General features: G+C 67.1%; 41 protein-coding genes (2 of these 41 cut by a window edge). 26 read left to right on the forward strand and 15 right to left on the reverse strand.

Annotated features, from left to right (window positions below):
* The 3 genes in view from FG94_RS04270 to moaA are tightly spaced (at most 1 nt apart) and all read right to left on the reverse strand, a layout consistent with a single transcriptional unit that may run on beyond the window.
* Window positions 1-493 carry the 5' end (the start) of a type IV pili methyl-accepting chemotaxis transducer N-terminal domain-containing protein gene (locus FG94_RS04270; protein ID WP_229445850.1) on the reverse strand. It extends 1,487 nt beyond the left edge of the window, so 493 of the gene's 1,980 nt are visible here — the first part of the coding sequence; the start codon lies at window positions 491-493; the stop codon falls past the left edge of the window.
* Window positions 490-1,137, reverse strand: a complete 648-nt coding sequence (locus FG94_RS04275; protein ID WP_036207490.1) for a carbonic anhydrase — start codon at window positions 1,135-1,137, stop codon at window positions 490-492. The genes FG94_RS04270 and FG94_RS04275 overlap by 4 nt, the downstream gene beginning before the upstream one ends.
* A gap of 1 nt (window position 1,138) precedes the next feature.
* Entirely contained in the window at window positions 1,139-2,113 is a 975-nt protein-coding gene (gene moaA / locus FG94_RS04280) for a GTP 3',8-cyclase MoaA (protein WP_036207493.1), read from the reverse strand.
* A gap of 188 nt (window positions 2,114-2,301) precedes the next feature.
* Between moaA and FG94_RS04285 the strand changes: the two genes are divergently transcribed.
* The 3 genes from FG94_RS04285 to FG94_RS04295 are packed head-to-tail and all read left to right on the forward strand — an operon-like array spanning window position 2,302 to window position 7,016.
* Complete coding sequence (locus tag FG94_RS04285) at window positions 2,302-4,002, forward strand: methyl-accepting chemotaxis protein (RefSeq protein WP_081925780.1); 1,701 nt, start codon at window positions 2,302-2,304, stop codon at window positions 4,000-4,002.
* Entirely contained in the window at window positions 3,987-4,832 is an 846-nt protein-coding gene (locus FG94_RS04290) for an alpha/beta fold hydrolase (protein ID WP_051996140.1), read from the forward strand. Before FG94_RS04285 ends, FG94_RS04290 begins: the two co-directional genes overlap by 16 nt.
* A 12-nt stretch (window positions 4,833-4,844) precedes the next feature.
* Complete coding sequence (locus FG94_RS04295; protein WP_081925781.1) at window positions 4,845-7,016, forward strand: EAL domain-containing protein; 2,172 nt, start codon at window positions 4,845-4,847, stop codon at window positions 7,014-7,016.
* Between the two features lie 15 nt (window positions 7,017-7,031).
* On the opposite strand, the gene glp is transcribed toward FG94_RS04295, so the two are convergent.
* Window positions 7,032-8,240, reverse strand: coding sequence for a gephyrin-like molybdotransferase Glp (gene glp, locus FG94_RS04300; RefSeq protein WP_036207496.1), 1,209 nt, complete (start codon window positions 8,238-8,240; stop codon window positions 7,032-7,034).
* Window positions 8,241-8,507: 267 nt separating this feature from the next.
* Between glp and FG94_RS04305 the strand changes: the two genes are divergently transcribed.
* From FG94_RS04305 to FG94_RS04345, 9 genes are all read left to right on the forward strand, one after another.
* Entirely contained in the window at window positions 8,508-9,188 is a 681-nt protein-coding gene (locus FG94_RS04305; RefSeq protein WP_027863672.1) for a Crp/Fnr family transcriptional regulator, read from the forward strand.
* 35 nt (window positions 9,189-9,223) lie between these two features.
* On the forward strand, window positions 9,224-10,420 hold the full coding sequence (locus FG94_RS04310; protein WP_036207498.1) for an NnrS family protein: 1,197 nt from the start codon (window positions 9,224-9,226) through the stop codon (window positions 10,418-10,420).
* A gap of 57 nt (window positions 10,421-10,477) precedes the next feature.
* On the forward strand, window positions 10,478-11,899 hold the full coding sequence (hemN, locus tag FG94_RS04315) for an oxygen-independent coproporphyrinogen III oxidase (protein WP_036207501.1): 1,422 nt from the start codon (window positions 10,478-10,480) through the stop codon (window positions 11,897-11,899).
* Window positions 11,900-12,048: 149 nt separating this feature from the next.
* Window positions 12,049-14,322, forward strand: a complete 2,274-nt coding sequence (locus FG94_RS04320; protein WP_027863669.1) for a nitric-oxide reductase large subunit — start codon at window positions 12,049-12,051, stop codon at window positions 14,320-14,322.
* A gap of 65 nt (window positions 14,323-14,387) precedes the next feature.
* Entirely contained in the window at window positions 14,388-14,651 is a 264-nt protein-coding gene (locus FG94_RS04325; protein ID WP_027863668.1) for a DUF2249 domain-containing protein, read from the forward strand.
* Window positions 14,652-14,660: 9 nt separating this feature from the next.
* A complete protein-coding gene (locus FG94_RS04330) occupies window positions 14,661-15,128 on the forward strand; it encodes an Rrf2 family transcriptional regulator (RefSeq protein ID WP_036207504.1) in 468 nt (155 codons plus the stop codon).
* Window positions 15,125-15,373 (forward strand): DUF2249 domain-containing protein, encoded by a 249-nt coding sequence (locus FG94_RS04335; protein WP_027863666.1) that lies wholly within the window; start codon window positions 15,125-15,127, stop codon window positions 15,371-15,373. Before FG94_RS04330 ends, FG94_RS04335 begins: the two co-directional genes overlap by 4 nt.
* Window positions 15,358-16,623, forward strand: a complete 1,266-nt coding sequence (locus FG94_RS04340) for a hypothetical protein (RefSeq protein ID WP_036207507.1) — start codon at window positions 15,358-15,360, stop codon at window positions 16,621-16,623. The genes FG94_RS04335 and FG94_RS04340 overlap by 16 nt, the downstream gene beginning before the upstream one ends.
* 73 nt (window positions 16,624-16,696) lie before the next feature.
* Window positions 16,697-17,152: a chemotaxis protein CheW gene (locus FG94_RS04345; protein ID WP_161783934.1), complete on the forward strand. Its 456-nt coding sequence runs from the start codon at window positions 16,697-16,699 to the stop codon at window positions 17,150-17,152.
* Window positions 17,153-17,202: 50 nt separating this feature from the next.
* Here FG94_RS04345 and FG94_RS04350 read toward each other — a convergent pair whose 3' ends face one another.
* A complete protein-coding gene (locus FG94_RS04350) occupies window positions 17,203-18,063 on the reverse strand; it encodes an alpha/beta fold hydrolase (RefSeq protein ID WP_036207513.1) in 861 nt (286 codons plus the stop codon).
* Between the two features lie 118 nt (window positions 18,064-18,181).
* Between FG94_RS04350 and FG94_RS04355 the strand changes: the two genes are divergently transcribed.
* Window positions 18,182-19,003: a LysR substrate-binding domain-containing protein gene (locus FG94_RS04355; RefSeq protein WP_200879944.1), complete on the forward strand. Its 822-nt coding sequence runs from the start codon at window positions 18,182-18,184 to the stop codon at window positions 19,001-19,003.
* 13 nt (window positions 19,004-19,016) lie between these two features.
* On the opposite strand, the gene FG94_RS04360 is transcribed toward FG94_RS04355, so the two are convergent.
* Complete coding sequence (locus tag FG94_RS04360) at window positions 19,017-20,189, reverse strand: hypothetical protein (protein ID WP_036207517.1); 1,173 nt, start codon at window positions 20,187-20,189, stop codon at window positions 19,017-19,019.
* 372 nt (window positions 20,190-20,561) lie between these two features.
* On the opposite strand from FG94_RS04360, the gene FG94_RS04365 reads away from it, so the two are divergent.
* The 6 genes from FG94_RS04365 to FG94_RS04390 all read left to right on the forward strand — a co-directional run bounded on the left by FG94_RS04365 (window position 20,562) and on the right by FG94_RS04390 (window position 26,137).
* Window positions 20,562-22,643, forward strand: a complete 2,082-nt coding sequence (locus FG94_RS04365; protein WP_036207521.1) for a bifunctional diguanylate cyclase/phosphodiesterase — start codon at window positions 20,562-20,564, stop codon at window positions 22,641-22,643.
* 231 nt (window positions 22,644-22,874) lie between these two features.
* Window positions 22,875-23,201, forward strand: a complete 327-nt coding sequence (locus tag FG94_RS04370; protein WP_036207524.1) for a hypothetical protein — start codon at window positions 22,875-22,877, stop codon at window positions 23,199-23,201.
* Between the two features lie 8 nt (window positions 23,202-23,209).
* Window positions 23,210-23,827: a hemolysin III family protein gene (locus FG94_RS04375; protein WP_036207527.1), complete on the forward strand. Its 618-nt coding sequence runs from the start codon at window positions 23,210-23,212 to the stop codon at window positions 23,825-23,827.
* Window positions 23,828-24,061: 234 nt separating this feature from the next.
* Window positions 24,062-24,688 carry a phasin family protein gene (locus FG94_RS04380; protein ID WP_051306115.1) on the forward strand — a complete coding sequence of 209 codons (627 nt, stop codon included), beginning with the start codon at window positions 24,062-24,064 and terminating at the stop codon, window positions 24,686-24,688.
* Window positions 24,689-24,804: 116 nt separating this feature from the next.
* Window positions 24,805-25,755: a PHB depolymerase family esterase gene (locus FG94_RS04385; RefSeq protein WP_036207532.1), complete on the forward strand. Its 951-nt coding sequence runs from the start codon at window positions 24,805-24,807 to the stop codon at window positions 25,753-25,755.
* A gap of 106 nt (window positions 25,756-25,861) precedes the next feature.
* The gene (locus FG94_RS04390; protein ID WP_036207535.1) at window positions 25,862-26,137 is read left to right on the forward strand and encodes a hypothetical protein; all 276 of its coding nucleotides are present in this window, start codon (window positions 25,862-25,864) and stop codon (window positions 26,135-26,137) included.
* Between the two features lie 49 nt (window positions 26,138-26,186).
* Here FG94_RS04390 and FG94_RS04395 read toward each other — a convergent pair whose 3' ends face one another.
* From FG94_RS04395 to FG94_RS04415, 5 genes are all read right to left on the reverse strand, one after another.
* Window positions 26,187-30,752 carry an AAA domain-containing protein gene (locus FG94_RS04395; protein WP_036207537.1) on the reverse strand — a complete coding sequence of 1,522 codons (4,566 nt, stop codon included), beginning with the start codon at window positions 30,750-30,752 and terminating at the stop codon, window positions 26,187-26,189.
* Window positions 30,753-30,883: 131 nt separating this feature from the next.
* Window positions 30,884-35,929, reverse strand: coding sequence for a diguanylate cyclase (locus FG94_RS04400; protein ID WP_036207541.1), 5,046 nt, complete (start codon window positions 35,927-35,929; stop codon window positions 30,884-30,886).
* A gap of 104 nt (window positions 35,930-36,033) precedes the next feature.
* Window positions 36,034-37,602 (reverse strand): murein L,D-transpeptidase, encoded by a 1,569-nt coding sequence (locus tag FG94_RS04405; protein WP_051996148.1) that lies wholly within the window; start codon window positions 37,600-37,602, stop codon window positions 36,034-36,036.
* Window positions 37,603-37,681: 79 nt separating this feature from the next.
* Window positions 37,682-39,229 (reverse strand): diguanylate cyclase, encoded by a 1,548-nt coding sequence (locus FG94_RS04410; RefSeq protein ID WP_051996150.1) that lies wholly within the window; start codon window positions 39,227-39,229, stop codon window positions 37,682-37,684.
* Window positions 39,226-41,700, reverse strand: coding sequence for a bifunctional diguanylate cyclase/phosphodiesterase (locus FG94_RS04415; RefSeq protein WP_051996152.1), 2,475 nt, complete (start codon window positions 41,698-41,700; stop codon window positions 39,226-39,228). Before FG94_RS04415 ends, FG94_RS04410 begins: the two co-directional genes overlap by 4 nt.
* Window positions 41,701-41,986: 286 nt before the next feature.
* On the opposite strand from FG94_RS04415, the gene FG94_RS04420 reads away from it, so the two are divergent.
* Window positions 41,987-43,222: a hypothetical protein gene (locus FG94_RS04420; protein WP_161783935.1), complete on the forward strand. Its 1,236-nt coding sequence runs from the start codon at window positions 41,987-41,989 to the stop codon at window positions 43,220-43,222.
* Window positions 43,223-43,237: 15 nt separating this feature from the next.
* Window positions 43,238-44,149 carry a LysR family transcriptional regulator gene (locus FG94_RS04425; RefSeq protein WP_036207547.1) on the forward strand — a complete coding sequence of 304 codons (912 nt, stop codon included), beginning with the start codon at window positions 43,238-43,240 and terminating at the stop codon, window positions 44,147-44,149.
* Here the strand turns inward: FG94_RS04425 and FG94_RS04430 are convergent.
* Window positions 44,146-45,375, reverse strand: coding sequence for an MFS transporter (locus FG94_RS04430; RefSeq protein ID WP_051996155.1), 1,230 nt, complete (start codon window positions 45,373-45,375; stop codon window positions 44,146-44,148). The genes FG94_RS04425 and FG94_RS04430 overlap by 4 nt on opposite strands.
* Before the next feature lie 87 nt (window positions 45,376-45,462).
* Window positions 45,463-46,521: an AI-2E family transporter gene (locus FG94_RS04435; RefSeq protein ID WP_036207550.1), complete on the reverse strand. Its 1,059-nt coding sequence runs from the start codon at window positions 46,519-46,521 to the stop codon at window positions 45,463-45,465.
* Between the two features lie 125 nt (window positions 46,522-46,646).
* Between FG94_RS04435 and FG94_RS04440 the strand changes: the two genes are divergently transcribed.
* Complete coding sequence (locus tag FG94_RS04440) at window positions 46,647-48,626, forward strand: TonB-dependent receptor (RefSeq protein WP_051996157.1); 1,980 nt, start codon at window positions 46,647-46,649, stop codon at window positions 48,624-48,626.
* A gap of 50 nt (window positions 48,627-48,676) precedes the next feature.
* Here FG94_RS04440 and FG94_RS04445 read toward each other — a convergent pair whose 3' ends face one another.
* Window positions 48,677-50,128, reverse strand: coding sequence for a Gfo/Idh/MocA family protein (locus FG94_RS04445; RefSeq protein WP_051996159.1), 1,452 nt, complete (start codon window positions 50,126-50,128; stop codon window positions 48,677-48,679).
* A 412-nt stretch (window positions 50,129-50,540) separates the two neighbouring features.
* On the opposite strand from FG94_RS04445, the gene FG94_RS04450 reads away from it, so the two are divergent.
* The 3 genes from FG94_RS04450 to FG94_RS04460 all read left to right on the forward strand — a co-directional run bounded on the left by FG94_RS04450 (window position 50,541) and on the right by FG94_RS04460 (window position 56,149).
* Complete coding sequence (locus tag FG94_RS04450) at window positions 50,541-53,459, forward strand: TonB-dependent receptor domain-containing protein (RefSeq protein ID WP_036207553.1); 2,919 nt, start codon at window positions 50,541-50,543, stop codon at window positions 53,457-53,459.
* A gap of 105 nt (window positions 53,460-53,564) precedes the next feature.
* Entirely contained in the window at window positions 53,565-54,842 is a 1,278-nt protein-coding gene (gene pelA, locus FG94_RS04455) for a pectate lyase (protein ID WP_036207556.1), read from the forward strand.
* On the forward strand, window positions 54,839-56,149 hold the full coding sequence (locus FG94_RS04460) for a DUF1593 domain-containing protein (protein ID WP_081925787.1): 1,311 nt from the start codon (window positions 54,839-54,841) through the stop codon (window positions 56,147-56,149). The genes pelA and FG94_RS04460 overlap by 4 nt, the downstream gene beginning before the upstream one ends.
* Window positions 56,150-56,158: 9 nt before the next feature.
* Here FG94_RS04460 and FG94_RS04465 read toward each other — a convergent pair whose 3' ends face one another.
* On the reverse strand, window positions 56,159-56,626 hold the full coding sequence (locus FG94_RS04465; protein WP_036207559.1) for an Lrp/AsnC family transcriptional regulator: 468 nt from the start codon (window positions 56,624-56,626) through the stop codon (window positions 56,159-56,161).
* A gap of 134 nt (window positions 56,627-56,760) precedes the next feature.
* Here FG94_RS04465 and FG94_RS04470 point away from each other — a divergent pair, with 134 nt between their 5' ends.
* Window positions 56,761-57,671, forward strand: partial view of an indolepyruvate ferredoxin oxidoreductase family protein gene (locus FG94_RS04470; protein ID WP_081925788.1) — the 5' end (the start) only. Its footprint extends 2,635 nt past the window's final position; the window shows 911 of its 3,546 coding nt (coding positions 1-911); the start codon lies at window positions 56,761-56,763; its stop codon lies beyond the right edge, outside the window.

The raw sequence follows: 57,671 nt of genomic DNA on the forward strand, positions 1-57,671 counted from the left end.
CGTAGGCATCGGTCCCGGCCAGGAAACGGCGCAGCACCGTGAGCCGGTCGGCGCCCTGCGCGGCAAGCACCTGCTGCGCCAGCGGGCGCATGTCGCGGTGCCAGCGCTGCGCCAGCAGGTCGAAACTGGTGCGCACGGCCGTCGTCGGGGGCAGCCCGAGCGGGCGCTGCGGGTCGCCGCGCGCGATCAGTACCAGGGTGGAATCGATCAATGCGATCTGGCGGCGTGCGGCCTGGTCGAAGCCGGCACCCGGGGTATGGACCTCGCGCCCGAGCAACATCGCCAGGCGGTATTCGTGCCTGCGCAGGCTACCGGTCTCGTTGATCGCCGCACCGGCGCCTTCCAGTTGCCAGGACAGCCACAGGGTTGCGCCGATCGCCGCCAGGGCCAGCAGCAGGAAGCCCACCAGCGCGCCGGCGATGCGGGTCGACAGGCGCAGCCGGACAGGAATCGGCGGATAGTCGCGCATGCCGGAGCTCGTCGGTGCGCTCATGCCGCGGCGGCGAGCGGCTCGACCAGATTCAGGAACTCTTGCTTGCGCGGGGAATAGGCCTGCAGAGAACCGGTCGCGATGTCGAAATACCAGCCGTGCAGGGCGAGCTTGCCGGCTTCCACGCGGCGCTTGATCCAGGGATAGGTCATGAGGTTATCCAGCGAGTGCAGGATGCTGGCCAGTTCGGCCGCGCGGCAGCGGCTGTCCTCGTGTTTGTGCGACAGTTCACGCAGGACTTCCTGGCGTACCGGTTCGGCGATGCGCATCCAGCGCGCCACGAAATCGGTCTCCTCGGTGACCCTGGCCTGCGACATCAGGGCGCGGATGCCGCCGCAGCGGGCATGGCCGAGCACGATGATGCGCGAGACCTCGAGGCCGCAAACGGCGAACTCGATGGCGGAACTGACGCCGGGCGGCGCGTCGCGCGTGCAGGGCGGCACCAGGTTGGCGATATTGCGCACAACAAACATGTCGCCCGGATCGCTGCCGGTCAACAGCGCCGGGTCGACCCGCGAGTCGCAGCAGCCGATCACCAGCGTGCCCGGATGCTGCCCGCTGCGCAGGCTGTCCAGGGCAGTCGGCTCGCTCAGGTACTGTTGCTGGAAGCGGCCGAAGCCGCGGATGAATTTCTCGATGTCCTGCATGTCAGCCTCCGGTCTGGGCCATGAAGCGGATGATCTTCTCGGGCCGCTCGGTGAATTCGTGTTTCTGGGGCTTGAGTTCGATGGCCGTGCGGATCGCCGCCTCGAGTTCGGCGTCACTGGCGCCGCCGCGCAGCAGCGGGCGGAACTCGAACTTCTGTTCCTGGCCCAGGCACAGGTACAGTGTGCCGTCCACGGCCAGCCTGACCCGGTTGCAGGTCGCGCAGAAGTGCTGCGACATCGGCGTGATGAACCCGATGCTGGTACGGCCATCGCGGGTGGCGAGGTAGCGCGCCGGCCCGCCGCCCAGTTCGACGGCTTGGGGCACCAGATCGTAGCGCTCCTGCAGGCGGGCGCGGATCGGCTGCAGGTCGAGATAGGACGTGTTGCGGCCGGTAGCGCCCATCGGCATCACCTCGATCAGGCGCAGCACGAAGCCGTGTTCGATGCAGAATTCCGCCATGCGATCGATTTCGCCTTCGTTCACGCCACGCATGGCCACCATGTTGATCTTGATCGGCTCGAACCCCGCTTCCTTGCCGGCCATGATGCCGTCCATGATCTGGGCATGGCTGTCGCGTCCGGTGATCGCCCGCATGCAGGCGCGGTCGAGCGTATCGAGGCTGACGTTAATGCGGGTGACGCCGGCCGCGCGCAAGTCGCCTGCATGGCGTCGCAACTGGGTGGCGTTGGTCGACATCGACAGGTCGTCGATGCCGTCGATGGCGGAGATGCGCGCGGCCAGCGCGCTGACGTGACGGCGCAGCAAGGGTTCGCCGCCGGTGAGACGCACGCGCCGCGTGCCGAGGCGGGCAAACGCGCCCAGCAGGCGCTCGATCTCGTCGAAGCCGAGCCAGTCGGCGGGTTCTTCGAAGCCCTTGAATCCGGTCGGGATGCAATAGGTGCAACGCAGGTCGCAGCGATCCGTCACCGACAGGCGCAGGTACTCGATCGTCCGACCAAATCGGTCTTGCAACATGCAATGCTCCAGTCATCATGAATGTCCTCATTGTATGGGGCTCGGGCGGGCGCGACAGTCGGCATGACGGAGGAAGGGAAGTAGTCACTTTGGCCTATTCGCAGACCAGGATGGGGCCGATACACTGCTGATGTTACGCATGGGCAATATATCTTGCCTGGTCCCGGCGCCCCTCCTGAGGCGCCCCAATGACAGAACACTTCATTATCGTGAAATTCTCCAACCTGAAAATCGCCACCCGCCTTGGCGCTGGCTTCGGCCTGGTCCTGCTGCTGCTCGTGCTGGTGCTGGCGACCGGCATGCAAGGCTTCCGTGCGATCGGCCATTCCACCGCCACCCTCATCGACCAGGACCTGGTGAAGGCCGATGCCGCCACGACGATCGATACCATGACCCGCGCCAATGCGCGCCGTACGCTCGAACTGTTCCTGGTGCCGGGCGCGAACGAGCGCGCCCAAATCCGCGACCGGATCGCCGCCAACAAGGACGACATCACGCAGGCCCTCCAGACCCTGGAGCGCCTGATCACGAGCGAATCCGGCAAGACGCTGCTGGCCAGCGTGGTCGAGCGGCGGGTCGCCTACGTTGCATCGTTTTCCTCGGTGAGCGCGCTGATCGAATCCGGCCAGCGCGAGCAGGCCCAGCAACTGGTCATGCGCGAGACCATGCCGAGGCTGGACGCGCTGCAGGAAAGCGTCCAGGCGCTGACCGCCCACCAGAAGCGCCGCGCCGGGGACAGTGGCAAGGCCGTGGCCGCCATGATTTCCTCCAGCGCCACCCAGATGCTGGTGCTGGGACTGCTGGCGCTCGGCGCCGGCGCCGCGTTCGCGATCTGGCTGGCACGCTCCATCGTGCGGCCGCTGCGCAGGGCGGTGCAGGTAGCGCAGGCAGTGGCCGGCGGCGACCTGAGCAGCCGGATCGAGATCACCTCCTGCGACGAGCTGGGCGAACTGCTGCAGGCGCTCGAGATCATGAATGACAATCTCGGCCACATGGTGAACGAAGTGCGTCAGGGCACGGACACGATCGCCACTGCCTCGAGCCAGATCGCCAGCGGGAACCTTGACCTTGCCGCGCGGACCGAAATGCAGGCCAGTGCGCTGCAACAGACCGCCTCGTCGATGGAAGAACTGACCGGGACCGTGCAGCAGAACGCCTCGAATGCCCGCCAGGCCAGCGCGCTGGCGAATTCGACCTCGCTGATCACGGCCGAGGGCAGCGAGGCGGTGGCGTCTGTCGGCGCGACCATGTCGTCGATCAGCGAGAGCGCGCGGCGCATCGAAGACATCACGGGGATCATCGACGCGATCGCGTTCCAGACCAATATCCTGGCTCTGAATGCGGCAGTCGAGGCGGCGCGGGCCGGCGAGCAGGGCAGGGGCTTTGCGGTAGTGGCCTCCGAGGTGCGCAATCTGGCGCATCGCTCCGCAGCCGCAGCGAAAGAGATCAAGGTACTGATCGGCGATTCCGTCGACAAGATTTCGGACGGAACGCGCCTGGCCAGCGAGGCGGCCGATACCATGCGCCAGGTCCTGGGCAGTGTCCAGCGCGTGACCGACCTGATGGCGGACATCAGCGCCGCCAGCGACGAACAGCGCAGCGGCATCGAACAGGTCAACCAGGCCGTGACTCAGATGGACGCGGTGACGCAACAGAATGCCGCGCTGGTCGAGCAGGCCGCCGCAGCCGCACAGTCGATGCAGGACCAGGCCGGCGCCCTGACCCGCACGGTCCACATGTTCAGGCTTGCCGAGCCCGCGGCGGACGGCCAGCCGGCCGCCGCTGCGCGCAGGCCGGCCGGCGTGCGCGAGCGGCTTGCTGCCGGCGGTTCCCGGCTCCTCCAGCTGGGCAACAGCAAGGACGAGGAGCTGGCATGGACGCGCTCCTGAACCCGGCCGGCGTGGCAAGCGCACAGCCCGACGCGGGCGCCCAGTCGGCCCTGTGGCGCAACAACGTACGCTTCGCGGGCGCGGGCGACAGGACCATCGTCTTCGCCCACGGCTTCGGCTGCGACCAGGCGGTCTGGCGCTGGGTCGCGCCCGCCTTCGAGTCGGATCACCTGACGGTGTGCTTCGATCACGTCGGCGCGGGCGGATCCGATCCGGCTTCCTACTGCCCCGAGAAATATGCCTCGCTGGACGGCTACGTCCAGGACCTGATCGAGATCTGCGAGGAGGCGCAACTGCGCGACATCGTCTACGTGGGCCACTCGGTCAGCGCAATGATCGGGATCCTGGCGGCGATCCGCGCGCCGGCGATGTTCGACCGGCTGGTGCTGATCGGGCCGTCGCCGCGCTACCTCAACGACGCAGGCTATGTGGGCGGCTTCGAGCGCAGCGACATGGACGAGCTGCTCGGCGCCCTCGAGGACAACTTCGTCACCTGGTCGGCCAGCATGGCACCGGTGATCATGAACAACCCCGCCCGCCCCGAATTGGGACGGGCGCTGGCCAATACTTTCTGCCGCCTGCATCCCACGGTGGCGAAGCAGTTCGCGCGCGTGACTTTCCTGAGCGATTGCCGCGATGCCTTGCCGCTCGTGCGCACGCCATCTCTGATCCTGCAATGCAGCAACGACGCCATCGCACCGCTCGAGGTGGGGCGCTACCTGCACCAGAGAATCAGCGGCAGCGCGCTCAGGATCATGGCCGCGACCGGACATTGCCCGCACATGAGCGCACCCGAGGAAACCATTGCGGCCATCCGCGCCTTTCTATGACCGGGGCGGCCGATGCGTGACGAGATGACGGTATCCGGCGGCGGCGACCAAGGGACGCCGGCGGACGGTTTCGCCCTGAATTCCTTGTGCGGCATGGTGGCCGTGGGCCTGGACGGGAACATCAGCCATAGCAATGAGGTGTTCCTGGCATGGACGGGATATGACCGCGACGACGTGATCGGCAAGCGCGGCTTGGAGGATTTCCTGTCGCCCGGCGAGCGGGTGTTTTTCCAGGGCCAATGCCAGCCCATGCTGCAGCTCGGCGGCGCCGTCTGTGAACTAGCGTTGCGCTTGGTGGCGCGCGATGGCACGCGCTTCCCGGTGCTGGTCAACGCTGCCCAGCGCAGGAATGCGCAAGGCAAGGTGGTGGGCGCCGATTTCACCGTGTTCAATGCGAGCGAACGCCGGCGCTACGAGGACGAACTGCGCATGGCGCGCCAGCGCGCCGAGGAATCCGATGCGCGCCAGCGCGAGCTGAACCAGCGCCTGATGCAGAGCCATGCCGCCCTGCACGCGCAGACCGAACGCCTGCGGCTGATTCTTGGCGCGATCGGCGACGGCGTCGTCGCGGTCGACGGCGCGGGAACGGTGAGCTACATGAATCCGGCCGCTGCTGCGCTGTGCGCCTGCGACCGCGATGCCGCGCTCGGCATGCCGCTCAGCCGGGTATTCTCGCCGGTAGAGGAACAGGACGGCCAGCCGTTCCACTTGCATGCGCTGTCTCCCGACGCGACACCGGCCGAACCGGCGCGCAGATGGGTGCTGTGCAAGGACAGGGACCGGATTCCGGTCACGCTCTCGGTCGCGCCAATGCGCGACGAGGCCGGCGGGATGCTCGGCCACCTGATCGTGTTCCGCGATGTCTCCGCCAGCCAGGAGTTCGAGTCGCGCCTGCATTACCTGGCGACCCACGACGCATTGACCCAACTCATCAACAGGCACGAATTCGAACGGCGTTTGAGCGCCATCCTGCAGTCGGATTCCCCTGCCGGCCACACGCTCATGTACCTGGACCTCGACCAGTTCAAGATCGTCAACGATACTTGCGGTCACGCTGCGGGCGACGAACTGATGCGCCAGCTTGCGCACGTCATGCGCAGGACGCTGCGCAAGGAAGACACCCTGGCCAGGCTCGGCGGCGACGAGTTCGGGGTGCTCCTGCACCGCAGCGAAGCACACGAGGCCCTCGCCGTTGCCGAGCGCCTGCGCCAGGCGCTCAGGGCCTTCGACTTCGTCTGGGGCGGCAAGGTGTTCCCGATCGGCGTCAGCATTGGACTGCTTGCCTTGCTGCCCGGCGAGATGCTGTTGTGCGATGCCATGCGGATTGCCGATTCGGCCTGTTACGTCGCCAAGGAGAAAGGCCGCAACCGCGTGCACGTCTCGACCCGCGACGACCTCGAGGTCGAGCGCCACAAGGGCGAGGTCGGCTGGATCAGCCGCCTGCATGCGGCATTGAAGGACGAACGCTTCGTCCTGTTCGGGCAGCAGATCCGCGCGCTGCAGGCCGAATCCGGCGCGGCCGGGCACGTCGAGGTCTTGATCCGGATGACGGAGGCCGACGGAACGCTGGTATCGCCAATGGCCTTCATTCCGTCCGCGGAGCGCTACGGCATCATGCCGCAGATCGATCGCTGGGTCATCGGCAGCCTGTTGCGGCGCTTTCATGAACTACACCCGGACTGCGCCGGCGCCCCAGTGTATGCGGTCAACTTGTCGGGCACCACGCTGTGCGACGAGGGCTTCCTGCCGTTCGTGAGGGAGGAGCTGGCGCGCTGGCGGGTCGATCCGGCGCGGATCTGCTTCGAGGTCACCGAAACGGCGGCCATCGCCAACCTGAAGCAGGCAACCCATCTCATTACCGAACTCAAAGCCCTGGGCTGCCGCTTTTCGCTGGACGATTTCGGCAGCGGCATGTCCTCGTTCGGCTACCTCAAACATTTGGCGGTCGACTTCATCAAGATCGACGGCCGCTTCGTCAAGGACCTGCTTGCCGACCGCGTGAACTACACGATGGTGGAGGCGATCCACCGGGTCGGCCACGTCATGGGGCTGCGCACCATCGCCGAATTCGTCGAGAACGCCCAGGTGCTCGAGGCGCTGCGCGGTATCGGTGTCGATTTCGCCCAGGGCTACGAGGTGCACAGGCCGGCGCCCCTGTTTTCCGATCGCGCCGGCGCCGGGTAGCAGCGCGGGCAGGGCTCAGCCGAGCAGTTCGGCGAAGGGCAGGTAGGCAAGCGTGTCGCCGGGTGCGATGCGCTGGCCGGGCGGGCACAGGGCCAGTCCGCTGCCCTGGACCGCAGAGCGCATGAGCGCCGATCCCTGACCGCCGGACAGCACGAGATTGCCGGCCTGGCTGACCCGCACCCGCAGGAATTCGAGCCGCTCGTCGGGACGCTCGACGCTGAACTCGGCCCGCATCGACAGCGGCTGGGGCAGCACGGCGCGCATTCCCTGGAGACGCAGCAGGAAAGGGCGGACGAACAGCAGGAAGCTGACGAAGCAGGCCACCGGATTGCCCGGCAGGCCGATGAAGTGGGTGGCGCCGCCGGGCCGGCGCAGCGTGCCGAAGGCGAGCGGCTTGCCCGGCTTCATGGCGATCTTCCACAGGTCGAGGCTGCCTTCGGCGGCGACCGCCGGCTTCACGTGATCGGCATCGCCTACCGAGGCCCCGCCGCAGCTCAGCACCAGGTCATGGCCGGCGGCCGCATCGCGCAGCACGCTACGGGTGGCATCGAGACGGTCGGGCACGATGCCGAAGTCGTCGATTTCGCAACCGAGTGCGCACAGCATCGATCCGAGGGCGTAGCGGTTGGCGTTGTAGATCTGGCCGGGTCCCAGCGCTGCGCCGGGCATCACCAGTTCGTCGCCGGTGAACAGCATGGCCACGCGCAGCCGGCGTGTCACCGGGAGACAGGCCAGCCCGTTCGATGCCGCGTAGGCCAGTTCGGGCGCGCGCAGGCGGGTGCCGGCCTCCAGCAGCGGGGTGCCGGCGCGGATGTCCTCGCCGATCCGGCGGATGTGCTCGCCGGGCACGGGCTGCCGCTCGATGACGACGCTGCGGCCGTCTTCGGCGCCGCGGCAGTATTCCTGCATGACGACGGCGTCGGCGCCGGCGGGAATGCCGGCGCCGGTGAAGATGCGGGCCGCGCTGCCGGGAGCCAGCGGCGCGGGGGCGTGTCCGGCCGCGATGCGCTGGCTGACCGGCAACACGGCGCCGGCGCCGCATTCGGCGCTGCGTACGGCATAACCGTCCATGGCGGCGTTGTCGGCGCGCGGGACGTCGATGCCGGCATATTGTGTCGCCGCCAGCACGCGGCCGGCCGCGGCCAGGGTGCCGATGGACTCGGTGTCGGTGACCGGATGGGCCCGGGCCAGGAGGAGGTCGAGTGCTTCCTGCACGCTCAGCATATGGGTACTCGTATGACGGTTGATCGAGAAACGCGCGTCGCCATCCCGCTGGGAAGGCCCCTGTATTGTCGGGCGGAAAGGGTGGGCCGGCAATACGCCGGAATGACGATGGCCGCCACGCCGGCTGCTCCAGCGCATGGGTCTGTCGGTACGACGGACTAGCTGCCGTACGCACAAAGAACTACAGCCTTTGCGCGGGCAGAAGTCTATGATCTGAACCGTTCTTATCGAGACATCACGACACGTCCAGCCAGGCCGCCAACCACCATGCCACCACGACATCGCATCGAACCGCGCCAGTTCCTGAAACGCCTGCCCCTGTTTGCCGACCTGTCGGCCGAGCAGCTGGACGCCGTCGCTGCGGCCACCAGCGAGGTACACGCCGCGCGCGGCCACGTCATCTTCAAGCGCGGCGATCCGTGCAACGGTTTTCACACGATCATCTATGGCAACGTCAAGCTGTGCTTCCTGTCGTCCCAGGGGGACGAGAAGGTGGTCGAACTGCTTGGCCCCAACCAGAGCTTCGGCGAGGCGCTGATGTTCATGGATCGCCCCTACATCGTCCAGGCGGAAGCCTTGGCCGACTGCATGCTGCTGCACGTGCGCAAGCAGGCGATCTACGAAGAGATCGAGCGCAACCCGGCTTTTTCACGGCGCATGCTGTCGGGCATGAGCCGCCGCCTGCACGGGCTGATCTCGGATGTCGAATCCTATTCCCTGCGTTCGGGCAGCCAGCGCGTGGTCGGCTATCTGCTCAAGGACGACCCGGTGCCGGGGCAGGAAGTCACTTTTTTGGTAAGCAAGAAGATGATCGCTTCGCGCCTGAACCTCTCGCCCGAGTATTTCTCGCGCGTGCTGCACGACATGGCCGACCACGGCATGCTCGCCATCGACGGGCGCAGCATCACGATCCTCGACACCGAGCGGCTGCGCGCCTACGAAGGCTGAGCGGCCCGGCATCCATCCAACACGGGAGCAACACCATGACATTGCTGCGTATCGAAGACCCGGCCGGCGCCCGCGCGAGCGGTCCCTTGCAGGATCACCCCTTCCTGGCCCTGGGCTTCCGTCCGTTCTACCTGCTGGGAGCCGCCTTCGCTGGCGTCGCCGTTCCCGCCTGGACCGCCGCGTCCCTGGGCTGGATCGCCTCTTCGCGCCTGAATCTCCTGTGGCACATGCATGAAATGCTGTTCGGCTTCGTGATTGCAATCGTGGTCGGCTTCCTGTACACGGCGGGCCGCAACTGGACCGGACTGTGGACGCCGCGCGGCAGGCATCTCGGCGCCCTGGTCGCCCTGTGGGTGGCCGGCCGCGCCGGCATGCTGGCGCTGCCCCCGGCGCTGGCGGCGGCGGTCGACCTGGCTTTCCTGCCGCTGGCAACGATTCCCCTGTACCGGGTGATCCGGCGCGCCGGCAATACGCGCAACCTGGTCATGGTGGTCCTGCTGGCAGTGCTGGCCCTGGCCAATGCCGCCTTCCATGCCAGTGCACTGGGCTTGCTGGCCTTGTCGCCGCTGCAGCCGCTGTATGCGGCCATCGTTGCCATCATCGTGATCGAATCGGTGCTGGGCGGACGGGTGATTCCGAACTTCACTGCCAATGCCGTGCGCGGCGTGCGCACCACCAGCGATCCCCGCCTGGAGAAGGCCAGCCTGGCCCTGACCGCGGCGACCGGCCTGGCCTGGGCCGTGCTGCCGCTGTCGCTGCCGCTCGGCGTGCTGGCGCTGGCGACGGCGCTGGTGCAGGCGGTGCGGATGGCCGGCTGGAAGCCCCTGTGCACGCTGCGCAATCCGCTGCTGTGGATCCTGCATCTGTCGTATGCATGGATTCCGGCCGGCTTCGCGGTGCTCGCGCTGGCCTGCTTCGGCATGGCGCCGCACAGTGCCGCCGTGCATCTGCTGGCGGTGGGGGCGATGGGCGGCCTGATCATCGGCATGATCACCCGCACCACGCTCGGCCATACCGGGCGCATGCTCAAGGCGGGGAGGGCGGAGACCGCAATGTACCTGCTGCTGCAGGCCGGCGTGCTGGCGCGCCTGGCGGCGGCCCTCGGCGGCGGCGGCGTGCGCGAATGGGGCCTGGTGCTGGCCGCGGCGTGCTGGAGCCTGGCGTTTGCCCTGTTCTGCGCCGTCTATGGGCCTTACCTTGCGCGGCCGCGCATCGACGGGCGCGAGGGCTGAGCGCCCTGCGTGTACGCACTGCCGCGCGCTGCGCGGCCTATCACCTTTTCTTGTCTCATGAATTCACATTCCCACACCCTGCCGCCTACCGTCCTGAACGCCGACCTGGTGGCACGCATGAGCCGCCAGGGGCCGCGCTACACATCCTACCCGACCGCCGACCGTTTCGTTCCGGATTTCGGCAGCCAGGGCTACCAGGCCGCTGTCGAGCGGCGCCGCGCCGCGCCCGCCCGGCCTGCACTGTCCCTGTATGTCCACATTCCGTTCTGCCGCTCGCTGTGCTATTACTGCGCCTGCAACAAGATCATCACGAATGACCGCGACAAGGCCGCCGAATACCTCGCTTACCTGATGCGCGAGATCGACATGCAGGCCGCCCTGTATGGCGGCATGAACCGGGTCGAGCAGCTGCATTTCGGCGGCGGCACCCCTACCTACCTGAGCGGCGCGCAGATGGACACCCTGACGCGCCACCTGCGCGAGCGTTTCGACTTCGCTCCCGACGGCGAGGGTGAGTACGGGATCGAAATCGATCCGCGCACGGTCGATGCGGCCCGCATCGCCGAACTTCGCACCCAGGGCTTCAACCGTATCAGCCTCGGCGTGCAGGACTTCGATCCGGACGTGCAGCGGGCGGTCAACCGCATCCAGCCGGAGGCGCTGACGCTCGACGCCATCGCGGCGGCGCGCGCCCACGGATTCCGCTCGGTCAGCATCGACCTGATCTACGGCCTGCCGAAGCAGAGCGTGGGCTCGATGCAGCGCACGCTGGACAAGGTGGTGGCCGCCTCGCCCGACCGCATTTCGGTCTATAACTATGCGCACATGCCTGACCTGTTCAAGTCGCAGCGCCTGATCCGCGAGGAAGACATGCCCTCGGCCCAGACCAGGCTCGACCTGCTCGGCCTGTGCATCGGCCACCTCACGATGCATGGCTACGTGTACATCGGCATGGACCATTTCGCCAAACCGGACGATGAACTAGCGCTGGCCCAGCGGGCCGGCAAGCTGCACCGCAACTTCCAGGGCTACTCGACGCATGCCGAGGCCGACATGCTGTCCTGCGGCGTCTCGGCGATCAGCGCGGTCGCCAATGTCTACAGCCAGAACGAGAAGTCTCTGGGCAGGTACTACGCGGCGCTCGATCGCGGCGAGCTGCCGGTGGCGCGCGGCATCGAACTGCGTCCCGACGACCTGGTGCGGCGCGACCTGATCCAGCGCCTGATGTGCGACTTCGATCTCGACATCCATGCGCTGGAAGACCGCCATGGAATTCTTTTCGACGTCTATTTCGCGCGCGAGCAGACCCAGATCGAGACGCTCGAGAAGGATGGACTGGTGACCCGCGCCCCGGGGCGCCTGCAGGTGACCGACGAGGGACGCTTTCTAATCCGGAATGTCTGCATGGTCTTCGACCGCTACCTCGGCACCGGCAGCGCGCAGCCCCTCCAGCGCATGCCCTATTCGCGCACGATCTGACATCGGCAATCCCGCCTGCAGGCGATGGCGGGGTTTTCTTGATCTGGACTATCCAAAAGATGTAAATAGTTTGCATCATTTGATGCCGAGACCTACGATGCCGGACAGAACAACGCAACAGTGTTCTGTTCACTCTCACAAGGACAATCATGCAAGCCACAAAAAAACTCTGGACATGGCTGGCCGTCATCTGTGTGATCTCGTTTTCCGTACTCGGCTGGGTCGGCAGGGAGATCTACCTGGAGGCGCCGCCGATACCGCTCACCGTGACCGATGCGAAAGGCCAGGTGCTGTACCAAGGACCGCAGATCCAGCACGGCCAGCAGGCCTGGCTGGCCGCCGGCGGGCAACAACTGGGCAGCGTCTGGGGCCACGGCAGCTACCTGGCCCCGGACTGGTCGGCCGACTGGCTGCACCGCGAGGCGCTGGCGCTGCAGGACCTGCTGGCGCTGCGCGACTTCGGGCGTGCCTACGGCGATCTCGACGCTGGCCGGAGGGGTCAGGTCGATGCCGGGGTCCGCGAGGAGCTGCGCCGGAATACCTATGATGCACACACCGGCGTGCTGGCGCTGTCCGACCTGCGCGCACAAGCCGTGCGGCAGGTGGCGCGCCATTATGCCGGCCTGTTCGGCAGCGACAGCCGTTTCGACGCACTGCGCGAGCAATATGCGATGAAGACCGGCTCGCTTCCCGTCGAAGCCGACCGTGCCGCGCTGACCGGCTTCTTCTTCTGGTCGTCCTGGGCGGCCGCGACCGACCGCCCGGGCCAGCCAGGCCTGAGCTATACCAGCAACTGGCCGCACGAGCCGCTGGTCGGCAATACGCCGACCGCCGGCGCCGGTATCTGGTCGATCGCCAGCGTGATCCTGATGATCGCTGCGATTGCCGGGATGGTGTTCGTCCACGGCAGGCACAAGGACGAGGACGATCCGGCGGCACCGGAGAGCGACCCGCTGGCGAAGCTAGGCATCACGCCCTCGATGCGCGCCACCCGCAAGTATTTCTTCGTGGTAGTCGGGCTGATCCTGGCGCAGGTCGGCATGGGCGTCATCACCGCACACTATGCGGTCGAGGGCACCAGCTTCTTCGGCCTGCCGATCGGCGACATCCTGCCGTTCACCGTCAGCCGCACCATCCACACCCAGTTCGCCGTGCTGTGGATCGCTACCGCATGGCTGGCGACCGGCCTGTACATCGCGCCGGCCATTTCCGGACACGAGCCGAAGCACCAGAAACTGGGCGTCAACCTGCTGTTCTATGCGCTGCTGTTCATCGTGGTCGGCTCGACGGTCACCGGCTGGCTCGGCACCCTGCGCGCCGCCGGCACCGACTTCTCGTTCTGGATCGGCAACCAGGGCCTGGAATTCACCAGCATGGGCCGGGTATGGCAGGTGCTGCTGTTCATCGGCCTGCTGTTCTGGGCCTTCCTGCTCGGCCGCGGACTGTGGCCGGCGCTGCGCAAGCCATCCGAAAGCCGCGGCCTGGTCGCCATGGTGTTCCTGGCGGCGCTGTGCATCGGCGGTTTCTACGCCACCTCGCTGACCTGGGGCCGCAGCACGCATTATTCGATGGTCGAATACTGGCGCTGGTGGCTGGTCCACCTGTGGGTCGAAGGCTTCTTCGAAGTGTTCGCGACGGCCGTGATTGCGCTGCTGTTCACCCGCCTGGGCCTGATCCGCGCCGCTTCCGCCAACAGCGCGATCGTGCTCGAGACCATCGTGTTCCTGTTCGGCGGCATCCTCGGCACGCTGCACCACCTGTACTTCACCGGTACCCCGACCTCGGTGATCGCGCTCGGTTCGATGTTCTCGGCGCTCGAAGTGGTGCCGCTGTCGCTGATCGGGATCGAGGCGTATCGCAACTACCAGCGCACCCGGGCGGCGCCGTGGGTACGCAACTACAAGTGGGCGATCCTGTGCTTCATCGCGGTCGGCTTCTGGAACACCGTCGGCGCCGGCCTGCTGGGCTTCTCGATCAACACCCCGATCGCACTGTATTACATGCAGGGCCTGAACATGACCGCAGCGCATGGTCACGCCGCGCTGTTCGGCGTCTACGGCATGCTCGGCATCGGCCTGATGCTGTTCTGCCTGCGCGGACTGAGCGCAGGCATCGGCTGGTCCGATTCGCTGCTGCGGCCGACCTTCTGGCTGCTCAACATCGGCCTGGCGATGATGGTCTTCATGTCGCTGGTCCCGGCCGGCATCTACCAGGCGCATGCCAGCATCACCAAGGGCATGTGGTACGCCCGTTCGGCCGAGGTCGTTCATTCGGCCTTCATGGAGAACATGGTGTGGCTGCGGGTGCCGGGCGACATCGTGTTCGCCGTCGGGATCCTGTTCCTCAGCCTGTTCGCCCTGCGCCTGATGCGCGGCAGGCGTGAGCCGCAGGCCGGCGCCGGCACCGTCGCGGCGCGCGCCTGAAGCAGCGAATCCGCCCGCTCCGGCGGCCGCTCGCATCTACAACAGATTCACGAAAGGAGTAGCACATGCCACACGATTGTTCCGCCCCCATGAGCCCGGGCCGCACCTATGTGTTCGATGCCAGGGGCGTCGACCGCCGCTTTCGTCATGCCGCCATCTTCGGCGCCTTGCATACGCTGTTGCCAGGCGAATCGATGAGGTTCTGCAACGATCACGATCCGATTCCGCTGCTGAACGAAATCGACGACGTCTTCGGCGAACGGGTCAACGTCGTCTACCATCGGCGCAGCGTCGGCGACGTCGTCATCGATTTCAGATTGCGCTCCTGAGGAGACGCCATGCGGCTGACCGAGTTTACCGACCACGCCTTGCGCCTCCTGATGTACCTGGGCAGCTGCCACGGCCGCATGGCAACCATCGACGAGGTCGCCCTCGAGTACGGCATCTCGCGCAACCATCTTGCCAAGGTCGTCAACGAACTGGCGACCGACGGCGTGATCGTGGCGGTCCGCGGGCGCTGCGGCGGCATCCGGCTCGACCGCGATCCGCGTGAGCTTCGCATGGGCGACATCGTGCGCCGCACAGAACCGAATTTTCACATGGCGCAGTGCTTCGGCGGCGACGCTGGCGCGTGCCCGTTCGGCGCCGCCTGCCGCCTGCGCCAATCGCTGGCCAGGGCGACCGAGGCTTACCTTGCCGAGCTGAACCGGCTCAGCCTCGCCGACCTGCTGGCCACGGCAGGCGCGGCCGAGCCGATCACCGCGCTTGCCGTTTCCCCCTTCGAATCAAAGGAGTTTCTCTCATGAGCGCAGCGACTGCCGCCGCGGCTTTTCTCGATGTGTCCGGCCTGCTTCCACCCGAGCCGATGGAACGGATTCTGGAAGCGCTGGCGACGCTGCCGCCTGACATGGCCCTGCAGGTCCTGATCGACCGCGAACCTTTTCCCTTGTACCGGGTGCTCGAGCGCCATGCTTATCGCCACCGGCTGACCCCGCGCGACGACGGCAGGTTCGACCTGGCCATCCAGAAAAGATCATGCAACGAACACTGAGCTATGGCGCGATGCCGCCAATCTGGGTGCCCTTGCCCTTCCTGCTCACCGCTCCCTGCTTTGTATTCGCCGCAGCGCTCCTGCTGATGTGGCATGGCGAGGCGGCGCTGAGCTCGCGCTGGACGCCGGTCACGCTCGCTATGACGCACCTGCTGAGCCTTGGCTTCCTCACGATGACCATCGTCGGTGCGCTGTTTCAGATCCTGCCGGTCGTCGCCGGGACAGCGGTCAAGCTGGCCGGCCCGGTGGCGCTGCTCTCCTGGAGTGGCCTGGCGGGGGGCACCGTCATCCTGGCCGGCGCCCTTGGCCTCGGTCTGGGCCCCGGGTTCTATGTGACGGCCGCCAGCCTGCTCGGCCTTGCCGGACTGGTCGTCCTGAGCGCAGTAGGAGCGGCGATCTCGCGCCGGATCGTGCCGGCCGCCCGGCCCCTGGTGGCAGGCGTGCGTCTGGCGATCTCGGGGCTGGCCGTGACGATGGGCCTGGGCGGGGCGCTGGCCATGTACCTGGCCGGTCTCGGCATGCTGGATGTGCTGCTGTTCGTCGACGTGCACGCGTCCTGGGGACTGGTCGGCTGGATCGTGGCCTTGACCGCGGCGGTCTCGTTCCAGGTGATTCCCATGTTCCAGGGCACGCCAGCCTACCCGCGCTTGCTGGAGGAGGGCATGCCGGTGCTGCTGTTCGCGCTGGTGCTCGCCTGGAGCGGCGCGGCGCTGCTGAAGCTGCCCGGCCTGCAACTGGCGGCAGAAATCGGGGTGGGAGCGCTGATGCTGACGTACGTCGCGACCACCTTCCAGTTCTTCCGCCGGCGCAAGCGCAAGGCCGATGTCGGCACCTTCTACTGGAGCCTGGCCATGGCTTGCCTGGCGCTGGCGATCCTCGTGCATTTCCTGCCGCTCGCGCCCGACCGGCGCGCCCTGCTGACCGGCGTGCTGGTCATTGCCGGCTTCGGCATGTCGGCGGTGAACGGCATGCTCTACAAGATCGTCCCCTTCCTGGTCTGGTATCACCTGCAGTGCGACGTCCGCGCAGGCGGCGCCCGCGTGCCCGGCGTGAAGTCGATCGTGGACGAAGCGCGCGCCCTGCGCCAGTGGCGCTGGCATGTGGTCGCGCTATGCCTGCTGCTCGGTTCGCCGTTGGCGCCCTCCGTGCTCGCCAGGCCGGCCGGGCTGTTCATGACGCTGGCCATGTTGCTGCTGATTCGCGACCTGGGCGGCGCGTTACGGCTCTTTCTGCGTTTGCGCCACGCCTGAGCTGCGCGCATCGACCCTGTTCCTACCCCTTTTCAATTCACGCATGCATTCATTTGACGACACCGATCCGTACATGAAGTTTTCCGACATGTTTGCGCAGATCCGCTTGCAACGGGTCAAGGCGCTGGGCACCGAACTGGCGTTCGATGCAGTCAGTCTTTGCGAGCTGCTGGATCTGGCGCCGATCCACGCTCCAGTGCGCCTTGGCAAGGGACTCGTCATGTCTTACGAAGGACAGATTATTCCGCTTGTCGACTTCCGTTCTTCTTCGGGCAAGGAAAAGCCGATGACGGGGAGCCGCCTGGTGGTCGCGAACGTCCAGCACTGCAGGTTCGCCCTGCTGGTCGACCGTATCCGCGAACCGGTCAATGTCGACTACGCCGCGATTCGCATCCCGGACCAGGCGCTGGTCGAACGTTGTCCTTATCTCGTCGGATCCGTAGGGTGCGATGGGGACGAGGTCCACCTGATCGATCTGGAACGCTTGCTGGGGCCGGCAATCAGAACCCATCTGCACGGTGAGGACTGATGGCCGGTCGGGCTGCCCGCGAAGCCCGTCACCGGCGCCGCAGACACGGCCTATGCCGCCTGTTTCCCCAGGAATGCATGGAGCAGGCGGTTGAACGCCGCCGCGTGCGTCACGTTCATCCCGTGCGACGCGCCCGCCATGCTGCGCTTGTCCACGTGTGCCATCCAGCCTGCCAGATGGTCGACGTTATCGCGGTACATGCGTGGGCTGCGCTCTCCCGCGAGGAGCAGGGTCCTGCAGCGCAGCTCGGCCGCGCCGGCGCGGGTATAGGCCGGCAAGGGATCGCGGAACTGCTTCGGCAGCGTTGCCGCATTGGCGATCGCCATGCTACGGAACGAGGCCGGGCTCTTGCGCCAGATGCCGGGAATGCTCACCGAGTCGACGAACAGCTCCAGGCCCGCGTCGAGTTCTCCAGTCCCGATCAGCTCGGCAACTCGCGCGCGGACCGCCTCGTCCGACGAGGACAGCGGCGCCGGCGGCGTCGGGCCGGCCTGCAGCGGGCCGGCGGGATCCGCCAGGGTCAGCGTTTTCACGAGTTCCGGATAGCTACGTGCCAGGTTGAAGGCGACGCATGCGCCGCGCGAGTGGCCCACCAGGTGCACCGCGCCAAGGTTCATCGCCCGGATGAAGTCCGCCAGTTCCGCGACATGCAGCTGCCAGCTGAAAGCGCCCAGGGCGCCGGCTTCGTCGCCAGGCCAGTAGTGGCTGAGGCTGACCGAGAAGCAGGAGAAGTGCTGCGACAAGGCGTCCGTCTGGCTGTTCCAGTAGCGGTAGTCGCACAGCGAGCCATGCACGAAGAGCAGCGGCTCCCCGGACCCGGTCGCCACGTAGGGGATGCGTACCCCGGACGGAACGGTGGCAAAGCAAAGCTCGGGGACTGCGAAGATGCGTGGATCGGTGGCTGCGTTCATGTCTGGCTCCTTTCCAATACTATGCACGATGGCATTGCTTAAGAAAATCGCATAATATTGAAGGCATCTATCTGTTTTTCTGATACCTGTGAAAGCACTCGACCTGGACGTCCTGGCCATGATCGTGGCAGTGGCCGATACCGGCAACATCAGCCGCGCGGCCGAAGTCGTCCACCGCTCGCAATCGGCGGTGAGCATGCAGATCAAGACGCTCGAGACCGCGCTCGGCAAGCCGCTGTTCGTACGCAGGCCGCGCAGCGTCACGCCGACGCAGGACGGCGAGGTCCTGCTCACCTACGCGCGGCGCATGCTGGCCCTGCGCGACGAAGCCTGGGCCGCGGTGGTCCGGCCCGACGTTACCGGCCGGGTCGTGCTCGGCGTGCCCGACGACTATGCCTCGTCCTTGCTGCCGCCGATCCTCAAGAGGTTTTCCGCCACCTATCCGAAGGTGGAGATCCAGGTGGTCGGCCTGCCGAGCGTGGCGCTTGCGCCCATGGTGAAGGACGGCACGGTCGACCTGGTGTGCGCCACGCGCGTGAAGGGCTTGTCGGGGGAGTTCGTGCGCTTCGAACCGATGGTCTGGGCCGCGTCGCCCAGCGTGCACGAGATCTGGCGCGAGCGGCCGCTGCCGATCGCCGTTTTCCTGCCCGGCAGCGTGGCGCGCGAGAACGCGATCCGCAGCCTGGAGCGGGCAAGGATTCCTTACCGGACCTCGTATGAAAGCCCGAGCCTGATGGGGCTGCTCAGCATGGTCGAAGCGGGCCTGGCCATCGCGCCGCTGGCGCGCTGCGCGGTACCGGCGCACCTGAGCCAGCTCGGCCAGGCGCAGGGCTTGCCGGAACCGGATGCGCTGGAAGTCATCCTGGCGCGCAGCAGCAAGTCGCGGCGTCCGTCCTGCGACTTCATGGCCGAGACCATCATGTCGGAGTTGCGGCGCTAGGCCCGCGGGCGTGCTAATGACGGCGCTGGCTGCCCGAGCCGTATGGGTGCGTGCTGACCGGGCGCGCGTCGGGAAAGGCGTTGCGAAAGCGCGTGCTGTCCTTGCCGTTCGCATCGATCCATGCGCGTGCTTCGGCCACCCGTTCGGCGTCCTCGAAGCAGTAGACGTCGCCGTCGAGTGTCACCTCGTTTGTCAGTTCCATTGTTCCTCTCTTTTTGTGCGAGGGCGGACTGTATACGAAATCCGCAAGCTGCGTACGGCGCGGCATCCCGGCCAGGGCCCCCGAACATGCTCCTGCGGTGCAGCTTGCGGCCGTAGCGGTAACCGGGGCGAGATCCCCGTCATGCGTGCCGGGATGGGTGCGGTCGTGATGAAGGCGATAGTCGTCCTCGTCCATGTCATTGCCGACCCTGATCCTGCTCCAGCCGTGCTTGACGGCGTCCATGAAATTTTCCCAGGCCGTGGGTTGGCCCGGATGCCTGCATCCCGGCGCGCTCCCCGGTGCGGGACAGGCCAGGTCCGAACCGGGGCCGCGCGATGCGCCGGCGTCCTGTGCGTTGTTGGCGTAACGCGTCCTCCAGTGACTCCGGCGATAGCTGTCGTCGTCGATCTCCGGATGCGTGCTGTCCCAGCCGAGGCGGACCGCCGGCGCGGCCAGGTCCCATCCGTGGCTATCCGGATCGCGCGCTTCCCACAGCACCTTCAGGTCGGCGTGCGCCTCATGCCATGAACGGTTGCGGTAGCGCGCGTTCTCGTGCAGGTCATGGCCGAAACGGTAGGCCGCACGCGCGGCTTGGTCGATGTCCGTCCGCCCACCGAATGGGCGCGTGCCGACCTCCTCGCCGCCAGTGCGCATGAAACCGGCAATCAGGCCGGCGGCACGCGTGGCATCGTGCGTCGAATCGGTCCACAGGGTAAGGACATGGCTGTCCACCTTGCCCGTCGCAGGCGCCGTCGCCGGGCGGCTGCCTGCATGGCCGAGCAAGCGGGAAAGCAGGCGCGCGGTCGAGGCGCCGGGGCGCTCGCGCCACTTCGGGGGAGGTGCGTCGCCCGTGGTCGCGGAACGCGCGCCAGCGATGCTTGCCAGGCCGGTATCGGCGCGCGCGTATCCGGAGGCGAGCAAGACGTCCAGCGCCTGCTGGGCCTTGCCGCGGTCGTCGAAGACCGCCTTGAGCTTGTGTCGCATGATGCCCTCCTGCTGCCATGAATGAAAAAAGCATGCTTGCCGGCGGTGCGGGAATGCCCGGGATGCGCGCATGGACGATGCCGGTGGAATCGCGGTGCGTGGTACGGCCCGCAGCGTGCGGGCTGATGTGGGTTGCCTGCGGCAGTGCTCGCGACTTGCAGCGAATGGTCGGCGACCGGAAGGGCAGGGCCGCCACAGATCTGCGGCGGCGATGTCGCAGTGTACTCCCATCTGGAGGCACGTGCGGGAGTTCCGCGCATGCCCGGGGCGCGAAGCAAGCGATTCGCGCGACGGCGCTCGTGCACCGTGCTAGCATGCATTGTATTGACGGCTTCGGCCGGCGCGGATCTGGAAGGTATTCACCCAGGCAGTATGGAAAACCGCATCCTGATCATTTCCCCCGACCCCGGCGACGTCGGGAGCTTGCGCCACGCCCTGGGCAATGCATCCGACGGCCCCTTCGTCGTGGAGGACGCCGCGACCCTGGCAGACGGCCTGCACCGCATTGCGCAGGGCGGGATCGATGCGATCCTGCTGGACATGTGCCTGCCGGACAGCAGCGGCCTGGCAAGTTTCGACCAGGTCTTCGCGGCGGCGCGTCATACGCCGATCATGGCGCTGTGCGCGCTCGCCCAAGAGCAGCAGGCCAGGGAGGCGGTCCAGCGCGGCGCGCAGGGCTGGTTGTCGAAGGGCTACTTTGACAATAACCTGGTGCCGCAATCCCTGCGCAATATTATCGAGCGCATGCGGGTCGAGCAGAAGCTGGACGCTGTCCAGGCACGCGCGCAGATTACGCTGAACTCGATCGGCGACGCCGTCGTCTCGGTCGACATGCATGGGCGGGTCGACTACCTGAACATCGCGGCCGAACTGATGACCGGGTGGAAACGCGATGAAGCCAGGGGGCGGCCCATCGCGGAAGTCCTCGTCATGGTCGAAGGCGATGCGGATGCTACGGTCGTCAATCCGGTGGAGGCCGTCCTGCGGGCCGGCCGGCCCGAGGGCTTGAGCGGGGAAGTCGTCCTCGTGGATCGACATGGCAAGCGCAGGAGGATCGAGGATTCGGCCGCGCCCATCTTCGATTGGAATGGACAGCTTGTGGGTGCTGTCATGATCTTCAGAGACATTTCTGCGGCTGTCGCACTGAGCACGAAGATGAAGCACCTCGCCCAGCACGATTTCCTGACCAGCCTGCCCAACCGTGTCCTCCTGAACGACCGCATCACCCAGGCCATCGCATTGGCCAGGCGCAGCAATACCTGCCCGGCACTGCTTTTCCTTGACCTCGACAAGTTCAAGCACATCAACGACTCCCTCGGCCACGGCGTCGGCGACCACTTGCTGCAAGCCGTCGCCGCGCGCCTGCTCCAGTGCGTGCGCACGTCCGATACGGTCAGCCGCCACGGCGGCGACGAGTTCGTGGTCCTGCTGGCGGCCGAGCGGCGCCCGCAGGATGCGGCGCTGGCGGCCGAGAAGATCCTGGTCGCGATGTCGAGCCCTTTCGCGGTCGATGGACATCAACTGCATACCTCCACGAGCATCGGCATCAGCGTCTTTCCGTTCGACGGCCTGGATGCCGCCGCCCTGATCAAGAATGCCGATACCGCGATGTACCACGCCAAGGAGCGCGGCCGTAACGGCTACCAGTTCTTTCGCCACGACATGAATGCGCGAGCCGTCGAGCGCCAGCTCGTCGAAAGCAACCTGCGCCGGGCGCTCGAACGCGCCGAATTCGCACTGTATTACCAGCCCAAGCTGGACCTGGAAAACCGGACGATCACCGGTGTCGAGGCCCTGCTGCGCTGGGAACACCCCGAATGGGGAATGGTCCTGCCTGAGCGTTTCATTCACATTGCCGAGGAGTGCGGCCTGGTGGTTCCCCTCGGGCGGTGGGTCTTGCGCGAAGCCTGCGCGCAGGCGGTGCGCTGGCGCGACAGCGGAGTGGCGCCGGTATCGATCGCGGTCAATGTGTCCGCCATGGAGTTTCGTCACCGCGACTTTTTCGACCACGCGCTTGCCATCTTCGAAGCAACCGGCGTCGACCCGGCCTGGCTGCAACTGGAACTGACCGAGAGCGTGCTGATGCGCGATGTCGCGGCCAGTGCTCGCCTGCTTGCGAAGTTCAAGGCGATGGGCGTGCAGATTGCCGTCGATGACTTCGGCACCGGCTACTCCAGCCTGAGCTACCTGAACGAATTCCCGATCGACGTGCTCAAGATCGACCAGTCCTTCGTGCGGGCGATCGACGGCAACCCGGAGGGCAACGGCGCCATCGTGATCGCCGTGATCGGCATGGGGAAGAGCCTGCGCCAGCGCGTCATCGCGGAAGGCATCGAGAACGCGGTGCAACTCGATTTCCTCAAGCTGCATGGCTGTGGCGAGGGACAGGGCTATTTTTTCAGCCGGCCTGTCGATGCCGACCGGATGGAGGCAATGCTGCGTAGCAATGCATGAGGCGGTACCCGTTCATGCGAGCAAACGCAATGTCCACATCGAACGAATACTTACACTTTTTTCTTCCGTACGGGGCGCGGTGGGGCGCATAGTGGTGCTGGGTTCGTCCTGTCGCCGCCGTCAATCCGCGCTGGAACAGCCGGCCCCGTTTCTGCGGCGATCCGGGCCTGCTGCGTCATTCGCACGGATCGCGCGTGATTGCCAGCCCATGTCGACTACGCGGAGCAAGCGATGCATACAGTCCTGGAGTTCCCAACCAAGGTATTTGTCCAGTGGGGAGCGATTGCGCAGGAGATCGTTCCCTATCTGGCCCAGCGCGGCGTCAAACGGGACGAGATCTGCGCCGTCCTCGACCGCCTCAGGACAAGGTGGGAGCAGCTGGATCCGGCTCCACCCGGTAATACGGGCGTTGCCTTGCTCGATGGGGACGATGCTGCGGTAGTATCCAGCCGACTGGAGGAGGGCGAATTGTACGTTTCCCGGCACTGGAGATCGCAGTCTGCCAGGATGCTGATCGAATCCGCCATGGCCGATTACCAGCGACATGCCGGCCGCTGACGGGCCATATGGATCACGGCGAACGCTTCAACAGCATCTCCCATGCGGTGGGAACGGTTCTCGCAGCCCTCAGCGGTGTGCTCCTGGTGGCCGTGACTGCGCTCGGCGGCGACCCATGGAAGATCGTCGCCTGCGGCGTGTATGCGCTCACCCTGCTGATCCTGTACCTGACGTCCACCCTCTACCACAGCGTGCACGGCGCCGCCAAGGACGTATTGCGCAAGATGGACCATTGCGCCATCTACCTCCTGATCGCAGGCACGTATACGCCGTTCACGCTCGTCACGCTGCGCGGGACCCTGGGCTGGACGATGTTCGGCGTGGTGTGGGCGCTGGCCCTGTTCGGGGTCGTCCAGGAGCTCTGCCATGCAAGCCGGGCACGTGTCCTGTCGCTCGTCGTCTATCTGGTGATGGGCTGGCTTGCCCTGCTCGCCATTGGCCCCCTGGTCGATGCGCTCGGCCGTGCCGGCTTCGCCTGGCTGGCGGCCGGCGGGCTGCTCTACACGGGCGGCATCGCGTTCTACGCCACCGACCACAAGCTGCGCCATGGCCACGGCATCTGGCATCTGTTCGTCCTCGCCGGCAGTGCCTGCCACTACATCGCCGTTCTGTTCCACGTCGCCTGAAACCAGGGCGCATTCTCCAAGCAATCTCTTGCCGCTTGTTATTCCCCGAAAATAGATTGGCAAAGCGCCCGCACAGGCGCGAAAAAGAGCGCATAGTGTGAAGGTCAAACGCGATCCTTGGTGATCGTCCTCTCCCAGACGGCATCCGCCGTGCTGCCATTCCCGCCAGACATGTCAACGCGCCGCGTTCGGCGCGCGCGTGCCCACATCATTCCATTCCCCGAAAGGTACTCCATGTATCCATACCCCCAATCCGTCACTCCCGCCGTGCGTTCCCACATCGAGGCACAGACCGCGTTCCTGAACGAGCTGTCGCAGACCATCTCGCGCTCCTTGCAGCAGGTCTTCCAGCTGAACATGCAGCTGGGCCAGAGCCTGCTCGAGGAAACCACCAGCACCGCCCAGCGCATGCTGGCCACCGAGCGCCCCACCGACGCGTTGTCGGCGGCAGCCTCGCGTGCCCAGCCCGCCACCGACAAGCTGCGTTCCTACCAGCAACAGCTGTCGCAGCTCGCCGCGAGCACCCAGGTTGACCTGACCCGGGTGGCCGAGCAGCATGGCCAGGAAACCTCCCGTACCGCCCGTGCGCTGGCCGACGAGGTGACGCGCGTCTCGGTCGAGGAAACCGACAAGAGCTTGCGCCAGCAGGAGGAAACCATGAAGACATCGCGCGATGCCTTCAAGCAGGAGGCCGAGCGCGGCGCCAGGATCGGCGCCCAGTTCCTCGGCAACCTGCAAAGCGGCGCCGATGGCGCGGGCGTGAAGCCTGGCGGCCAGGCCGGCCCGCCCAGTGGCACGCGCAACGTGCAAGGCGGCGGCAACAGCCAGGCCGAGAACAAGGTCCCGTCCCCGGCGCGCTGATCTTCACGACTCACCCTGGCCCTCCGGGGCCATCCCTCGCGGCGGCGCTGACCATGCGGTCTCGCCGCCGCTTCCGTCTCGGGAGATCATCCATTACATCAACAAGGAACCCGCACATGTTCAACACCGTTTTCGACGCGTGGTCGTCATTGGCCTTCCCCTGGAACGGCATGCCCGTCCAGCCCACCACCCGCAGCCGGTTCACGTACGGATTCCACGAGGAAGGAGGGCAGGCGCTCCGCTACCGCCTGTTCATTCCCCACGGCGAACGTGACCGGCCGATGCCGCTGGTCGTCATGCTGCACGGTTGCGGCCAGGACGCCGCCGATTTTGCCGTCGGCACCGGCATGAACGCCCTGGCCGAGGAGCATGCCTGCATGGTCCTGTACCCCGAGCAGCCTTGCAGCGCACACTGGAACAGGTGCTGGAACTGGTACGAACCTACCCATCATCGGCGCGGCGCGGGCGAGCCGGCGCTGCTCGCGGGACTGACCCGGCGCATCATGGCCGAGCATGCGGTGGATCCCGCACGCGTCGCGGTCGCGGGCCTGTCCGCGGGCGGCGCCATGGCGGTCATCCTGGGACGCACGTATCCCGACCTGTTCAGCGCGGTCGGCTGTCATTCCGGACTGGCCCACGGCAGCGCGAGCTGCGACGCCAGCGCGATGCTGGCGATGCGCAATGGTCCCGATCCGTCCGCGCCCGCGCCGCCGCGGACGCATGCCGTCGTGCCGGTGATCGTTTTCCATGGCGATGCCGACGCCACGGTCCATCGGGCGAACGGCAGCGGTGTGGTACGCCAGTCGCTCGACAACCATGCGCTGCACAGGCAGGCTGCGGATGCCGGCGTCGCCATGGTGGCCGAAACCGGCCGTGCCGGCGGGCGTGCGTTCACCCGCCATGTGCATCGCGAAGCCAGGGGCGGCGTGCTGGCCGAGCAATGGACCGTGCACGGCGCCGGCCACGCCTGGTCGGGTGGCGACCTGCGCGGCAGTCATGTTGATACCCTGGGGCCCAAGGCCAGCGAAGAAATGCTGCGCTTCTTCTTTGGCCGCCCGGCTGCCTGAGCGGCGCCAGGCGGCGGGGACGACACGCACACCGGTGTGCGGTGCGCCCGTCAAGCGGCAATGCGCGTAGGCTCGGGATGCTGGTCGCCACTTCATAGGAGGGATCATGATCATGCCCGACCCTGCGAACACGTTTCGCGGCCTGCCCCTGAGCCCGGAGCAGGACAGCGAGATCAGGCATTACATTCACACCAGGGAGCGCAATGGCCTGCCTTGGGACACCCCGGAGCTGCAGGCGATGCTGGTCGATATGCTCGACCCGCCGGAAACCGACGAGGAAGATCGCCGGTCGCTGTCGGACAGCATGGGCATGGAGCGGGCCGCGGTGGTCCTTGGTGGCGGGAAGGACTTGGACAGGGCCGACCCCCGTCCCGATTCCTGACGAGGCGGCAAGGAGCTCAGGCAGCGGCCCCGGCCAGCCCTCGAACCGATCACCTCAGGGCAGGCGCATGGCCGGCGATGAGCTCTTCGAGCATGTCTGCCGCGGCGTCATCGCTTGCCGCCTCGGCTTCCCGTCCCCATTCGCGGTACTCGACCAGCGACGGGATGCGCGCCATCGCCCCGAGGGGCTCGATGCCCATGCTGGCCAGTTGCGCGAGCAGCTCGGCCAGTACCGCGTCGCGCTGCAGCGACCAGGTCGAGGCGAAGCAGCGCCAGAAAATCCATCCGGCCCGCTCCAGCACGCGCTGGCGCCCCATGTCGGCTGCCCACCGGTCCGGCCCGTGGAACTCGTCGCCATCGAGTTCGATCGCCAGGCGCCGGTCGTCCGCGCCCTCGACCACCATGTCGATGCGGTAGCCGGCAGCCGGCACCTGCGGAATGACGCGGTAGCCACGCTCGAACAGCTCGGTGTAGACGTCGCGCTCGAAACCCGATTCGCACAGGCCGATCAGGCTGCCGGCTTCGTCATTGCTCCCGACAGGCTTGGCGAAATGTTCGACCAGGGTGCGGCGCAGGTCGGCCGTGGACAGTTCTTCCAGGCGCACCGAGCGCACCAGGTACATCCGGTCGCGCGCCCGCGATGCGGCCACGTTGAAGCGCTGGTCGTACTGCAGGCCCGACAGGGCGTGGTGGTTCCTGCTGTCGGCCACCATGCTCAGGAAGACGATGTCGCGCTCGCTGCCCTGGAAGATGCGCGCGTCGCCACAGGCGAAGTTGCGGCGGGCCAGCTCCGCCGCCTCGACGCGGGAGCGTACCAGCTTGTCGATCCACTGGGCCTGTTCGGGACCGAGCAGGGATACCACGCCGAGCGTGCGCTCGCGCAGCGCCGGGTCGCGGATGATCGCTTCGATCTCGGCCGCGATGAACTCGGCCTCGGGCGGATTCTGGGACTTGGCGGTGCGGTAGCCGTTGGCGACAAAGACGTCGACCAGCGGCGGATCGAGCCGCTCGGACGCCTTCGGGATCCGCAGCGGTTGGATGAAGTCCTTGTAGAACACCCGGTTGCTGTAGGCGATGATCGGCTGCACGCAGCGGAAGTGCTCGCGCAGCATCACTCGCGAGGCCGCGAATACCGAGGAGGCGATGTCGTACAGCGACATGTCGGCGGTCAGCACCGCTTCGAAGGGCTGGCCGGCCAGGAAGCGCCGGCGCAGGTCGACGATCTTGGCGGCCGACACGAATCCCGCCTCGGGCGAGACCTGCTTGTCGTCGCCGACCACGAGGATCTGCTTGCCGCGCAGGACCGCCGGCAAGGCCCACAGGTCGGACTGGCTCGCTTCGTCCACGATGACCAGGTCGAAGGCGCCGAGCGTGGCCGGGAGCGACTCCGACACCCGGGCGTGGCTCATGATCCAGCAGGGAACGGCCGCCTGCGCGTCCACCATCGCCTGCTGGGCGTCGCGGCGGTAGCGTCCGGCGTTGACGCCGGTGCCCTTGCCGATCTTGCGCACGGCGATGCGGTAGGTTTCGAGTGCCGTCAGGACGTTCTGGCCGGCCTGGCGCCGGGTTGCGAGCCAGGCCGATTTCGAGACCAGGGTTTCATACAGGCGCGCCAGGCCCTTTTCGAGCTCGCGCCGGCGCGCCGCCAGCGTGCGCATCTCGTCGCGGTCGTCGATGGCGTCCAGGTGGGCCTTCAGGCGCGCCCAGGTCCAGGCGTCGCGCCAGCGCACCGGGAACACCGTATCGTCACCGACCGCCTCGACCGGTACCGACAGCACGCGCGCGGCCAGCCGGGCGGCGCCGTGGCGCGCGATCTCGCCGGCCAGTTGGCGCACGGTGTCGAGGACCGGCGCCAGCGCTTCGATCCGCCGAATGTCGGCAAGGATGTCGGCATAGTCGGCCACGACGCCCTCGGCGGGCAGGTCTGCGCTGCCCAATGCATGGTCGACCAGGGCGCGCAGCCGTTCCGAGACAGGACCGGTGCTGCGCGCCAGCTTCTCGCGCAGCGCGGCGATGCTCGTCATTGCCTCTGCCAGTTCGGCGCGCGTGAGGTGGCGGCGCAGCTGTTCGCGGATACGGGCCAGGTCGGCGTACCGCCCCAGCAGCTCGTCCTGCGGCGCCCGGACGAATACCTGTTCGGCCAGGCGAGGCAGCATGCGGTCGTGCGTCGCCGCCAGGGTGTGGGCCCGGCGTGCGGCGAGCGTGACCTGTTCCACCGCGCGCAGCTGGCCGACCTCCGGCTGCAGCAGTGGCAGGGAGAGCAGTTCCGCGAAGGCGTTCCAGCGCACCACGAAGGACAACAGCCGCGTGTGCAGCGCCGCGAAGCGCTGCACGTGCGCCCAGTCCGCGCTCGAGGCGGGCGCAAGGCCGGCAACGCGGATGGCGTTGACGTGCGGCTTGATGTCGCCGGCGCCGAAGGCAAGGAAACCGAAGGGCTTGCCGGATTCAGCGCCGCGCGCAATGGCGTCGAGCGCCTTCGGATGTTCCAGCGCTTCGCGCGGCGCGCTGACCGGTCGCTGCATGAATTCGGATCGGGCCTGCAGCAGCGCGTCCATCTCCGAGAACAGCGCCTCGAGGGAGCTGCGTTCGGTGGCGAAATCGGCACGCCGGCATTTTTCGCGCAGGGCGAAGACCCAGTCATGTCCGGACTCCTCGAGTTCGCGCACCAGCGCGGCTGCCACATCGATCGATGCGAGCAGCTGGCGGGCATGTCCGAGCACCTCCGGCGTGGCGGCGCGCAGCGGGAGCAGCACGCCGGCCGCCTCGTCGCGCTCGATCTCGCGCAGCGTCTGGAGCAGCTCGTGCAGGCGCCCGACCTCGGCAGGGGGAGGCAAGATGCTGGACGCCGGGACCTCGGCATGGCAGTAGACCAGGTCGCCGCCGAGCCGGCGCCGCGCCTCGCGCAGTTCCATGCCGGCCTCCTCGCCGAATGGCGGCGCATGTTCCGTCGCCAGCGACAATGGATCGTCGAACCAGCCGAACTGTTCCTGGCCGTGGATCACCAGTTCGGCCATCTTCTGCGCCCGCATCGGCACGCCGTCGACTTCGATCTCGCCGAGGTGGGCGCGCGCGATGTCGTCGATGCGGGTGTCGATCCGCGCCATCTCTTCATGCGCGCGGTCGAGTGCGGCGCGGCAGGTGGCGATCGCTTCCTCCTCGATGTGCGGGTTCAGATGGGTGAGGGTGTGGATGATCGCTTCGATCGACGCCTGGAACTGGCGCATGCCCTCCTTGTCGCCGGACAGCAGCGCCACCGTGAGCGGGCGGATCGATGCCGGAATCTTCTCCTGCAATACCTTCAATGCCGGTTCACCCTTGGAGGTGACCAGGATCCGCTTTCCCGATGCCAGGTAGTGGCTGATGATGTTGGCGATCGTATGGGTCTTGCCGGTGCCGGGCGGGCCCTGGACCGCGACGCCCGGGGAGCGCGCGAGCTGCTGGACGATCGTTTCCTGTTCGCGGTTGTAGGGCAAGGGGAAGTACAGCTCGCGCGCTTCGCCGCGGCTGTCCGCGCGGCCGGACAAGCCGCGGAAGGCGATCGCTTCGTGCTCGACCACGGCCTGGCCGGGCGGCGTGACGATGCCGAGCGGGCCCTCCGGAATCGCGTCGCCCGCGCTGACGCGCTCCTTCAGGCGCGCGATGTCGTCGATCAGGAAATGGCTGGCGCGCGGGCGGGTGAACACGACCCACCCGTTCGTCACCACCAGCTCGTCGCCGGCGCTCGGGGCGCCGGCGGCTTCACGGTCGTAACGGGCCGACGCCGCGAGCTTGCCGGCGACCAGGCTCAGGATCGGTTCGACGGTCGTCGGGTCGAAGGGCGAGACAGCGATGTCCGGGCGCTCGCGCAACAGGGCGCGGGCGGCGCGCTCGACATCGCCGATGCCGGGCACGGCGCAGGCGGCAAAGGCGTCGAACTCCAGGCGCGGCTCGACCTGGCGCGGGCGCACGGCGATGGCGTGGCTGGCGTTGTCGATTTCGAGTTCCACCGCCTGGGTGATCAAGGGGTAATGGAAGTCGACAGCTAACGGCGAAGCGGATTCGTCGGCGCCCGGAATACGCCACGAGGACACCCCCATGCCCCAGACCAGCTCCGTCGGTCGCACCGCCTCTTCGGATTCCAGGCGCGTCTTCAGCGCAAACAGGTCGGCGTAAAGGCTCATCACCTGGCGCCGCGGCCGCTCCCGCATGGCCCAGTCGTTCCAGTGCTGCGTGTAGACCTCCAGCAGGCGGCCGGCCCGTGCGCGGCGCTGCCGGTCGCGCTGCTCGGCCTGTTCTTCACCGAGGACGCCGGCGTCCTCGTTCCGGGCGCTGGCCAGCATCGCTTCCTTCAAGGCCGGCGGACGGGCCGCGGGGTCGTCGCTGATCGTCAGGAACGCGGCAAGCTCGGGCTCCGTAAGACTGGGCGCGCGCATCGCCTCGAGGCGGTGCACCCGCAGCCAGACCGGCTCGCCATCGGTGTCGACGTTGAAGTCGATCCAGGGAAGCGCCTCCAGGTCGGCATAGGTTTTCTTGAACTCGGTAGCCTTCGACAATGTAAAAGCTGCTGGATCGATGTCTTTGGCTTGCTCGACCAGGTAGTCGAGCAGCCCGCTCATGAGCTGGGCAGGGGATTGCATGTTTGTTTCGCGGATGGGCGGTGGGTAGGTGGTGGTTTTGCGGTATATTAAACCCTTCTCGACGCATCAGCGGTTCCACTGCAATGCGGATCCGATTGTCTTCGACAGTGGCAAGGCCAGGACCCAGAAACTCAGGCCTCATCCCCGCTCAGCACGACGCAATTACGTCCCGCGTCCTTGGCGCGGTACAAGGCGAAGTCGGCCCGCCGCATCAGCGAGTCCGGGGCGCCGGGGGCCTGTGGTGCCTGGATCGCGACGCCGACGCTGATCGTCACATGTCCCGTGGTGGCGCCGGCATGGGCGATGGCGAGTGCTTCGATTGCGCCGCGCAGCGATTCGCCAATAAGATACGCTTGACCGGCGCCGGTATTGGGCAGCACGATCGAGAACTCCTCGCCGCCGTAACGCGCCGCCAGGTCGCCGCTGCGGCGGGTGCCGGCCGCCAGCGCCTGCGCAACGCGGCTCAGGCATGCGTCGCCGGCCTGGTGCCCATAGCGATCGTTGAACTTCTTGAAGTAATCGACATCGAGCATGATGACGGCAAGCGGCTGGCCGGCGCGGGCGGCACGAGCGGATTCGCTGCGTAGATAGTCGTCGAAACGACGTCGGTTGGCAAGGCCCGTCAGGCCGTCCGTGATTGACAAGGTTGCCAGTTTCCGGTTTGCCTCTTCCAGTTGCGCAGTGCGTTCGGCCACGCGCTGCTCCAGGCAGTCGTGGAGCTTCGCGCTGGCGATCGAGATCATTGCCTGTGCGCCGAGTATGCGCAGGAACTCGACACGCTCGTCGGTGAACGATGCTTCGGCGAGCCGGTTCTCGAAATAGAGAATGCCGTCGATATCGCCCCCATGCCGCACCGGCAGGCACATGACGGAACGCGGCTGCTGTCGCCGCAGGTAGGGATCGGCGGCGAAGCGCGAGCGCTCCGCAATATCGTCTTCGATGACCGCGACGCCGGTACGGATGACGTAGCGCAGCAGCGACAGCGGGAATTGCGGATCGCTTGTGGCGTCCATATCCAGCTGGCGCGACTGCAATACCGTGAGCGCATCGCCGTCGATATCGGCTTCCAGCCGGTAAGCGCCGTCGGTCAGCAGCAGCAGGCGCGCCACCTGGGCCCCGGCGTTTTCTCGCGCGACGGCAACCAGGCGTTGCAGTACCTTGCGCAGGCCTACTTCGTTCGCCACGGCCTGCGTCGCCTTGAGCAGCGATACCAGGTCGAGCGCTGCGCCGCCGCGCGTCAGCGTGCCGGCATGCGACTGCATGCCGCCTTCGTCCACCCTTGCCAGCAAGGCGCTGTAGCGGGCGCGCATTTGCGTCACCTTTCCCTCCGCCCCCCACTGGGCGTAGCAAGCGATGGCGTCCCTGATGAACACTGCCGCCACCCGTGGCATGCCCTGGTCGATCCAGCATTCGCCGCACAGCTCATTTGCCAGCGCCTGGACATTGACGTAAGCAGCCTGGCCTGCGGCGTCGATGGCCCGCTGATACGCCCGCGTCGCCGATGCAAGGTCCTCGCGGTAGCGTGCCATCTCCGCCTGCAGCAACGCGTATCTGGCACCGATATTGTCTGGCCCGAGTTCGGCCCACCTGGCGAGGCTGGATTGCACGGCGTCGATCCGGTCCAGCACCTCTGCCGCGTCGGCGCGCGTGCGATCGCGCCGCAAGGCGCGGATCCATATCATGGCCGCGTAAAAACTCGTCTCGGGCACCTTGGCCTGGCCACGCATCATCCGGGTCACGATGTCGACCTGGTCGGCCAGCGCTTCCGCATTGGCGCTGTCGAACAGATAAGCGTTGCGGATCTTCCCCTGCAGGTAGTACGCGCGAAACAAGTTCGAGCCGCCATACTGCGCAAGAAAGCCGGCCTCGCTGAAGTTCGCGTCGTCGTAGCTGTCGCTGCGAGGGACCAGGCCCATCAGGCACCTGATCGGCTGGGTCGCCGCGCCCATGCAGCAATCGGCCATTGCCTGCTGCCCGTTGGCGCGCATCAGCGCCACGTCGCGGTCGATGGCGTGCATCAGGTCAGGCAGGTAGTCGCCCAGGATGATTCGCTCGGTCGCGCGCACGGCCGCCACCACGCCGACCTGCACGAAGTCGCCGATTTCCAGCGCCCAGCCGAACGCTTCCTCGTACAGCGCGTCGGACATGCGCAGCGGCTGCGTCCAGTGGTTGACCAGCGCCGCGAACATCAAGGCCGTCTGGGTGCGCGCCTGCAGGTTGGCGCGGCTTCTGGCCAGCGCCAGCGCCATCGCGCCGAAGCGGTGGCTGCGCGCGTGGTCGCCGTCCTGGAGCGCCAGGATCGTGGCGTAGGCCACGTACGCTACGGCGCTGAAATCGCTGCTGCCCTGCTGCATGGACAGGCGCGTCATCAACAGCACGATCAGCTGGCACAGCTCCTGTTGGCCGGCGTAGTAAGCGGCCATCCACAGCGCATGCAACATCGGCAGCGCCGCCGCCGCGGCCGGATCATCCATCTCGCTGGCCGTCAGTAGCTCCCCGGCGACCAGCTCAGGCGGACGCGCCCCGTGCAGGCGCGCGATCTCGATCAGGAGCTCGTCGAAGCGCGCCTTCTGTTGCGCGACATCGTGCGGAATCTCGAAGCCCAGCAGCGCCAGTCCGTCACGCAGCACGCCGATGGCTTCCTGCAGGCGGCCCTGCAACTGGTACTGGTGCGCCTGGACGGCGATGCATCGCACCTGCAGCAGCGGAGCCGGGACGCGTGCCCGCAGCAGGGGATAGATCGCCTCGGCGGCATCGAACCGGCCGCACAGGTAGGCCGCCTCGGCCATGCCGAGCTGCAGCTCGTGCCAGAGTCCGGCGTGACTGTGCCACGCATCCGCCGGCAACAGGTCGAGACCGATGCGCATGTGCTCCAGGGTGGCCATGAAGGCGGCCGAACGACGCGCTTTGGCGCCGGCGCGCCGGTTCATCTCTGCCAGCCGAACGCGTTCTCCAGCGTCGACGATGGAGGCGCGGCCGGCGTTGAGCTGCTCGACGATCTCGAACAGCCGCTCGTCCTGCCGTTCCTGCGGCGTGTGCCGGACCAGGAGCCGGCCGATGCGCAGGTGATTCCTTGTACGCGTATCGGCATCCACGATCAGGTACGCGGCTTGCTGCACGCGGTCGTGCAGGAAGCGGTAGCCGACGGCGCTGTCGGGCGCGTCGACGTCGACGTACTTGTAGCTGCCGTCGAGGGGCTGGACCAGTCCCGCGTCGAGCGCCGGCCACAGGACATGCTGCGTGTCCCAGGGGTTGCGTTCGACGGCAAGCGCCAGTATCTCGAGGGAAAACCGGCTGCCGACCGCCGCAGCCAGTTGCAGCAGGCGCTGCGTCGCGGCGGGCAGGCGCTGGATCTTGTCGACCAGCAGCTCGACGACATTTTCGGTGTGATCGGCCTGCTGGATCGCGGCGAGATCCCAATCCCAGCAATCCTCGTCGGCGCGGTAGCGCAGGTGGCCGGCCTCCTGGATCGAGTCCAGGAACTGGTTGAGGAAAAACGGGTTGCCGCCGGTCTTGGCGAAGCATAGCCGGGTCAGCGCGACGCAGTCGGCCGGCGCCACGCGCATGGCGGCCGATACGATCCGCCCGACCTGCGCTTCGGTCAGCGGCCCCAGAGCCAGCGTGGGCAGGCGCAGGCCGCCCGCGAGCAACCTGTCGCGCAGCGCGATCAAGGGATGGAGAGCGTCGACCTCGTTGTCGCGGTAGGCGCCGATGAGCAGCATGTGGCCCTTGTCGCGCGAGGTCATGAACAGCTCGATCATCCGCAGGCTGGCCATATCGGCCCATTGCAGGTCGTCGAGGAACAGCACCAGCGGGCGGCCAGCGGCCGCGAAGACGTCGACGAAACGGGGAAACACACGGTCCAGGCGGAGCTGGGCCTGCGCCGGTGTCATCGCGGGCGCTGCCTCGGTCGGGCCGACGATGAGCGCCAGCTCGGGAATCAGGTCGACCATCGCGCCCAGTCCGCTCCCCAGGGCGGTGCGCAGTTGCGCCGCCCATTGCCGCACCGAGGTCTCGGGCTCGCAAAGAAGCTGGCGCACCAGTTCCTGGAACGCCTGGATCAGCGACGCATAGGGCACGTCGCGCCGGAACTGGTCGGCTTTGCCGGCCAGGAAGCAGCCGCGCCGGGCGACGATCGGTTTCTGCACCTCGTTGACCACCGCCGACTTGCCGATGCCGGGAGAACCGGCCACCCACAGCATTGTGCGGTGCCCGCCGGCGCTACGTTCGAATGCCTCCAGCAGTGCGGCGATCGCATCCTCGCGCCCGTGCAGCGTTTGCGGAACCATGAAACGGGCGTTGTGATCGGAAAGACCGAACCTCCGTATCGGTGACGAGGCACGACAGGAGCCGAGGTCGCTGCGCAGCCCGTGCAAGCTCTGGTAGCGCAGCTCGGCATTTTTCTCGAGCAGCCGCTGAACGATCGCCAGCAGCCGGCGGGGCACGGCGCGCAATGCCGGATGCGACCAATCGGGCTCGCGCGCGATGTGGCAATGAACCAGCTCCATCTCGTCGTCTGCTGCGAATGGCGGCTGGCCGGCGAGGAGTTCGTAAAAGGTCGCGCCGAGCGCATAAAAGTCGGCACGGTAGTCGACGCGGCGGTTCATCCGTCCGGTCTGCTCCGGCGCCATGTAGCGTAGCGTGCCTTCCAGTGCCGCCGGATTGACGATGCCCTGGTTTTCGTGCGGCAGCTCGCTGGCAATGCCGAAATCGATCAGCTGGAGCAGGCGCCGCTCGCCATTCCAGACCAGGTTGGACGGGTTGATATCCTTGTGGATTACCCCTTGTCCGTGCACTTCTTCGAGCGCTGCACACAGTTGCAGGGCGATGTCCAGGAAATCATCCAGCTCCAAACCGGCCGGTACGGGCGTATGCCCGGTTGACATGCGGGCACGCAGCACCTTGTCGAGCGACAGGCCGCCGATATCCTCTTGCACCATGGCCCAGCGGCCACGGTGTAACTGCAGCGCGAGTGGGCGCACCACGCACCGATGACGGCAGCGCCGCGCGATCGCATACTCGCGCTTGAACTGCGCCAGCTGTGAAAAGCTGGGAGCCGCCTGCTTTGGCAGCTTGACGATGAGCATGGCGCCATTGGCGGCGCGGGCACGGTAGACCAGCGAGCGGGCACTTTCGTGCAAATGTTCCGTGATCTTGTGGTCGAAGAGGGCGCTCATGGGCTGGGATTGCAGTGTGCCTGGGGCAGGCAGGTGGGACAGCAGGATTCGCGCATATTACATATATGCAATTGTTAAGGCAAACGTGGCTGCTCGCTGTCCTGCTACATCATTGCCAGCTGCCGCGCCAGGGCATCGTCCTGCCGGTAGATATCCGGGGCGAACAGGGCCGAGCCATTGCGGTCGACGAGGGCTGTCGCATAGAACAGCACTACCGGCACCGGCTTGGGGAGCCGCACGATACGCATGTCCCCGGGCGCCATCGCGGCCGCCACGGCGGCGGCATCCCAGCGCCGCGGGTCGGCGAGCACGAATTGCGCCAGCTCGGCCGGCTGCTCGACCCGGATGCAGCCATGGCTCAGGTCGCGACGAGTCCGGTTGAACAGCTCTTTCGATGAGGTCGAGTGAAGATAAATGTTCATTGGATTAGGCATGGCAAATTTCACTTCGCCAAGCACGTTGCGCTCCCCGGGGCGCTGCCTGACCCTCGCCTCGCCCCGTCGCAGGATGCCAAGCGTAGCGTCCGGGGATAGCCGGAGCACCTGGCCGTCCGCCGCGACCACCTCCATATCGTTTTGCTGCAGGTAGCGGGGATGGCGGGCCAGCTTGGGCAGGATCTCGTTCGACAGAATACTTGGCGGAACATTCCAGTAGGGATTGAACTCGAGGTAAAGCATCTGGCCGATGAACAGAGGCGTTGGCGTTCGTACGGCGGTGCCGACGATCACCCGCATTTCCAGCACCGGCGCGGCATTGCCGTCGGTGGCGTCGAATGCCCACAAGCGGTAGGTGGGCACATTGACGACGAGGATGCGGCCCCTCGGCTGCGGCGGCAGCCAACGCAGGCGTTCAAGGGTCAGCGCCAGCTGGATCGCGCGCCGGCCAGGCGGGACTGCCAGCGCCGCCAGCGTGCCAGGGCCGAGCACACCGTCTTGCGCCAGTCCGTGACGCGCCTGGAAGCGCCGAATCGCGGCGTCCAGGGCAGTGCCGTACCGGTCGCCGCAGGCAGGGGCCGCGCCGGCGTCGAGATCCCCCAGCCAACGGAGGCGTTCGCACAACAGCGCGGTGCCCGAGTAGGGCATGCCGGAAGCGGCGCCGGGCGGCCTTGCCGGCGGCAAGGCCGGCCAGTGCGGGACTGCACGCGCCAGTTCCCGGTAGTGGGCCAGGGTGGACTTGACCCTGCCGTACAGGGGAATCGGAGGGGCCGCGGATTCCACCGCCTGCTCGAGTCCTCCCTCGCGCAGTGCCTGGCGCAAGTGCTCGACCGGATCGAAATCCGCAACGGCGCCATTGTCTGGCCGGTAGCCCGAGGCTACACGGCCGAAACGCAGCTCGGCCAGGTAGTGCAGCATGGCGGTGCTGATGTCGCGATCGAGCGCGGCAGTGGCGGCCGGGTGGCGTACGCTGTCGAGCCGGCGCGCGAGTTCCTCGACGCCGTAGCTTGCGACGTCAAGGCCATGCTCGCCCGCCTTGCGCAGCAGGCGCAGCGCCAGCCGCGCCCGTTCCGGGCCGTCGGACAGCCACAGCAGGCCCGGTTCGGCGGCGTGCAGGCGCAGGCTCAGCTCGCGCGCGTTGACAGGAGCCTGGACGTTCGGCGCCGCCAAGGCGGTTCCGGCGCAGGCAAGCAGCAAGAACAACATGATGGCGCGGCAGGCGCCCGGTATCGGGTTCATCGATGGGAAGCGGGCGTGCAACCCGCATGCGAAGCTGGGTAGGTCATGCCTGAACGATATGTGTTGGCCATCCTGAACGTCATTGATCTGGATCAAAAATAGCGTCGAGCCTGATGCAGTCGCGGCCGGCTTGCTTGGCCGCATACAGCGCGGCATCGGCGCGTTCCACCAGGCTGCCGCCCTCTGCGCCGTCCGCTTCCCCCAGGCTGCAGGCGAGGCCAATGCTGACCGTCATGATGCCGGACGGGGCCGCGCTGTGTGCGATGCGACGCAGGCGCAGCCCGGCGCGGATCGCCTCGGCCACCCGCATGGCGCCGGCCGCGTCGGCGCCGGGTATGAGTACGACGAATTCCTCGCCCCCGAATCGGACGGCCACATGGCCCGGGCCGGAAGCGCTGTCCCGGATCGCGCGGGCGGCTTCGGACAGCGCGACATCGCCGGCAAGATGGCCGTGCGTGTCGTTGTATTGTTTGAAGTAGTCGACGTCGATCATCAAGGCCGCGAGCGGGCTGCCGTCGGCGCGTGCGCGAGCGGTTTCCTGTTCCATTGCCTGCTCAAGATAACGGCGGTTGAACAGGCCGGTCAGCGGATCGATCCGCGACTGCTGCAATAGCGAGGCATTCGACGTTTCAAGCGCCGTCTTCGCCTGGAGCAGCCCGCGTTCGAGCCGGTCGCGCTGGCGTATCTGCCTGGCGAGGTTGGCGCCCAGCGCCGCCATTCCCGCCGACAGCGCCAGGAAGGCCGCGCCGGCCGCCAGCATCGAATCTCGCCAAGGTTCCAGGACCTGGTCGCGCGAGCGCACGATGGCGAGCAGCAACGGATAGCTCCCGACCTGCCGCACTCCGTAGAACAGGGTCCGGCCACGCTCCACGAACGTGTGCAAGGCGCCGGTCGGCAAGCTGGCGGCCAGGACGGGGAAGAACGAGGTCCGTTTGAGATCGGCTCCGATGTCAGTATGCGTGAAGGGATGGCCCAGAAGCTGGGTGCCGTTTTCCAGCGCCAGCAGAATCTTCCCGTCCCGGTGGAGCTCGATACGCTCGTAGATCCTGCGGAAGAAATCGACCTTGATGGTCGCCAGCACGACGCCGGCGAAGCTGCCGTCCGCATGCTCGAGGCGGCGTGAGACAGGAATCACCCAGGCGCCGCTGGTGCGACCGATGATGGGCGCGCCGATGTGCACGCCCCGGTCCCGCGAGCGCTGGTGATGGATGAAATAGGCACGGTCGGCATTGTTGCGTCCATTGAAGGAGCGGCCCGCTGAATTCACGATCCAGTTGCCGGACGCGTCATAGACGAACAGCCCCTGCAATGCCGGCAGCTGCGCCATGTGCGCCATCATCATGGGATGCAGGGCGGCCTTGCTGGAAGCGTGCAGGCCATCGTGCTCGATACGGTCGACCATGCCGACCAGCACCGTGTCGGCCGTCTTGAACACCGAGCTGGCCTGATCGGCCAGGGCTTGCGCCAGGTTGGTGGTCGAGACCTCGACATTGGCCAGCTGGAGGCGGCGCAGCTGCCAGCTACTCCAGCCGAATGCGCTGGCCAGCGCGATGCCCGCCACCAGCAGGATGCCGCAGGACAGCAGCTTGATGTTGCGGCGCCTGGCAGCCAGCTGCAAGGTGATCATGGCGTCCCGCACTGGCCGAGCAATGTTGCCAGCACCGCGGCAAAGGCGAGACTCGCTTCTTCGCAGGAGGCGGACGCGTCCGCGTGCGGTGCTGTCGCCCTGTGCATGGGGTCGGTATGCGCCGCGAAGGCGTCGCGGCAGGCGACGGCGCGGCGCACCGATTCTTCGCTGTGCGCCTGCTTGCGGCCGCGCAGCGCCAGCCACTCGTCGAATGCCTGGATCGCCGGCGAGGGCGTCCGGCATGGATGCCCATGGTCGCCGTCGCGGTACGCGGCCTGCCAGGCGCGCTGCTCCACCAGGGCCTTCAGCAGCAGCGTGTCGTCGCGCTCGAGCGGGGGCGACGCCGCCACCGCGGCCGGCAGGCGCCATCCGCCGAGCCAGGCGGGCAGCGCATCGGGCGGCATCGGGCGCGCGATGCCGTAGCCCTGCGCCAGCAGGCATCCGAGCTGCAGCAGCATGGCGGCGTGAGCGTCGCTTTCCACGCCTTCGGCAACCACTTCGCGCTTGAAGGCCGCGGCCATGCCGATGATCCCTTCGAGGATCGCCAGGTCGTCGGGATCATGCAGCATGTCGCGCACGAAGCCCTGGTCGATCTTGATGCGGCGGGCAGGCAGCTGCTTCAGGTAGCGCAGGGAGGAGTAGCCGGTCCCGAAGTCGTCCAGCGCGAAGCCGACCCCGATCCGCGCGCAGTACGCGATCAGGTCCGAAACGTGGTCCAGGTCCTCCAGTGCGCTGCTTTCGAGCACCTCCAGCTTGATGCGGCGCGGATCGACACGCGGATGCGCGGCCAGCAGGGCGCGCAAGTCATCGGCGAAGTCCTTGCGATGCAGCTGGGCGCTGCTCATGTTCACGCTCACCGCGACATCCAGGCCGGCGTCAAGCCAGCGCTGGTGCTGGCGCAAGGCCTCGGCCAGTATCCAGTTCTCGAGGGCCAGCATGAGCGGGTGACCCTCGAGCGCCGGCAGGAACTCGCCCGGCGGCAGGCAGCCACGTGTCGGGTGGTTCCAGCGCACCAGGGCTTCGACCGAATTCAGCTCGCCCGTCCGCAGGTGCACGATAGGCTGGTAGTGGAGGGCGAATTCCCCTCTGGCCAGGGCGACTTCGAGCGCCTCGATCTCTTCGGCGCGCGCGACCATAACGTGGTATCCCTGGCTGTCGAACAGGCAGAAACGGTGCTTGCCGGCCATCTTCGCGTCGTACATGGCCTGGTCCGCTTGCCGGATCAACTGGTCGGCATCGATGTCTTCGCCTTGGGGATAGAAGGCCAGGCCCGCGCTGGCGCTCACGCATACCCGGGCCTCGCCCAGCGCGACCGGTTCGGCGATCGCCTGCAGGAGCCGCGTCATCAGGGGCTGGCACGTCAGGAGCGATTCGACGCCGTCGAACACGACCACGAACTCGTCGCCGCCGAGCCGGCAGATGGTATCGCTCTCGCGCACGGCGTCCTGCATCTTGCGCCCAAGCGCGACCAGCAGCTCGTCGCCGGCTTCGTGACCGTGCACCTCGTTGACGAGCCTGAAGTCATCCAGGTCCAGGCAGGCCACGGCGACGCCGGCGCCGTGGCGGCGTGCACGCCCCATGGCTTGCTGCAGGCGGTCGGCAAGCAGGCTGCGGTTGGCCAGACCGGTCAGCGGATCGTAATGAGCGATGTGTTCGAGATGCTGGGCCTGCTGCTTTTGCCGGGTGATGTCAGCGAATACACCAACGTGGTGGGACAGCGCGCCGTCTTCGTCGCGGATGCCGGCGATGGTCAGGCGCTCAACGTAGAACTCGCCGCATTTGCGGCGGTTCCATACTTCACCGCTCCAGCTGCCGGTCTGCTCGATGCTGCGCCACATGTCGCGGTAAAAGGCCTTGTCCTGGCGTCCCGAGCTGAGCAGGCGCGGGTTGCGGCCCAGGACTTCGGCGCGGGCATAGCCGGTGATGTCCTCGAATGCCGCGTTGACGTCGACGATCAATCCATCCGCCGACGTGATGATGATGCCTTCGCCGGCGCTGCTGAAGACGCCGGCCGTGAGCCGGCGCTGGTGGCGTGCCGCCCTGCGGTCGCTCACGTCGAACAAGGTGCCGACCGTACCGGTCACGGCCCCGCTGACGTCCACGCAGGCGCGTGCGACCACCTCGACCCAGCGGACCGCGCCATCGGCGTCCAGGAAGCGCAGCTCCAGGCGGCAGCGGTCGCGCCGGCCCGAGAGCAGTTGGTCGAGCGTGATCCTTGCCCGCTGACGGTCGTCGGCATGGACCAGGGCGAGGCAGGACGTGCCCAGCGCGGCATCGACCGGGCGCCCGCTCAGTGCTTCCCAGGCGCGGTTCAGGAAGCGCCACTGGCCGCGGGAATCGGTCTCGAAAATGACCTGCCTGAGTTCGTCCAGTATGGAGATTTGGATGTCGTCCGCCTGGGCAGGGCGGGCGCTGATGTTGGAATAGGAAGAACAGGATGGCCGGTCTGGAAAAGCAGTGTTGCTGAGCATTGTGTGGGCGTGACGCGGATGGACATAGGGTCGCGCCGCAGCGCGTTCGCATCCGCTGGAGCTGATGAAGACTGGCAGTCTACGGTATTGCTGTGTGTAAATATTATGATCTAGATCAAAAGATACCCGATTAGCATGAGCGGCAGCTGGCGCGACCGATGTAACCCGCAAGAAACAGCTGGTCTGCATTGCTGCCAACGCGAAACTTGGCGATAATCCTTCTTTCGCCCGACGCGTTCTCCCTAACTCGACACTGCCCGTCGCAGCGGCGACCGGCATCCCCATGATGAAAAAACTGACCCCGATCGCTTGCTCGACCCGCATGGCCGTGCTGGTCTCCTTGTTGGCTGCGGCCCCCGCGCACGCCGCCGATTCCGCTCTATCGCCGACCCAGATCGGCGTCGCCTCCTTCAACATGGGCTGGGCCGGCTCGCAGCAGGACTTCGATCGCCAGAACGCGGTCTGCTCGACCGTGTCGTGGTGCGACACGCGCCCGCGCCGCCAGCCGGGACAAACGTCCATTACCGAGGAAGCCGTGAAGGTGGCGCGCCAGTGCGTCGCCGATACCGAGCGCCTGGCGGGCGGTCGCGACGGGGCGGCCATGATGGCGCCGTGTAATGCCTACCAGGGACGCGGTGCGCCGGTGGCGCTCACGAGCGCCGACTACGCGGCCAAGCTGGCCGGCTTGCAGGCGACCATCGCCGGGCTGATCGAGAAGGATGGGGTGCGCGTGATCGCCTTCCAGGAGGTGCGCTCGAGCGAGGTGATCAAGCAGCTGCTCGGACGCCATGCCGGCCGCTTCGGCGTCTGCGACGCGCCGCACGAGAGTTTCCAGACCCTGGCTTTCGCCTGGGACCGCAGCCTGGGTAACAAGGCCCGCTGCAGCGTGGACAAGGGCCTGGCCATCGTCGACAATCCCACCGACCCCGAGTCGCGCAAGGTCCGTCCGGGCCTGGCGCTCGAAATGAAGGTGGCGGGACGCCCCATCGCTTTTCTTAACGTGCATCTGAAGTCCGGCTGCGCCAACATCGTGCCGACCCCGATCTACCAGGCGCGCCTGCTGGACGATCCGGCCGGCGCCTGCAAGACCCTGAACCGCCAGGTCGCGCCGCTCGAGCGCTGGATCGACAGCGTGGCCAAACAGAGCCCGGACTTCGTCCTGCTGGGCGACTTCAACCGCCGCATCGACGAGGAAGCCGCGGCCAACATCCCGGCCGACAAGGTGCGTACCGACGGCAGCGACCCGGCCGGCGTGCCGGCGACGGACAAGGACGGCCGCGTGGCCACACGTTACATGTGGCAGGAGCTGAACGCGGGCAGGGACCTGCAGCAGGTGCCGCTGGCAAGCGTGGACGCGAACTGCAAGGGCTTTACGGGCCTCGACCACATCGTGCTCAGCGGCGCCCTGGCGGCGCGCCAGCCGGCCAATCTCGGCTCGCGCAAGACCGCCGCGGTGCAGGCGCCCGACCAGCGCATCGAGACCAGCGACCATTGCCCGCGTAGCGTCATGCTGGCGTTCTAAGCGAGGCCGCGGGGCATGGACCGCTTCGCCGAACTGAAGGCGTTCTGCCTGGTCGCGGCCAGCGGCGGCTTTTCGCCCGCCGCACGCCAGATGGGCGTGGCGACGTCTTCCGTGACACGGCTGGTCGATGCACTCGAAGCAAGGCTTGGCGCCGTCCTGCTGAACCGCTCCACCCGCAGCGTCACCCTCACCGATACCGGGCGCAGCTATTACGAGGAAGCGCGGCGCGTGCTGGAGCAGCTCGATGCGGCCGACGATGCCGTTGCGGGGCAGGGCGGCGACGTCAAGGGCGTGCTGCGCGTCGCCGCGCCGGCGAGCTTCGCCACCCTGCACATCGCGCCCATCCTGCCGGAACTGCGCGCCAGGTACCCGCGCCTGGTGCTGGACCTGCGCCTCAGCGACGAAGCCGCGCGCCTGGTCGACGAATCGATCGACGTCGCCATCCGGATCGGCAGGATCGACCCGGATTCGACCCTGGTGGCGCGCCGCCTCGGGTCCCACCGGCGCCTGTTGTGCGCGAGCCCGGCCTACCTGGCCAGCCGCGGCACGCCGATCCTGCCGGCCGACCTGGCCCACCACGACTGCCTGCAGCTCGCCGAGCGGCGGGTGTGGCGCATGCGGCGCCTGGAGAGGGAAGGCGAGGCTGAGGAGATCAGCATCGACGCCGTCCTGCAGGCCAACAGCGCCGAACTGCTGCGCCAGGCCGCGCTCGCGGGCCTCGGCGTCGCGATGCTGGCGCACTGGCTGGTGCGCGACGATGTCGCCGCCGGCCGCCTGGCGCCGGTGCTGCCGGCCTGGGAGGTCAACCCGGGCCCGATGGACGTCACGCTGCATGCGCTCTACCAACCGAACCGGCGCGGCTCGCACAAGATCCGCGCCTTTGTCGACCTGCTCGCCGCGCACCTCACGCGCTCCGGCCTGAACTAAACAGTTTTCCCCAGTACCGAACCACGACCCGGCAACTCGCCCAGCCAGTAGAGCAGGGCGGCGGCCGGGAAAGCCATGCCGACCAGCAGGGCGGCATTCCAGCCATATTGCGCGAACACCCAGGCGCCCAGCGCCGATCCCAGCGCGCCGCCGCCGAAGAACAGGGCGAAGTAGATGCCGTTCAGGCGGCTGCGCACGTCCGCGCCCAGGCTGAAGATGGCGCGCTGTCCCAGTACCAGGTTGGCCGCGACCGCCATGTCGAGCACGATCGAGGCCACGGCCAGCACCCCGATCGCCAGTTCGCGCGAGGCCGGCTGGTAGAGCGGCAGCGCGAATCCCGCTACGCCCAGCACCAGGGCCGCGGCGGTCGCGGGCAAGGTGTGGCCGGCGTCCGCCAGCCGTCCGGCCACCGGCGAGGCGATGGCCCCGGCCATGCCGACCAGCGCGAAGATCGCGATGCCGGTCTGCGACAGGTGGACGCGCGGGCCTTCGAGCATCAGGGGCGTCACGGTCCAGAACAGGCTGAAGGCCCCGAACAGGCCCGCGTGGTAGGCGGCGCGGCGGCGCAGCAGCGGCGTGCCCGCCAGCAGGGTCCACAGCGATGCGATCAGCTTGCGGTAGGAGAGTGCCTGCGTTGGTGCGCGCTGCGGCAGCCTGCTGCGCAGCACGAAGGCCAGCACCAGGATGATGGCGGCGGCGCCGCCGAACACCGCGTGCCAGCCGGCGACATCGGCCACCAGGCTGGCCGCGGGCCGGGCCAGCATGATCCCCAGCAGCAAACCGCTGACCACCTTGCCGACGGCCTGGCCGCGGGTCTCCTCGCGCGACAGGTGGGCGGCGAAGGGCACCAGCACCTGGGCCGCCACCGAGCCGAGCCCGATGCCCAGCGCGGCGGCCAGGAACAGCCAGGCATTGCTGCTGAAGGCGGCCGCAAGCAGCGCCGCGGCGGTCCCCAGGAGGGCGCAGAACACCAGCCTTCGGTTTTCCAGCAGGTCGCCGAGCGGCACGATGAACAGCAGGCCGAGGGCGTAGCCGACCTGGGTCAGGGTGACGACCAGGCCGGCTGCATGCAGCGACAGGCCGGTGGCAAGGCTGATCGGACCGACCAGGGTCTGGGCGTAGTATAGGTTGGCGACGATCAGGCCGGCCGAGACGGCGAGCAGGCGCGTCAATCCTGGAGAAATGTCGGCGGCGGGTGTGGCGGTGGGCGTGGTGGTGGGGCGCATGGTGTGGTCCTTGTCGAAAATGGATGTCGGGACCGATTCTATGGGGGCCGCCGGCCCCTATTGATGCGCGCTACGCAATAGTCCTTTTCACTCTGCGTGGAACTCGTCGGCGCGCGCGAACAGGCTCCAGGCCGCGATGAACAGCGCCGCGATCACCGGCCCGATCACGAAGCCGTTCAGGCCGAACAGCGCCATGCCGCCGAGCGTGGACAGCAGCACCAGGTAGTCCGGCAGCTTGGTGTCCTTGCCCACCAGGATGGGACGCAGCAGGTTGTCGACCAGGCCGATCACCAGCACGCCGTACAGGGCCAGCACCACTCCTTGCGTGACCGAACCCGTGAACAGGAAATAGGCGGCCACCGGCCCCCAGATGATGGCGGCGCCGACGGCCGGCAGCAGCGACAGGAAGCTCATCACCACGCCCCACAGCACCGGCCCGGGGACGTCCAGGAACCAGAAGATCAGGCCGCCGAGCGTGCCCTGGGCGACAGCCACCAGCACGTTGCCCTTCACGGTGGCGCGGATCACGGTCACGAACTTGTCGAACAGGGGCTTCTTGTAGTGCGAGTCGAGCGGCACCGCGCGCTTGATGCGCGCCGCGATGGTGCGCCCGTCGCGGAACAGGAAGAACAGCAGGTAGAGCATGACGGTCATGCCGACCAGGAAGTCGAGCGCATTGCGCCCGAAGCCCACCGCATAACGCGCCGCCAACTGGCTGGCCTGGGCCACTCCGGCGCTGAGCTTGTCCTGCACCGTCGACATGATGGTCGACTGGTAGCGCTCGAACAGGGAGGCCGCCCAGTCGGGCAGGCCCGCCACGACCCGGCGCAGCATGGCGTCGAAGTCAAGGCTGCCGGCGCTGACCATGTTGTACAGCGCGAGCGCCTGGTCGGCCAGCGCGGCGGCGATCAGGGTCAGGGGCAGGATCACCATCAGGATGATCAGCACCAGGGTGACGAAAGCCGCGATGTTGGCGCGCCCCTTCAAGCGCGCCAGCAGGCGCTCGTACACCGGCGCGAACACGATCGCCAGCACCATGCCCCAGAAGACGGCCCCCGAGAACGGCAGCAGGATCCAGAAAAAGGCGAGGGTCACCGCGCCCAGCAGGAGCAGGAAGGAGTTTTGCGGCAGCGTGAATTGCGTCATCAGGAGCGCCCGGAGTTCAAGAATGGTGTCGATGATACTCTATCAATATTCGAAGGCGTGATTCATATTGATAGTAGTCTATCAATACCGGATAATGCGCAGCCTTCCGACTTGCGCATTGCCTCATGCTGAAGATCCTGAGCTCGACCGTCCTGCTGGCCCTGGCCGCGGCGCCCACCTGGGCACAGACCACCCCTCCCGCCGCCAGCCAGCCCGCCGAGCCGGCGACGCCCGGTACCCAGCAGCTGCATGGGCGGGCCGACGAGAACGTGATGCGCCAGGCCGAGGATGCCTTCGGCACCAGCGTCGGCCGCGAGACCATCGGCCTGTACAACTCGTCCAGCGTGCGCGGCTTCTCTCCGGTCGCGGCGGGCAATGCGCGCATCGAGGGCCTGTACTTCGACCAGGTCTGGGGCCTCACGCCGCGCATCCGGCGCTCCACCAACATCCGGGTCGGCATCTCGGCCCAGGGCTATCCCTTCCCGGCGCCGACCGGCATCGTCGACTACAGCTTCCGCAAGCCGGGCGATCGGGCCAGGCTGGCCCTGGCCACGGGTGGCGACAGCTACGGCGGCGCCTATGTCGAGGCCGACGGCGAACTGCCGCTGGCGCGCAGCCTGAACCTGGGCATCGGCACCGCCGTCGGCAGCAACGAATACCCCAACGGCACCGACTCGCGCTACCGCAATGCCGCGCTGAGCCTGCGCTGGCAGCCGGCCGCAAGCCTCGAGATCGTCCCCTTCTGGCACCGCGCCGAGACCTACGACGACGAAAAGGCGCCGAGCTTCCTGCCGGCCGGTTGCCACCTGCCGCCGCGCATCGAGCGCCGCCGTTTCAACGGCCCGGAGTGGGCCGACTTTCGCACCACCGCGATGAACTACGGCGGCCTGGCCACGCTGCGCGCTAACGAGGACTGGACCGTCCGTGCCGGCGTGTTCCGCTCGCTGTACAACGACCACCGCGCCTTCACCCACCTGCTCACCGGCGTGACGCTTGACGGCAGCGCGAACCGGCGCCTGATCGTCGATCCGCCGGCGGAGAATGCGTCCACCAGCGGCGAACTGCGTCTCACGCGCGTCGTCGTCGAAGGCCCGCGCCTGCACAATCTTCACTTCAGCGTGCGCGGGCGCGACCGCCAGCGCCGCTACGACGGCTCGCAGGCCTTCGACCTGGGGCGCACCACGATCGATGCGCCTTACACCGCGCCCGAGCCGGCCTTCGTGTTCGGCGAGCAGACCCGCGACCGCACCCGCCAGTGGACCGGCGGCTTCGCCTACGACGGACGCTGGCGCAAGGTGGGCGAGATCGGCTTCAGCCTGCAGAAGACCGACTACCGCAAGCGCCTGCAAAAGCCGGGCCTGCCGCTCGCCACCGCCGAGGACAAGCCCTGGCTGTACAACCTGACGGCCGCCGGCCATATCAGCCCCAGGCTGGTGGCCTTCGGCAGCTTTACCCGCGGACTGGAAGAGAGCGGGGTAGCGCCCAGCAATGCGCTCAACCGCAACGAGCTGCTGCCGGCGATCCGCACCACCCAGGGCGACCTCGGCCTGCGCTATGCCTTGAGCCCGGAAATGAAGCTGGTGGCCACCTTGTTCGACCTGCGCAAGCCCTACTTCAACTTCGACGCCGGCAACCGCTACGCCCAGCTGGGCGACGTGCAGAACCGGGGACTGGAAGTGTCGCTGGCGGGCGCCTTGAGCCCACGCCTGAACGTCGTCGCCGGCGCGGTCCTGTCGCGCCCGCGCGCGACCGGCGAGGGTGTGCGCCTGGGGCGGGTGGGCGAGCGTCCGGTCGGCATGAGCCGGCGCAGCGCCGAATTCAACCTGGACTGGCGCACTCCGTGGCTGGAGGGGTTGTCGCTGGACATGACGGCTTCGCACAGCGGCGCCATCACCGCCACCGTCGACAACCGGGTCGCCATCCCCGAGCGCACCCTGGTGGCGCTGAGCGGCCGCTACCGCTTCAAGCTGGGCGAGCAGCCGGCTTCGCTGCGGGTGGCGGTGAACAACGTGTTCGATACCTATGGCTGGGAACTGCGCGGCGCCGGCGCGTATGACGTCATCAACGGGCGCTTGGTGTCGGCGTACTTGTCAGTGGATCTGTAAACGAAAACCGGCACCAAGCGGGTGCCGGCAGGGGACCGATCGGGGGCTGGTCAGGGAATCTTGATCCGGATCGGCATCGGCACCGGTGCGCGGCGGTCCGGCATCGGCGCGCGGTCCGGCGGCGTGAGGCCGGTGACCAGGTCGGCCACGCGCACCGTCTGTCCGGTCTCGAAGCACTTGTTGGCCGCGATGCCGACCAGGGCCGACCAGGCGCCGGCGCGCTCGTCCGAGGCGCGCTTGTACTTGTCCGGCGGGCCTTCGCCGAAGATCTCGGTGAGCATGACGTCGTCGCCGCCGCCATGGCTGCCCTTGCCGATGATCGGCTCGATGTCGCGCGGCTGGCCGCGCATCGGGATCACGCGGATCGACACGTTCTCGCTGCCGCTCTGCACCTTGGCCGCGCCGGCCGCTCCGCCCGACTCGACGATGCGGTGTTCGATGCGGCCCTTGGTGCCGTTGAAGGCGATGTGGTAGCCCTCCCAGGCGTCATAGGCCGACAGCGCGTAGTTCAGGTGCGCGCCGTTGTCGTAGCGGACCATCACATTCATGGTGTCTTCGATGTCGATGCTCGGGCGCCACACGCACCCGTCGCGGTAGTAGCCGTCGTATTGTTCGTTGTCGAGGTAGAGGGCTTTCAGCCCAGGATCTGACGCCAGGTCGAAGTAGAAGTTGCACTTCTGCTTTTCCGGGCAGGTGAGGCAGCGCTCGTGCGGCTTGGCGAGCCCCATGCGGCGCGCGGTTTCCGGGGTGTAGAACTGGCGCGAACCGAAGGCGTGCACGGTCTCCGGCTGGGCGCCCAGCCACCAGTTGACCAGGTCGAAGTGGTGGGTCGACTTGTGCACCATCAGGCCGCCCGAATTGGCCTTGTTGGCGTGCCAGCGGCGGAAGTAATCGGCGCCGTGAACAGTGTTGAGCAGCCAGGTGAAGTCGACCGAGATGACGTCGCCGATCTCGCCCGACATCAAGAGCTCCTTGATCTGGGTGCGCGGCGGGGAATAGCGGTAGTTGAAGGTGACACGGACCTGGCGGCCGGTGCGCTTGACGGCATCGATGATGCGCTGTGCCTTTTCGGCGGTGGTCGTCATCGGCTTTTCGGTGATGACGTCGCAGCCGGCTTCGAGGGCGCGCACGATATAGTCGTCGTGAGTGGCGTCGGGCGTGGTGACGATCACGAACTGCGGCCTGGTTTCGCGGATCATGCGGTCGAAGTCCGCCGCGGCGTAGCCGCGCGGTTGGCTGGCGCCGGTCTCGGTAACGAGCTTCACGGCGCGCGCCAGGCGGCCGGCATTCTTGTCGCAGATGGCCACGACTTCGGAGGTAGCGCGGAACTTGCCCGTCATCGCATTGGTGAACATGCGCGCACGCGAACCCACGCCCACGACCGCATAGCGCTTGCGCGTGGTCGTCGCGAAGGCGCCGCCGCTAGCCAGCACCAGGCCAGCCGCCCCGGCGCCCTTCAGTACGGTGCGGCGATCGATTCTCCCGACATTCTTTTCATTCATCTTTCGTCTCCAGTCTTGTTGTGGCGCCACCGGCGTTCACGGCCGCGGGCTCGGCATATGGTGGCCTGAAAACAGGGGAATTGGCAAGACCACTTTCATTTGTGGTTGGACTAAATCACGGATCTGGTCGAACAATTCGAGGGGGAAGATCGACGTTCCAACGGAAATTCGTTAGATAATTGCAACAAAATCTTGCCAATTCAGCATTATTTACAGGCTGATCAGTATGCGCCGTAAATATTTGTTGCAACAAAGTGGCCTGACCAATTTATAATCCGGTCATATCACTTCTTGTAAAACCTGCAAAGACAGCGTCAGGATTTGACGGCAGGCCTGTGGAATTCGCTCCAAGTGGCCTGGCCAATCAGTAGTGTGGTCATATCAATCTTAAGAAAAAAGATAGGAGACGTGAATGAACCCGACCTTTGTTCCCACCCCACGCCGAGCCCAACTGGCAAGCGCAGTTAGCCTGGCGCTGTTCCAGCTGGCGGCCCACGCGCAGGCTCAGAACACCGAAGCCCCGTCGTCAACGCCAGCCGTGCAGGCGGTGGTGGTGACCGGCTCGCTGATCCGCCGTGTCGACGACGAGGGCACGAATCCCGTCACCACCGTCAAGGCCCAGGAACTGGAAGCCCGCGGCCATACCGAACTCAAGGACTTCGTGCTGGAGCAGCCGCAATCGCTGTCGCTCGGCACCAACTCCGGCGCGGCCGGTCCGGTGACCAACCTGCGCGGCCTTGGCCCGATGCGCACTCTGACCCTGCTGAACGGCCGCCGCCTGGCGAACGAGCCGCTGCAGGACCAGTACGTCTCCGTCAACGTGATCCCGCGCATGGCGCTGGAGCGCGTCGAGACCCTGAACGGCGGCGGCGCCTCGATCTACGGCGCCGACGCCATCGGCGGCGTCCAGAACTACTGGACCAAGCGCGGCTACCAGGGCGGCGCGGTCAAGGCCGAATACGCCCGCCCCGAACTGAGCGGCGGCGGCCGTACCAAGAGCATCAGCGGCATCTTCGGCTGGGGCGACCTGAGCGAGGAAGGCTGGAACGCCTACATCGCCATCGACCACCAGAAGAAGGACGCGTTGTTCCAGGGCGACCGTCCGGAACAGCATGACCCGGCCGTGCTGCGCAGCCTGGGCCTGGGTATCACGCCGGACGCGCGCAACCCGAACCCGCTGGCCAACTTCGGCTTCGCCCGCAACGCCAACTCGAACTACAACCCGAATTTCGCCACCGGCTGCGATTCGCCATGGTCGCTGCAGACCCTCGGCAACAACAGCCTGGCGACTCCGCCGGTCTACGCGCCGGGCTGCATCCGCAATCCGCTGTTCTGGAACGCCGTCACCGACGGCAGCGAGATCACCACCGTCGCCGGCCGCGTCAGCTGGAACCTGGCCGGTGGCCACAAGCTCGACCTCGACGTGCTGCATTCCGCGTTCACCGTGCAGAAGTTCCGCGGCATGCAGGTGCCGAACGCGACCCAGCCGTTCACCACTTACTCGATGCCGGCGACCAGCCGCTTCTATCCGGGCAAGGGCATCACGCCGCTGCCGCAGGTAGTCGGCAGCAACACCGGTTCCAACACCCCGGCCATGTTCATCGACCCGGCCAAGACCCCGGGCACGGCGACGCCGCTGAACATGAACAACCGCGCCATCTACTTCCAGTGGGGCCCGGGCGAACTCGGACCGGCCTACCGCAACGACGAACAGGGCAACAACCGCGTCGTGCTGTCGCTCGAAGGCGACGTGATGGGCTGGGACTACCGTCTCGGCGCGAACTATGGCCGTTCCAAGCGCGACACCCGCGTGGGCGAAGGCTACATCCTGTACAGCAAGGCGCAGGCCGGCTTCGACCAGGGCATCCTGAATCCGTTCGGCCCGCAGGACGCCGCCGGACTGGCCTACCTGCGCAGCATCCAGGCCGAGGACTATACCTATCGCCTGAACAAGGCCTTCAACAAGAGCATCGACGCCACCGTCACCCGTCCGGTCTGGGCGCTCGGCGGCGGCGACATGGTGCTGGCGGTGTCGGGTGAACTGCGCGAAGACTCGGCGCGCACCCATAACGCGCCGCTCGACTTCGTGTACAAGCGCGCCGACGGCAGCTACAACATCGACGCTTCCGGCAACGTGGTGCAATCCGACCTAGTGGGCGAGACCCCGCAGGGCGTGGCCAAGAAGCTCAAGCGCAAGATCTCTTCGCTGATGTTCGAGGTCGATGCGCCGATCACCAAGACCTGGCTGGTCAACGGTTCGGTCCGCGCCGACCGCTACGACGACCTGGACCAGACCACGGTGAACCCGGCGCTGGCGACCCGCTGGGCGCCGATGCAGGAAATGGTGCTGCGCGCCTCGGTCTCGAGCGGTTTCCGCGCGCCGTCGATCATGGACATCCAGAACCCGACCCCGGAAGTGCGCAGCCAGCTGATGGACGATCCGGTCCTGTGCCGCAGCACCCGTCCACTGGAGCCGGGCACCGGCACCCCCTCGGCAGGCTATACCGCCGACCAGGTCTGCAACGTCCTGACCAACTACTGGACCAAGTCGCCCAACAACAGCCACCTGAAGCCGGAGAAGTCGCGCGGCTTCAACATCGGCATCGGCCTGGAGCCGATCAAGAACCTGTCGCTGACGGTCGACTACTGGGGCCTGAAGCTGCGTGACGTGCTGGGCGCGGTCTCGATCGCCGAGATCCAGCAGAACCCGGCCAAGTACGAGAGCGTCATCAACCGCCGCGCCGATGGCACCATCGACTACATCATCGCCAGCCAGGCCAACCGTGGCCAGACCCGCATCCGCGGCGCCGACATCTCGGGCAGCTACCGCTTCCCGAAGACCAGCTTCGGCACCTTCGATGCGAAACTCGATGCGACCTGGTACCACAAGTACGAGTTCCAGAGCGAGGCGGGCGGCGCATGGAACAGCAACGTCGGCATCATCACCAACGACGGCCGCTTCGGCAGCGCCGGTCCGAACTCGGGCCTGGCCGGCATGCCGCAGGTGAACCCGCGCTGGAAGTACACCGCGGCGGTGACCTACAGCACCGGACCGTGGCGCGCCACGCTGTCGCAGCGCTTCAACACCGCGCTGACCGACCTGACTCCGCGTGCGGGATCGAACCTGACCGAAGTGGAATCGTATAGCCAGTTCAACCTGAACGTGCGCTATACCGGCATCAAGAACACCACGGTGTCGCTGGGCGTGAACAACATCACGGAAGAGTGGCCACCGCTGACCGCCAACACGATCTACAGCGGCGGTTACCTGACCAGCCTGGCGGACATGATGGGCCGTGTCTACCGCATGTCGGTCGAGTACAAGTTCTAAGCTGAAGGCTTGGAGTCGCGCAGGTGCAAGACCTGCGCACCGGCGGCACGGGCGGAAGCAATCCACGCCTGTGCCGCTTTGTCTTTTGTGGAATCAAACACCATCATGCGACGAACTGCCTATACCCTGGGCGCCCTGTGCCTGGCGCTTCCCGCGATCTGCCAGCCGGCGATCCTTTCGCACATGACGCCGGCCCAGCCCCTGAGCGAGGCGCGCATCGGCGCGCTGCCCGAGGCGCAGCGCGCCGAATGGACGGCCTACCTCACGCGTTCGCGTGCGCTGATGGAGGCGGACAAGGCTGCCCTGCGCGCGGAACGCGCCGGATTATCAGCCACGCCGGAACGCCCGCACACCGATGCGCCGGAAGGCGGCATGCTACTGCGCAAACCGGCTGTGTGGTATGGCGGGGCTGAAGCCTTGCGGGTGGCGGACAACATCCTCAGTTTCCAGACGCCTGCCGGCGGATGGGGCAAGAACGTCGACCGTGGCGGACGACCGCGCCGCCCAGGCGAGCACTGGGTGCCTGGAGAAGAGCGGCAAGGCAAGACGAACTGGACCTACGTCGGCACCATCGACAACGGCACCACCACCAACGAGTTGCGCTTCCTGGCGCGGGTCCAGGCGCAGCTGCCAGGAACGAGGGGCGGGCCCTATCGCGCCGGCTTCCTCAAGGGCCTGCGTTATCTCCTGAATTCCCAGTATCCCAATGGCGGCTTCCCGCAGATCTATCCGCTGCAGGGCGGCTACCACGATGCGGTCACCCTGAACGACGACGCCATGGTACGGGTCGTGAACCTGTTGATGGACGTCGGAGAAGGGCGGAGCGACTTTGCGTTCGTGCCGGCCACGCAGGTAGAAGAAGCAAAGTCCGCAGTGCAGCGCGCCGTCGGGATGTTTGTCGCGACCCAGCAGACGCGGGGCGGAAGGAAGACCGGCTGGGGTCAGCAGTTCGATGCCCTGACGCTGGAGCTTGCCGGAGCGCGTAATTTCGAACCGGCCGCCCTGGCCACGCCCGAAACCACGAGCGTGCTCCTGCTGATGATGCGCCTTCCTGGCCCGCCGCGCGAAGTGCAGGAAGCGGTACATGGCGGCGTAGCATGGCTGCGCTCGGTGGCGCTGCGCGACGTCGCCTGGAAGTCGACCACGCCCGAGCGTGGAAGAATGCTGCTGCCTGCGCCTGGCGCGGGAGAAATCTGGGCGCGCTACTACGATGCGCGCAGCATGAAGCCGGTGTTCGGTGACCGCGACCGCAGCGTCCATGACGATGTCAACGAACTGCACATCGAGCGCCGCAACGGTTATGCATGGTTCGGGACGGTTCCATCCCGGGCGCTCGAGCGTTATGCCAGCTGGTCCTTGCAGTATCCGGCAGGTGCCGAATGAAGACGAACCGACGCCGCCTGCTTGCCTTGCTCGCCATGTCGCTGCCGCTGTCCGCGTGCAGGCTGACGCCCGCCAACAACGCCGCACCTGCTGCAAAACCCCGTGTCATCGTCTCCACCGACATCGGCGGCACCGACTACGACGACTTCCAGTCGCTGGTCCACCTGCTGCTCTACGCCGACATGATCGAGCTGGAAGGCATGCTGGCTTCGCCATGGGGCGAGGGACGCGACCGCAAGCGCCATCTGCTCGCCATCATCGACGCCTACGAGAAGGACTATCCGAACCTGAAGACCTGGTCGGCGGATTATCCGAGCCCGGCCACCCTGCGCAGCATCTCGAAGCAGGGCGGCCTGGACCTGGCGCCGCCGCCGGGCTGGGGCCAGCCGACCGAGGGATCGAGCTGGATCGTCGAGCGCGCCCGCCAGCCGGACCCGCGCCCGCTCTGGGTGCTGCTGTGGGGCGGCTTCGAAGACCTGGCCCAGGCATTGCACGATGCGCCGGACATCAAGCCCAAGCTGCGCGTGTACATGATCGGCGGTCCGAACAAGAAGTGGTCGAACGCGGCCTACGACTACCTGGCGCGCGAGCACCCCGATCTCTGGATCATCGAGAACAACTCGACCTACCGCGGCTGGTTCCTTGGGGGCGACCAGTCGGGCGACCTGGCTAACCGCGCCTTCGTGGAGCGCCACGTCAAGGGTGTGGGCGCGCTGGGCGACTACTTCGCCGGCATCGCGCCGCTGGTCAAGATGGGCGACACGCCCTCGCTCGCCTATGTGATGGGCGCGAAGCCGGAGGATCCGACCGCGGGAGGCTGGGGCGGCAGCTTCGTGCGCGCCTGGGAGCGCCCGCGCGTGGTCTTCGATGCGCCGCCGAGCACGCAGGACGTGGTCGAGACCTTCGCCATCATGGAGCTGAACTACCGCCCCGCGGGCAAGGCGCCGGCCGGCGCCCGGGCCAGCCTTCAGATCGACAAGCAGGAATTCCCGGGCTTCCCGCAGCCGGACGGTTCCTGGCGCTTCCTGTTCTCGCCCAAGGAAGACAAGATCTGGAGCTACCGGATCGCCAGCAAGCATCCGGGGCTGGACGGACAGACCGGCGGCTTCACTTCGCGCATGGCGGCGCCGGAACTGGCGCGCCGGCCGTCTGCTAGGCACCCGAACTGGTGGACCGACGACCCGGATCCGCGGCTACGTGAAGGCCTGCACCAGGGCGCCAGGTCGATCAGCCGCTGGCGCGAAGCATTCCTGCGCGATTTCGCCGCGCGGCTGCGCCGTACCCAGGCCCCGGCCCAGTCTCCATGATTGCGAACCCTACAGCGGCAGGGCCGTCTCGTACTTCACCTCGCGCAGCGCGACACTCGTGTTCAGTTGCGACACCCCCGGCAGCTTGAGCAGCACGTTGTGCAGCAGGTCGTGGTAGGCATCCATGTCGGCGACCATCACCTTGACGATGTAGTCCGAGGTCCCCGTCATTTCGTAGCACTCCATCACTTCGCGGCAGGCCCGCATCTGCGCCTCGAAGGCCTCGACCACGCCGGCCTCGTGCCGCGTCAGGGACACATGCAGCATGCACACCAGGCCGAGGTCGAGCTTGCGACGGTCGAGGAGGGCGGCGTAGCGGCGGATGTAGCCGTGCTCTTCGAGCTCCTTCTGGCGCCGCCAGCAGGGCGAGGCCGACATGCCGACCCGTTCGGCCAGTTCGTTGACGGACAGGCGGCCGTCCTGCTGCAGCTCGCGCAGGATGCGCATTGACGCCGCGTCAAGGTAAGATTTTTCCATGGAGGGCTCGGAATAGAAATAATTTACCTATTCTGCACCAAATCCAGGTAAGTTAGAAAAGTTATTTCCCCGGCATTGACTATCATCTTTCACTATGAACAAGCCCTGCAGGGCTGGCACAGTGGAGACAATAGATGGGATCGATGCACGAGGAAGTCGGCGGGGCGGCGCTGGCCGACCCGGCCTACCGGCTGGACGACAACCTGAAGCGTGAGCAGGGCCGCGTGTTCCTGACCGGCACTCAGGCCCTGATCCGGCTGCCGCTCATGCAGAAGGCCCTGGACGAGCGCGCCGGCCTGAACACCGGCGGCTTCATTTCCGGCTATCGCGGCTCGCCGCTGGGCGCGGTCGACCAGGAAGCCTGGCGCGCATCGAAAATCCTGCAGCAGAACGCCATCGAATTCCTCCCCGCCATCAACGAGGAACTCGGCGCCACCGCCGTGCTGGGCTCGCAGCAGGTCGGGGGCGACCCGCACCGCACCGTGGATGGCGTGTTCGCCATGTGGTACGGCAAGGGCCCGGGCGTGGACCGCGCCGGCGACGCGCTCAAGCACGGCAATGCGTATGGCTCCTCGCCCCTGGGCGGCGTGCTGGTGATCGCCGGCGACGATCACGGCTGCGTGTCCTCGTCGATGCCGCACCAGAGCGACCACGCCTTCATGGCCTGGGGCATGCCGGTCCTGAATCCGGCGAATATCGAGGAATACCTGGAGTTCGGCCTGTACGGCTGGGCGCTGTCGCGCTTTTCCGGCGCCTGGGTCGGCTTCAAGGCGATCTCCGAGACCGTGGAAGGCGGCGCGGTCGTCGAACTGCCCGCGCCCCCCGGTTTCAAGACGCCGGAAAACTACGTGCCGCCCGCGGATGGCCTGCACTACCGCTGGCCCGACCTGCCCAGCCTGGCGATCGAACAGCGCGTGGCCGACAAGCTGCAGGCCGTGCACGCCTTCGCGGCCGTGAACTCGATCGACAAGCTGGTAGTCGCCGCACCAAGCGCGAAGCTGGGAATCATCGCGGCCGGCAAGGCCTACCTCGACCTGCTGGAAGC

It is taken from the genome of Massilia sp. LC238 (assembly GCF_000735635.1).
GTDB classification, from domain to species: domain Bacteria; phylum Pseudomonadota; class Gammaproteobacteria; order Burkholderiales; family Burkholderiaceae_D; genus Telluria; species Telluria varians.

Coding starts and splice junctions, on each gene's coding strand:
- FG94_RS04410 (WP_051996150.1), bottom strand. CDS start 39,229: ATGATCACCTTGCAGCTGGCTGCCAGGCGCCGCAACATCAAGCTGCTG.
- FG94_RS04305 (WP_027863672.1), top strand. CDS start 8,508: ATGCCACCACGACATCGCATCGAACCGCGCCAGTTCCTGAAACGCCTG.
- FG94_RS04320 (WP_027863669.1), top strand. CDS start 12,049: ATGCAAGCCACAAAAAAACTCTGGACATGGCTGGCCGTCATCTGTGTG.
- FG94_RS04445 (WP_051996159.1), bottom strand. CDS start 50,128: ATGAATGAAAAGAATGTCGGGAGAATCGATCGCCGCACCGTACTGAAG.
- FG94_RS04460 (WP_081925787.1), top strand. CDS start 54,839: ATGAAGACGAACCGACGCCGCCTGCTTGCCTTGCTCGCCATGTCGCTG.
- hemN (WP_036207501.1), top strand. CDS start 10,478: ATGAATTCACATTCCCACACCCTGCCGCCTACCGTCCTGAACGCCGAC.
- FG94_RS04365 (WP_036207521.1), top strand. CDS start 20,562: ATGGAAAACCGCATCCTGATCATTTCCCCCGACCCCGGCGACGTCGGG.
- FG94_RS04340 (WP_036207507.1), top strand. CDS start 15,358: ATGCAACGAACACTGAGCTATGGCGCGATGCCGCCAATCTGGGTGCCC.
- FG94_RS04405 (WP_051996148.1), bottom strand. CDS start 37,602: ATGAACCCGATACCGGGCGCCTGCCGCGCCATCATGTTGTTCTTGCTG.
- FG94_RS04465 (WP_036207559.1), bottom strand. CDS start 56,626: ATGGAAAAATCTTACCTTGACGCGGCGTCAATGCGCATCCTGCGCGAG.
- FG94_RS04430 (WP_051996155.1), bottom strand. CDS start 45,375: ATGCGCCCCACCACCACGCCCACCGCCACACCCGCCGCCGACATTTCT.
- FG94_RS04370 (WP_036207524.1), top strand. CDS start 22,875: ATGCATACAGTCCTGGAGTTCCCAACCAAGGTATTTGTCCAGTGGGGA.
- FG94_RS04390 (WP_036207535.1), top strand. CDS start 25,862: ATGATCATGCCCGACCCTGCGAACACGTTTCGCGGCCTGCCCCTGAGC.
- FG94_RS04355 (WP_200879944.1), top strand. CDS start 18,182: ATGATCGTGGCAGTGGCCGATACCGGCAACATCAGCCGCGCGGCCGAA.
- FG94_RS04385 (WP_036207532.1), top strand. CDS start 24,805: ATGTTCAACACCGTTTTCGACGCGTGGTCGTCATTGGCCTTCCCCTGG.
- FG94_RS04290 (WP_051996140.1), top strand. CDS start 3,987: ATGGACGCGCTCCTGAACCCGGCCGGCGTGGCAAGCGCACAGCCCGAC.
- FG94_RS04435 (WP_036207550.1), bottom strand. CDS start 46,521: ATGACGCAATTCACGCTGCCGCAAAACTCCTTCCTGCTCCTGCTGGGC.
- FG94_RS04310 (WP_036207498.1), top strand. CDS start 9,224: ATGACATTGCTGCGTATCGAAGACCCGGCCGGCGCCCGCGCGAGCGGT.
- FG94_RS04350 (WP_036207513.1), bottom strand. CDS start 18,063: ATGAACGCAGCCACCGATCCACGCATCTTCGCAGTCCCCGAGCTTTGC.
- FG94_RS04380 (WP_051306115.1), top strand. CDS start 24,062: ATGTATCCATACCCCCAATCCGTCACTCCCGCCGTGCGTTCCCACATC.
- FG94_RS04375 (WP_036207527.1), top strand. CDS start 23,210: ATGGATCACGGCGAACGCTTCAACAGCATCTCCCATGCGGTGGGAACG.
- FG94_RS04420 (WP_161783935.1), top strand. CDS start 41,987: ATGAAAAAACTGACCCCGATCGCTTGCTCGACCCGCATGGCCGTGCTG.
- FG94_RS04285 (WP_081925780.1), top strand. CDS start 2,302: ATGACAGAACACTTCATTATCGTGAAATTCTCCAACCTGAAAATCGCC.
- glp (WP_036207496.1), bottom strand. CDS start 8,240: ATGCTGAGCGTGCAGGAAGCACTCGACCTCCTCCTGGCCCGGGCCCAT.
- FG94_RS04450 (WP_036207553.1), top strand. CDS start 50,541: ATGAACCCGACCTTTGTTCCCACCCCACGCCGAGCCCAACTGGCAAGC.
- FG94_RS04325 (WP_027863668.1), top strand. CDS start 14,388: ATGCCACACGATTGTTCCGCCCCCATGAGCCCGGGCCGCACCTATGTG.
- FG94_RS04335 (WP_027863666.1), top strand. CDS start 15,125: ATGAGCGCAGCGACTGCCGCCGCGGCTTTTCTCGATGTGTCCGGCCTG.
- pelA (WP_036207556.1), top strand. CDS start 53,565: ATGCGACGAACTGCCTATACCCTGGGCGCCCTGTGCCTGGCGCTTCCC.
- FG94_RS04295 (WP_081925781.1), top strand. CDS start 4,845: ATGCGTGACGAGATGACGGTATCCGGCGGCGGCGACCAAGGGACGCCG.
- FG94_RS04425 (WP_036207547.1), top strand. CDS start 43,238: ATGGACCGCTTCGCCGAACTGAAGGCGTTCTGCCTGGTCGCGGCCAGC.
- FG94_RS04395 (WP_036207537.1), bottom strand. CDS start 30,752: ATGCAATCCCCTGCCCAGCTCATGAGCGGGCTGCTCGACTACCTGGTC.
- FG94_RS04400 (WP_036207541.1), bottom strand. CDS start 35,929: ATGAGCGCCCTCTTCGACCACAAGATCACGGAACATTTGCACGAAAGT.
- FG94_RS04275 (WP_036207490.1), bottom strand. CDS start 1,137: ATGCAGGACATCGAGAAATTCATCCGCGGCTTCGGCCGCTTCCAGCAA.
- FG94_RS04330 (WP_036207504.1), top strand. CDS start 14,661: ATGCGGCTGACCGAGTTTACCGACCACGCCTTGCGCCTCCTGATGTAC.
- FG94_RS04415 (WP_051996152.1), bottom strand. CDS start 41,700: ATGCTCAGCAACACTGCTTTTCCAGACCGGCCATCCTGTTCTTCCTAT.
- FG94_RS04440 (WP_051996157.1), top strand. CDS start 46,647: ATGCTGAAGATCCTGAGCTCGACCGTCCTGCTGGCCCTGGCCGCGGCG.
- FG94_RS04360 (WP_036207517.1), bottom strand. CDS start 20,189: ATGCGACACAAGCTCAAGGCGGTCTTCGACGACCGCGGCAAGGCCCAG.
- FG94_RS04345 (WP_161783934.1), top strand. CDS start 16,697: ATGAAGTTTTCCGACATGTTTGCGCAGATCCGCTTGCAACGGGTCAAG.
- moaA (WP_036207493.1), bottom strand. CDS start 2,113: ATGTTGCAAGACCGATTTGGTCGGACGATCGAGTACCTGCGCCTGTCG.